General features: G+C 68.1%; 49 protein-coding genes and 1 riboswitch (2 of these 50 cut by a window edge). Of the genes, 24 read left to right on the top strand and 25 right to left on the bottom strand.

Annotation, left to right across the window (positions count from 1 at the left end):
* A protein-coding gene (locus K244_RS0111145; RefSeq protein ID WP_020186347.1) for a GntR family transcriptional regulator crosses the window boundary here: on the bottom strand, window positions 1-240 show its start. It extends 486 nt beyond the left edge of the window; the window shows 240 of its 726 coding nt (coding positions 1-240); the start codon lies at window positions 238-240; its stop codon lies beyond the left edge, outside the window.
* Between the two features lie 157 nt (window positions 241-397).
* Here K244_RS0111145 and K244_RS0111140 point away from each other — a divergent pair, with 157 nt between their 5' ends.
* The 3 genes from K244_RS0111140 to K244_RS0111130 are packed head-to-tail and all read left to right on the top strand — an operon-like array spanning window position 398 to window position 4,034.
* Complete coding sequence (locus tag K244_RS0111140; RefSeq protein WP_020186346.1) at window positions 398-1,696, top strand: MFS transporter; 1,299 nt, start codon at window positions 398-400, stop codon at window positions 1,694-1,696.
* Window positions 1,693-2,646 (top strand): amidohydrolase family protein, encoded by a 954-nt coding sequence (locus K244_RS0111135; protein ID WP_020186345.1) that lies wholly within the window; start codon window positions 1,693-1,695, stop codon window positions 2,644-2,646. The genes K244_RS0111140 and K244_RS0111135 overlap by 4 nt, the downstream gene beginning before the upstream one ends.
* Window positions 2,643-4,034, top strand: a complete 1,392-nt coding sequence (locus tag K244_RS0111130; RefSeq protein ID WP_020186344.1) for a hypothetical protein — start codon at window positions 2,643-2,645, stop codon at window positions 4,032-4,034. The genes K244_RS0111135 and K244_RS0111130 overlap by 4 nt, the downstream gene beginning before the upstream one ends.
* 18 nt (window positions 4,035-4,052) lie before the next feature.
* Here K244_RS0111130 and K244_RS0111125 read toward each other — a convergent pair whose 3' ends face one another.
* The 5 genes from K244_RS0111125 to K244_RS0111105 form a co-directional block, all read right to left on the bottom strand.
* The gene (locus tag K244_RS0111125) at window positions 4,053-4,871 is read right to left on the bottom strand and encodes a transglutaminase family protein (protein WP_020186343.1); all 819 of its coding nucleotides are present in this window, start codon (window positions 4,869-4,871) and stop codon (window positions 4,053-4,055) included.
* Window positions 4,872-5,112: 241 nt separating this feature from the next.
* On the bottom strand, window positions 5,113-6,540 hold the full coding sequence (locus tag K244_RS0111120) for an MATE family efflux transporter (protein WP_020186342.1): 1,428 nt from the start codon (window positions 6,538-6,540) through the stop codon (window positions 5,113-5,115).
* Window positions 6,537-8,789, bottom strand: a complete 2,253-nt coding sequence (locus tag K244_RS0111115; RefSeq protein WP_020186341.1) for a molybdopterin cofactor-binding domain-containing protein — start codon at window positions 8,787-8,789, stop codon at window positions 6,537-6,539. The genes K244_RS0111120 and K244_RS0111115 overlap by 4 nt, the downstream gene beginning before the upstream one ends.
* 13 nt (window positions 8,790-8,802) lie before the next feature.
* Window positions 8,803-9,249 carry a (2Fe-2S)-binding protein gene (locus K244_RS0111110; protein WP_020186340.1) on the bottom strand — a complete coding sequence of 149 codons (447 nt, stop codon included), beginning with the start codon at window positions 9,247-9,249 and terminating at the stop codon, window positions 8,803-8,805.
* Between the two features lie 12 nt (window positions 9,250-9,261).
* On the bottom strand, window positions 9,262-10,077 hold the full coding sequence (locus K244_RS0111105) for an SDR family oxidoreductase (protein WP_020186339.1): 816 nt from the start codon (window positions 10,075-10,077) through the stop codon (window positions 9,262-9,264).
* Window positions 10,078-10,166: 89 nt separating this feature from the next.
* Between K244_RS0111105 and K244_RS0111100 the strand changes: the two genes are divergently transcribed.
* From K244_RS0111100 to K244_RS0111085, 4 genes are all read left to right on the top strand, one after another.
* Window positions 10,167-11,117: a GlxA family transcriptional regulator gene (locus K244_RS0111100; RefSeq protein ID WP_020186338.1), complete on the top strand. Its 951-nt coding sequence runs from the start codon at window positions 10,167-10,169 to the stop codon at window positions 11,115-11,117.
* A gap of 80 nt (window positions 11,118-11,197) precedes the next feature.
* On the top strand, window positions 11,198-11,974 hold the full coding sequence (locus K244_RS0111095) for a DeoR/GlpR family DNA-binding transcription regulator (RefSeq protein ID WP_020186337.1): 777 nt from the start codon (window positions 11,198-11,200) through the stop codon (window positions 11,972-11,974).
* Window positions 11,975-12,050: 76 nt separating this feature from the next.
* On the top strand, window positions 12,051-14,525 hold the full coding sequence (locus K244_RS0111090; protein WP_020186336.1) for an FAD-dependent oxidoreductase: 2,475 nt from the start codon (window positions 12,051-12,053) through the stop codon (window positions 14,523-14,525).
* Window positions 14,526-14,767: 242 nt separating this feature from the next.
* Window positions 14,768-15,613, top strand: a complete 846-nt coding sequence (locus tag K244_RS0111085; protein ID WP_020186335.1) for an EamA family transporter — start codon at window positions 14,768-14,770, stop codon at window positions 15,611-15,613.
* A gap of 3 nt (window positions 15,614-15,616) precedes the next feature.
* On the opposite strand, the gene K244_RS0111080 is transcribed toward K244_RS0111085, so the two are convergent.
* Entirely contained in the window at window positions 15,617-16,483 is an 867-nt protein-coding gene (locus K244_RS0111080) for a LysR substrate-binding domain-containing protein (protein ID WP_020186334.1), read from the bottom strand.
* A gap of 107 nt (window positions 16,484-16,590) precedes the next feature.
* On the opposite strand from K244_RS0111080, the gene K244_RS0111075 reads away from it, so the two are divergent.
* From K244_RS0111075 to K244_RS0111025, 10 genes are all read left to right on the top strand, one after another.
* Window positions 16,591-17,733 carry a 2-aminoethylphosphonate--pyruvate transaminase gene (locus K244_RS0111075; RefSeq protein WP_020186333.1) on the top strand — a complete coding sequence of 381 codons (1,143 nt, stop codon included), beginning with the start codon at window positions 16,591-16,593 and terminating at the stop codon, window positions 17,731-17,733.
* 150 nt (window positions 17,734-17,883) lie between these two features.
* Complete coding sequence (phnA, locus tag K244_RS0111070) at window positions 17,884-19,128, top strand: phosphonoacetate hydrolase (protein WP_020186332.1); 1,245 nt, start codon at window positions 17,884-17,886, stop codon at window positions 19,126-19,128.
* 205 nt (window positions 19,129-19,333) lie between these two features.
* Window positions 19,334-20,785, top strand: coding sequence for a phosphonoacetaldehyde dehydrogenase (phnY, locus tag K244_RS0111065; protein ID WP_020186331.1), 1,452 nt, complete (start codon window positions 19,334-19,336; stop codon window positions 20,783-20,785).
* A 137-nt stretch (window positions 20,786-20,922) separates the two neighbouring features.
* Window positions 20,923-21,927: a putative 2-aminoethylphosphonate ABC transporter substrate-binding protein gene (locus K244_RS0111060; RefSeq protein ID WP_245259761.1), complete on the top strand. Its 1,005-nt coding sequence runs from the start codon at window positions 20,923-20,925 to the stop codon at window positions 21,925-21,927.
* A 230-nt stretch (window positions 21,928-22,157) separates the two neighbouring features.
* A complete protein-coding gene (locus tag K244_RS0111055; protein WP_024816454.1) occupies window positions 22,158-23,258 on the top strand; it encodes a putative 2-aminoethylphosphonate ABC transporter ATP-binding protein in 1,101 nt (366 codons plus the stop codon).
* Window positions 23,259-23,296: 38 nt separating this feature from the next.
* Window positions 23,297-24,970: a putative 2-aminoethylphosphonate ABC transporter permease subunit gene (locus K244_RS0111050; RefSeq protein ID WP_051460115.1), complete on the top strand. Its 1,674-nt coding sequence runs from the start codon at window positions 23,297-23,299 to the stop codon at window positions 24,968-24,970.
* Between the two features lie 17 nt (window positions 24,971-24,987).
* On the top strand, window positions 24,988-26,358 hold the full coding sequence (locus K244_RS0111045) for an aspartate aminotransferase family protein (RefSeq protein ID WP_020186327.1): 1,371 nt from the start codon (window positions 24,988-24,990) through the stop codon (window positions 26,356-26,358).
* A gap of 235 nt (window positions 26,359-26,593) precedes the next feature.
* Entirely contained in the window at window positions 26,594-28,249 is a 1,656-nt protein-coding gene (locus tag K244_RS0111040) for a Na/Pi cotransporter family protein (RefSeq protein WP_020186326.1), read from the top strand.
* A gap of 80 nt (window positions 28,250-28,329) precedes the next feature.
* A riboswitch (cobalamin riboswitch) is annotated at window positions 28,330-28,530 on the top strand.
* A gap of 118 nt (window positions 28,531-28,648) precedes the next feature.
* Entirely contained in the window at window positions 28,649-30,652 is a 2,004-nt protein-coding gene (locus tag K244_RS0111035; protein WP_020186325.1) for a TonB-dependent receptor, read from the top strand.
* 527 nt (window positions 30,653-31,179) lie between these two features.
* Window positions 31,180-31,476, top strand: a complete 297-nt coding sequence (locus K244_RS0111025) for a hypothetical protein (protein WP_020186323.1) — start codon at window positions 31,180-31,182, stop codon at window positions 31,474-31,476.
* A gap of 685 nt (window positions 31,477-32,161) precedes the next feature.
* Here K244_RS0111025 and K244_RS24170 read toward each other — a convergent pair.
* From K244_RS24170 to K244_RS0110985, 8 genes are all read right to left on the bottom strand, one after another.
* Window positions 32,162-32,389 carry a hypothetical protein gene (locus K244_RS24170; RefSeq protein WP_245259760.1) on the bottom strand — a complete coding sequence of 76 codons (228 nt, stop codon included), beginning with the start codon at window positions 32,387-32,389 and terminating at the stop codon, window positions 32,162-32,164.
* 148 nt (window positions 32,390-32,537) lie between these two features.
* Window positions 32,538-33,530, bottom strand: a complete 993-nt coding sequence (locus tag K244_RS0111015; protein WP_024816453.1) for a GTP-binding protein — start codon at window positions 33,528-33,530, stop codon at window positions 32,538-32,540.
* A 100-nt stretch (window positions 33,531-33,630) separates the two neighbouring features.
* Window positions 33,631-35,343 (bottom strand): tubulin-like doman-containing protein, encoded by a 1,713-nt coding sequence (locus K244_RS0111010; RefSeq protein ID WP_024816452.1) that lies wholly within the window; start codon window positions 35,341-35,343, stop codon window positions 33,631-33,633.
* Window positions 35,344-35,409: 66 nt separating this feature from the next.
* A complete protein-coding gene (locus tag K244_RS0111005) occupies window positions 35,410-35,736 on the bottom strand; it encodes a hypothetical protein (protein WP_020186319.1) in 327 nt (108 codons plus the stop codon).
* Window positions 35,737-35,763: 27 nt separating this feature from the next.
* Window positions 35,764-37,239, bottom strand: a complete 1,476-nt coding sequence (locus tag K244_RS0111000; protein ID WP_020186318.1) for a hypothetical protein — start codon at window positions 37,237-37,239, stop codon at window positions 35,764-35,766.
* Between the two features lie 117 nt (window positions 37,240-37,356).
* On the bottom strand, window positions 37,357-37,818 hold the full coding sequence (locus tag K244_RS21865) for a hypothetical protein (protein WP_155931698.1): 462 nt from the start codon (window positions 37,816-37,818) through the stop codon (window positions 37,357-37,359).
* 190 nt (window positions 37,819-38,008) lie between these two features.
* Window positions 38,009-38,764 carry a CbtA family protein gene (locus K244_RS0110990; protein ID WP_020186316.1) on the bottom strand — a complete coding sequence of 252 codons (756 nt, stop codon included), beginning with the start codon at window positions 38,762-38,764 and terminating at the stop codon, window positions 38,009-38,011.
* 11 nt (window positions 38,765-38,775) lie between these two features.
* The gene (locus K244_RS0110985) at window positions 38,776-39,000 is read right to left on the bottom strand and encodes a CbtB-domain containing protein (protein WP_020186315.1); all 225 of its coding nucleotides are present in this window, start codon (window positions 38,998-39,000) and stop codon (window positions 38,776-38,778) included.
* Window positions 39,001-39,182: 182 nt separating this feature from the next.
* Here K244_RS0110985 and K244_RS23600 point away from each other — a divergent pair, with 182 nt between their 5' ends.
* Complete coding sequence (locus K244_RS23600) at window positions 39,183-39,548, top strand: hypothetical protein (RefSeq protein ID WP_155931696.1); 366 nt, start codon at window positions 39,183-39,185, stop codon at window positions 39,546-39,548.
* An 81-nt stretch (window positions 39,549-39,629) separates the two neighbouring features.
* Here K244_RS23600 and K244_RS0110980 read toward each other — a convergent pair whose 3' ends face one another.
* The 3 genes from K244_RS0110980 to K244_RS23125 all read right to left on the bottom strand — a co-directional run bounded on the left by K244_RS0110980 (window position 39,630) and on the right by K244_RS23125 (window position 42,309).
* On the bottom strand, window positions 39,630-40,187 hold the full coding sequence (locus tag K244_RS0110980) for an ANTAR domain-containing protein (protein ID WP_245259759.1): 558 nt from the start codon (window positions 40,185-40,187) through the stop codon (window positions 39,630-39,632).
* Window positions 40,188-40,297: 110 nt separating this feature from the next.
* On the bottom strand, window positions 40,298-41,431 hold the full coding sequence (locus tag K244_RS0110975; protein ID WP_020186313.1) for a transporter substrate-binding domain-containing protein: 1,134 nt from the start codon (window positions 41,429-41,431) through the stop codon (window positions 40,298-40,300).
* Window positions 41,432-41,721: 290 nt separating this feature from the next.
* Entirely contained in the window at window positions 41,722-42,309 is a 588-nt protein-coding gene (locus tag K244_RS23125) for a histidine phosphatase family protein (protein WP_081761471.1), read from the bottom strand.
* 802 nt (window positions 42,310-43,111) lie between these two features.
* Here K244_RS23125 and nthB point away from each other — a divergent pair.
* The 3 genes from nthB to K244_RS0110960 are packed head-to-tail and all read left to right on the top strand — an operon-like array spanning window position 43,112 to window position 44,847.
* Entirely contained in the window at window positions 43,112-43,798 is a 687-nt protein-coding gene (gene nthB, locus K244_RS0110970; protein ID WP_024816451.1) for a nitrile hydratase subunit beta, read from the top strand.
* 12 nt (window positions 43,799-43,810) lie between these two features.
* Complete coding sequence (nthA, locus tag K244_RS0110965) at window positions 43,811-44,437, top strand: nitrile hydratase subunit alpha (RefSeq protein ID WP_024816450.1); 627 nt, start codon at window positions 43,811-43,813, stop codon at window positions 44,435-44,437.
* 11 nt (window positions 44,438-44,448) lie between these two features.
* A complete protein-coding gene (locus K244_RS0110960) occupies window positions 44,449-44,847 on the top strand; it encodes a nitrile hydratase accessory protein (RefSeq protein ID WP_020186310.1) in 399 nt (132 codons plus the stop codon).
* A gap of 597 nt (window positions 44,848-45,444) precedes the next feature.
* Here K244_RS0110960 and K244_RS0110955 read toward each other — a convergent pair.
* Window positions 45,445-47,001 carry an amidase gene (locus K244_RS0110955; protein WP_020186309.1) on the bottom strand — a complete coding sequence of 519 codons (1,557 nt, stop codon included), beginning with the start codon at window positions 46,999-47,001 and terminating at the stop codon, window positions 45,445-45,447.
* Window positions 47,002-47,224: 223 nt separating this feature from the next.
* On the bottom strand, window positions 47,225-48,139 hold the full coding sequence (locus K244_RS0110950; protein ID WP_020186308.1) for an AraC family transcriptional regulator: 915 nt from the start codon (window positions 48,137-48,139) through the stop codon (window positions 47,225-47,227).
* 203 nt (window positions 48,140-48,342) lie between these two features.
* On the opposite strand from K244_RS0110950, the gene K244_RS0110945 reads away from it, so the two are divergent.
* Window positions 48,343-49,395, top strand: a complete 1,053-nt coding sequence (locus K244_RS0110945; RefSeq protein WP_020186307.1) for a phenylacetaldoxime dehydratase family protein — start codon at window positions 48,343-48,345, stop codon at window positions 49,393-49,395.
* Window positions 49,396-49,554: 159 nt separating this feature from the next.
* Here K244_RS0110945 and K244_RS0110940 read toward each other — a convergent pair whose 3' ends face one another.
* The gene (locus K244_RS0110940) at window positions 49,555-50,802 is read right to left on the bottom strand and encodes an acyl-CoA dehydrogenase family protein (protein ID WP_020186306.1); all 1,248 of its coding nucleotides are present in this window, start codon (window positions 50,800-50,802) and stop codon (window positions 49,555-49,557) included.
* Window positions 50,803-51,026: 224 nt separating this feature from the next.
* Between K244_RS0110940 and K244_RS0110935 the strand changes: the two genes are divergently transcribed.
* On the top strand, window positions 51,027-52,001 hold the full coding sequence (locus K244_RS0110935) for a helix-turn-helix domain-containing protein (protein ID WP_020186305.1): 975 nt from the start codon (window positions 51,027-51,029) through the stop codon (window positions 51,999-52,001).
* A 115-nt stretch (window positions 52,002-52,116) separates the two neighbouring features.
* On the opposite strand, the gene K244_RS0110930 is transcribed toward K244_RS0110935, so the two are convergent.
* The 4 genes from K244_RS0110930 to K244_RS0110915 form a co-directional block, all read right to left on the bottom strand.
* Window positions 52,117-52,875, bottom strand: a complete 759-nt coding sequence (locus K244_RS0110930) for a CbtA family protein (protein ID WP_020186304.1) — start codon at window positions 52,873-52,875, stop codon at window positions 52,117-52,119.
* Window positions 52,876-52,959: 84 nt separating this feature from the next.
* A complete protein-coding gene (locus tag K244_RS0110925; RefSeq protein WP_020186303.1) occupies window positions 52,960-53,169 on the bottom strand; it encodes a CbtB domain-containing protein in 210 nt (69 codons plus the stop codon).
* 149 nt (window positions 53,170-53,318) lie between these two features.
* On the bottom strand, window positions 53,319-54,215 hold the full coding sequence (locus tag K244_RS0110920) for a transporter (protein WP_020186302.1): 897 nt from the start codon (window positions 54,213-54,215) through the stop codon (window positions 53,319-53,321).
* Window positions 54,216-55,145: 930 nt separating this feature from the next.
* A complete protein-coding gene (locus tag K244_RS0110915; RefSeq protein WP_155931991.1) occupies window positions 55,146-55,670 on the bottom strand; it encodes a MarR family transcriptional regulator in 525 nt (174 codons plus the stop codon).
* A 105-nt stretch (window positions 55,671-55,775) separates the two neighbouring features.
* On the opposite strand from K244_RS0110915, the gene K244_RS0110910 reads away from it, so the two are divergent.
* Window positions 55,776-56,793, top strand: partial view of a substrate-binding domain-containing protein gene (locus K244_RS0110910; RefSeq protein WP_051460021.1) — the 5' portion only. The gene runs 38 nt beyond the window's last position; 1,018 of the gene's 1,056 nt are visible here — the first part of the coding sequence; the start codon lies at window positions 55,776-55,778; its stop codon lies off the right edge, out of view.

The following is a 56,793-nucleotide window of genomic DNA, read 5'->3' as shown; positions in this document are numbered from 1 at the left end:
CCGTTTCGGCTCGATCGTCACCAGCCCCTCCGTCGCCAGGGCCTTCAGAGCATCCCGGAGCGGGGTGCGGGAGACGCCGAGACGCTCGGCCAGCGCCCGCTCGCGCAGCGGCGCGCCCGGCGGCAGTTCCTCCGTGACGATCAGGTCCCGCAGACGCTCGACGACGTGCGCCGCGAGCGGAGACCCCGCAGGCGCGGCCTCCGCCTCCGGCTGACGGGCGGCGATCCGCGTGTCACTCATTGGTATACCAGAAAAATCGCATGGAGATCAGGCTCGCACGCCGGAGGGTAGAGCACATTGTAACGGATGTTGACGCCGCCGCCGCATTGGGTCAGTTTTGGTATACCAAAAATGGCCTCCCACTTCGAACCGAGGGGGCCGCTGGGGAGGGTACGTCATGGCTTCCACTGTCTCCACGGCGGGCGCAGCCCGTCCGACGAACGTGCGCTGGCGCGTCGTCGCATTGATGTTCGTGCTTTACACGATCAACTGCATCGACCGCATCGCCTTGTCCGTCGGCCTGCCCGTGATCGGCAAGGAGTTCAACCTCTCGCCCGCGATGCAGGGCCTGATCCTGTCGTCGTTCTTCTGGACCTACTGCGGCTTCCAGATCCCGGGCGGCTGGGCGGCGGACCGCTGGGGCGGCCGCAAGGTGCTGGGCTGGGCGACCGCGCTCTGGGGCTCGTTCCAGTGCCTGGCCGCCGCCGCCACCGGCGGCGTCACCATGATGCTCGCCCGCATCGGCCTCGGCGTGTTCGAGGCGCCCTACATGCCGACCGCGAGCAAGGTGGTCGCGGCCTGGATGCCCGTCGGCGAACGCTCCCGGGCGATCACGCTGATCGACGCCGGCGCGCCGCTCGGCTCCGCCTTCGGCGGCCTGCTGCTCTCCGCCCTCATCGTCTTCTTCGGATCCTGGCGTCTGGCCTTCCTCACGGTCGGCCTGCTCACGCTGGTCGTCGGCGCCGTCGTCATCTGGCAGATCCGCAACCGCCCGGAGCAGCATCCGGACGTGAACGAGGCCGAGCTCGAGGCGATCGCGGCCAAGAACGCGGCTCTCGTCGGGGCCGCGGACGAGGAGCGCCACATGTCCCGCCGCACCTTCGTCGCGATGATCTGCGGCCGGATCGGCTGGACGATGATCTTCTTCGGCCTCGTGACCTGGGGCCCGAACTACCTGTCGGCCGCCCGCGGCTTCGACCTGAAGGGCATGGGCTACGCGACCTTCGCGATCTTCTCGGCCGGCGCGGTCGGCGCGATCGTCTCCGGCACGCTCGCCGACTGGCTGCAGAAGCGCCTGCCGCGCGACGTGGCGTTCAAGATCCTGTTCGGCCTGTCGGGGTCGGTCGCCTTGGCGGGCCTGCTCGCGCTGCCCTACGTCACCGATCCGGTCAGCGCGGTCGCCCTGCTCGCCGTCACCGTGATGTTCCACTTCTTCGGCAGCCTGTACTGGACGATCCCCGCCATGCTCGCCCCGAAGGAGCGCATCGGACTGATCGGCGGCGTCATGAACTTCGCCGGCACCTCGAGCGGCATCGCCGCCCCCTTGCTGATCGGCCTCTTGGTGCAGTGGACCGGCGGCTTCGACGCCGTGATCGCCTACTTCGCCTTCTGCGCGCTGGTCTATCTCATCGGCTCGCTGGTCATCGACTTCCGGCCGCATGGCCCGCAGCCGGTCCTGCAGGAGGCGGGGGCATGAACGCGCGCCTTTACGACGGACCGATCATCGACGCCCACCACCACGTCTGGGAGCCGAAGAGGAACGACTACCCCTGGCTCTCGGGCGACCTGCTCGTGCCGCATCGCTACGGCGACTACAGCGCCATCAAGCGGGACTACCTGCCGGACGACCTCCGCCGCGACGCCGAAGGCGTCAACATCGTCGCGACGGTCTATGTCGAGGCGGAGTGGAGCCCGGCCGACCCGATCGGCGAGACGACCTACGTCCATGGGATCGCCGACGCCTGCGGCCTGCCGAACGCGATGGTGGCCCAGGCCTGGCTCGACCGCGACGACGTCGCGGAGGTCCTCGCAGGCCAGGCCGCCTTTCCGCTGGTGCGCAGCGTGCGCCACAAGCCGGTCGGCGCGAACTCGCCCGCCGAGGTCGCCGAAGGCCGCCGGACGACCATGTCGGACGAGCGCTGGCGGGCGGGCTACGCCCTGCTCGCGCCGAACGGCCTGCACTTCGACCTGCAGACGCCGTGGTGGAACCTCGCGGAGGCCGCGGAGCTTGCGCGCGACTTCCCCGACACGACGCTGATCGTGAACCACGCCGGCGTGCCTGGCGACCGCGCGCGCGCGACCCTCGACGGCTGGGCCGCGGGCATGGCCGCGCTGGCCAGACGGCCCAACGTCGCGGTCAAGATCTCCGGCCTCTGCATCGCCGGCCGGCCGTGGACGGTGGAGGACAACGCCGAGGTCGTGACGACGATCCTCAAGCTGTTCGGTCCCGAGCGCACGATGTTCGGATCGAACTTCCCGGTCGACGGCATGCTCGCGAGCTACCGCGAGATCTTCGACGGGTTCCGCGAGATCGCCGCGCCGTGGAGCGCCGCCGACCAACGCGCGATGTTCCACGACGCGGCGGCGCGGATCTACCGCCCGCGGCCCGCCGCCCTCGACGCATCCGGGATCGCGAAAGCCTCATGAACAGCCACCGTCGTTTTGCGCGGGCCGAGCGCCCGATCGAGGTCGCCCTTGTGGGCGCGGGCGCCTTCGGGCGCTCGCTGCTCGCCCAGGGCGGACGCATGAAGCTGATGAGCGTGCGCGTGGCGATCGACGTCACGGCCGCGCGCGCCGCGGAGGCGTTCCGCGCCACCGGGGCGGAGGAGGACGCGATCGCGCTCTGCGAGACGCGCGCGGAGGCCAATGCGGCCTGGGAGTCGGGACGCCTCGTCGCCGCGGGCGACCTCGACGTCGCGCTCGGCCTGCCCATCGACATCGTGGTCGAGGCGAGCGGCCACCCGGAGGCCGGCGCCGTCCATGCGCTGGCGAGCCTCGAGGCCGGCAAGCACGTGGCGCTCGTCACGAAGGAGACGGACTCCGTCGTCGGCTCCTACCTTGCGGCGGTCGCGGCCGAACGCGGCTTGGTCTGCACGCCGGTCGACGGCGACCAGCCCGCCTTGCTGATCGGGCTCGTCACCTGGGCGGAGACGCTCGGGCTGCCGATCATTTCCGCCGGCAAGGCGAGCGAGTACGACTTCGTGTTCGATCCCGCGACCGAGAGACTGACGAGCGAGGACCGCGCCGCGGACGCGCCGGGCTTCGGCGCGACGTGGGAGCTTGGCGACCGCGCGGTCGCGGAGGTCGTGGCCGAACGGGCGGCGGGCGCCGCGGCGCTGCCGCAGCGGGCGGTGCCCGACCTCTGCGAGATGGCGGTGGTCGCGAACGCCACCGGCCTCAAGCCGGACGTCGCGCCGTTCCACGTGCCGATCGCCCGCATCCAGGAGGTCGCGACCGTGTTCGAGGAGCAGGCGCGGGGCGGCCTGCTCTCGGGCGGACGCCGTCTCGACGTCTTCAACTGCCTGCGGGCGCCGGGCGAGATTTCCTTCGCCGGCGGCGTGTTCGTGGTGGTGCGGTGCGAGGACGCCGAGACCTGGGGCATTCTCGCCGGCAAGGGCCACACCATGAGCCGCGGCGGCGACGCCGCGATGCTTTGGCTGCCGCGCCATCTGCTCGGCGTCGAGGCGCCGATCAGCCTGCTCGACGCGGTGGTGAACGGCGTCTCGGTCGGCGGGACGCCGACTCCTGTGGTCGACCTCGTCGGCCGGACGACCAAGCCGCTCGCCAAGGGAACGCTGCTCGCGGCCGAAGGCCATCACCACACCATCGACGGCGTCGGACCCGAACTGATCGACGCCGCGCCGCTCGGCGCCGAACGCCCCGCGCCGTACTACCTCATCGCGGGACGCCGCCTGCGGCGCGACCTTCCGGCCGGCGCTTCGGTGACGCTCGGCGACCTGGAGATGGACGAGGCGGCGCCGCTCTACGTGATGCGGCGGCGGCAGGACGAGCGGTTCTTCGGGCCTGGGATTTAGCCGGGCGGCAGGCGCCGCTCAGTAGATCGGCGCCTGGTCCACTTCGTAGGTCCACACCTTGAACGAGGTCAGGGTGTGCGGGCCGAACGAGTTGATCAGCGGGACGTCCGCGGCGTCGCGTCCGCGGGCGACCACGATGCGGCCGATGCGGGGGATGTTGTTGCGCGGGTCGAAGGTGCGCCAGGCGCCGCCGAGATAGACCTCGATCCAGGCGCTGAAGTCCATGGGATCGACCACCGGCACGCCGATGTCGCCGAGATGGCCGTTGACGTAGCGGGCCGGGATGTTCAGGCAGCGGCAGAGCGCGACGGCGAGATGCGCGAAGTCGCGGCACACGCCGACGCGCTCCTTGAAGGCGCCGAGCGCCGTGCGGGTCGAGCGCGCCTGCTGGTAGTCGAACGCGATGTGCTGGTTGACGAAGTCGCACACCGCCTGCACGCGGCCCCAGCCCGGCGTGAGATGCCCGAACAGATCCCAGGCGGCCTGGCTCAGTTCGTCCGTCTCGCAGTAGCGGCTGCCCATGAGGTAGACCAGCGTTTGGTCCGGCAGGTCGGCGACCGGCCATTCCGCGGCGTCGAGGACGGCCTCGTCATGCAGGCCGCTGTCCTCGATCGTGGCGTCGCCCCAGAGCGTGAAGTCGCCCGCCGGCGCCACGAACCGCCGGCAACGGTTTCCGAACAGGTCGCGGTAGGTGGTCGTCGGGATGATCGGGGTCGTGAAGACCCTCTCGGGCGCGCGCACGTCGGCCGTGCGGTCGTCGTGCACGGCGAGCAGGCAGACCATGGGCGTCGGCGCATGACAGTGCAAATTGATCTCGTAGCCGTAGCGGATCAGCATAATGCGCTTTCAAACGAGGGAGGGGGCGCTGACGAGATGCTGCCGTCGGGGCGAATGTGTCCGCGTCCCTTCCTGTTAGCAGAGATTGCCGGCCTCGGCTTGGCAAACGTGGCGGCCTTCGGGGCGCGGTCGCCCCACGCCGGTCCGGCGTTCCATCGGGACGGTGCGCCATCAGGTCGCTCAGGCGCCGAGCGGCGGCGGGCTCACCCTGAGGCCGGGTCATTTCCGTGCTATCGACGCGCTATCGACGCTCGCTCGAGCGAGGCCGGACGAAGCCGCCATGGTGGGCCGCGCCCCAGTCCGCGCCAATGGTCAGAAGGCCCATCGCGACGCCGTAGACGACCAGCGCGAGCGACGCCGCCGCGAACATCGTCCAGAGCGGAGCGGCCCAGACGAAGGCGAGAGCCGCGCCGCCGATCGCGAGCAGCGTCCGGATGAGCGTGACGGCGAGCGGCTTGCCGAGCCGCCCCGCGCCCTGCGCCGCGAAGTAGAGCGCCATGCCGAAGGCGAAGAAGCCGTAGGCCGGACCGGCGATGCGGAGATAGGCCGCGCCGGCGTCGATCATCGCGGCGTCGGCGCCGAACAGGCTAAGCCAAGCTGCGGGGACAAGCGCCGCCGCGACGCCGATGAGCTCCGCGGCGACGAAGGCGAGCGCCGCGCCCGTGAAGGCGATGCGCTTCGCGCGCTCCACCGCGCCGGCGCCGACGTTGGTGCCAACCAACGGCACCAGCGGGGCGCCGAAGCCGAAGGCGAGCGGGATCAGCAGGTATTCGAGCCGCGCGCCGGTGCCGTAGCCCGCGAGCGCCGCGGCCCCCGCGGCGTGGCCGACCAAAGCGGTGACCACGATGAAGATCAGGTTGGTCTGGATCGAGGTCAGCGAGGCGAGCGCACCCACCTTCAGGATCTCGGCCATGGGGCGCCATTCGAGCGGCGACCATCTGAGGCGCACCACGCTGCGGCCGGAGCGCGCGTACCACAGCAGGAAGCCGCAGCCGAGCGCGTTGAACGTCACGATCGCCCATCCGCCGCCGGCGACGCCGAGGCCGGGGAGGGGGCCGAACCCATAGATCAGCAGGGGCGAGAGCGGCACGATCAGGACGACGCCGAAGCAGACGACGCCGGCCAGAACCAACATGTCGCCGGTGCCGCGCAGCGCGCTGGCGAGGGCGTTCATGACCCACAGCAGCACGGTGCCGGCGAAGACCACGTTGGAGTAGGCGAGCGCCGCCTCGAGCGCGCCGCCCTCCGCGCCCGAGAGGCGGTAGAACGGTTCGCCGAACGCGAGCATCAGCGCGGAGAAGGCGAGGCCGAAGCCGGCGAACAGCGCGACGCCGTGCGACACGACCTTGTCGGCGTCCTCCCGGCGTCCGGCGCCGAGCGCCCGCGCCACGGCGGACGACACGCCGCCGCCCATGGCGCCGACGGACAGCATCTGCATCAGCATGAAGGGCGGGAACACCAGCGCCATGCCGGCGAGCGCGTCCGGCCCGAGCCGCCCGACCCAGTAGGTCTCGATCAGGCCCGTGGAGGCCTGCAGCAGCATGACCGCGAGGTTCGGCCACGCCATCCGCAGGATCAGCGGCGCGACCGGGTCGTTGAGGAGCGCCAGCGTCCGCGGGTCGAGCGCAAGCGAGGCCGGCGTCGACGCCGGAACCGCCGCCGTGCTCATACGCCCGACAGCTTCGCTTTGGCGATCGGCAGGCTGCGGATGCGCTCGCCGGTCAGCGCCGCCAGCGCGTTGGCGACCGCGGGCGGCACGCCGGGAAGGCCCGGCTCGCCGATGCCGCCCATGGGCGCGCCGCTCTCGACGATCGCGACATGGACCTCCGGCATGTGGTCGCGCGCGAGGATCTTGTAGCTGTCGTAGTTCTTCTGCTGCCGGACGCCGTCCTTGTAGACGACCTGCTCGAACAGGGCCGAGGAGAGCCCGAGCGCCGCGGCGGACTCGACCTGCGCCTTGACGATCGCGGGGTTCACGATCGAGCCGGGGTCGATGGCGATCCACAGCCGGTGGACGCGCGCCGCGCCGTCCTCGACCGACGCCTCCGCGATGGTCGCGGTCTCCGACCCGAACGGCGAGGCCATGGCGACGCCGCGGGCGCGCTTCACCCCGTCGACCTCGTAGGGGCCGCGCGTCCAACCGCCGGAGAGCTCGGCGACCGTCTTCAGCAAGGTCAGATGGCGCGGCTTGTCCTTCAGCAGCACGAGCCGGAGCGCGTAGGGGTCGTTGTTTCCGGCGGCTGCGATTTCGTCGAGGAAGCTCTCGTAGAAGAAGTCGTTCATCGAATGCCCGACGGACCGCCAAAACGCGATGGTGACGGGGTGAGGCAGCTTGGCGAAGGCCATCTTCCGGTTCGGGATGGCGTAGGGCTTCTCGACGATGCCCTCGACGGCGGACGAATCCACCGGCGCCTTGAAGATCGATCCGAACCAGCGGCCGATCGGGCCCTCGCCGACGGTGCGGACGTCGAGCGCGGTCGGGTTTCCCGCGCCGTCGAGCGCGGCGCGGAAGCGGCTGAAGCTCAGCGGCCGGACGGCGTCGTTGAGGAACTCCTCCTCCCGGGACCACAGCACCTTGACTGGCCGGCCCGTCGCCTTCGCAAGCAGGATCGCCTGCGGGAAGGGGTTCGCGGGGCCGTACATGAAGTGCCGGCCGAAGAAGCCGCCGAGCAGCGGCGAATGGATCTTCACCTTGTCCGGAGTGAGGCCGGCGGTCTGTCCCGCGATCATCTGGAACAGTTCGGGCATCTGGTTCTGCACCCAGAGGTCGAGCGTTCCGTCCGCGTTGAAGCGCGCGATGCTGGAGGGCGGCTCGAGCTGGGCGTGCGCGAAATAGGGCGCGTCGTAGTCCGCCTCGATGATCTTCGCGGCCTTTGCGAAGGCCGCGTCGGAGTCGCCCTCGGTCTCGGACGGGAGCCCCGGATCCGACGACGCCTTCAGGGCCGCGAGCATGGTCTCCGACGAGAACGCGGCCGAGACGGTGTCGACGCCCCGCGCCGCCGGCGCCGACCAGTCGGCCTTCAGCGCCCCCACGGCCTTGCGGGCGCGCCACCAGGTGTCGGCCGTGACAGCGATCGCGCCGGGCAGCCGGTGAACCGAATGCACGCCGGGCATCGCCTTGACGTCGGCTTCGTTGAGAAGCGCCTTCGGCTCGGTCCCGAACACCGCCGCATGCTGGACGGCGGCGTAGAGCATGCCCTCGACCTTCTGGTCGATGGCGTAGACCGCGCGCCCCGTGGACTTGTCGCGCACGTCCAGTCTTGCGACCGGCTGACGGATGTAGCGGAAGGTCTTGGGGTCGCGGAGCGGAACGTCCTCCTTCGGCTGCAGCAGCAAGGCCTCGCCTGCGAGCTCTCCGTAGCCGATCGAACGGCCGGAGGCGGCGTGGACCACCTTGCCGTCCTCGGTCGTCAGTTCGCCGTCCTGGACCTTGAGCTTGGCGGCGGCGGCGCGGATCAGCATCTCGCGCGCGGTCGCGCCGAGCCGGCGCATCGCGGCGTAACTCGATCGCGTAGAGAAGCTGCCGCCGGTGAGCCGGAGGCCGTTGACGAGCGCATAGTCCGGACCCGGAGGCGCGCACTCCACCATGAAGCGCTCAGGGGTCACGTCGAGCTCCTCGCCGACGATCTGCGCCAGCGCGGTGTTGATGCCCTGGCCGCCCTCAATGAAGGGGCTGAGCAGCTTCACCATGCCGTCGGCGCGGATCTCGAGGAAGGCCGGAACGCGGGTGCCTGGCTTCGGCGCGATCGCTCCGGCCCCCTCGGCCTGCGCCGCCGCCTTGCCCGTCGGCAGCGCGACGCCGAGCACCAGCGCGCCGGCGGCGACGCCGAGGAAGCGGCGTCGGGAGAGGTTGGAGACGCCGTCGGGCGTGGGAAGCAGCGTGGCGGCGTCGAGATCGAGAGGCGAGTGAGCGTTCATCGGCGTCGCCTCCTCAGGCCGCGGCCTGCCGCACGGCGGCGGCGATCGCGTTGTAGGTGCCGCAGCGGCAGAGGTTGCTCATCGCGTCGCTGATGTCGGCGTCGGTCGGCTTGGGCGTCTCCTTCAGCAAGGCCGTTGCGGCCATCACCTGGCCAGACTGGCAATAGCCGCACTGCGGAACCTGTGCGGCGACCCAAGCCTCGACGACCTTGCGGCCGACCTCGTCCTCGGTGATGGCCTCGATGGTCGTGATCTTCGACTGCTCGACCGCTTCGATCGGGAACTGGCACGAGCGCGTCGCCTGCCCGTCGACGAGCACCGTGCAGGCGCCGCACTGGGCGATGCCGCAACCGTACTTCGTGCCGGTCATCCCGAGGGTGTCGCGCAGCACCCAGAGCAGCGGCGTGCCGGGCTCGGCGTCGGCTTTCAGAACATTGCCGTTGATGTCGACGTCGTACATGGCCGCTCTCCCTTAGGCCGCCGCCGTGAGGCCCGACCGGTACCGGTCGGCGGCGTGGTTGCGGGAGAGGTTGGGAGCGAGCGCCTTGCGGGCGGTCTCCAGCGTCTCCCATTGAGCCAGGTCCGGCAGCGCCGGGATGGTGACCAGTTCGCCCTGGTCGAAGCCCGCGAGCGCCGCGTCCACCATCTCGTCGACGCCCATCACCATCTCGGCCGGAAGGTTCTCCAACCCGTGTCCGGCCCGCTCCCAGATCTCTGTGGCGGTCACGCCCGGCAGCACCGCCTGCAGTCGGACGCCGGACGAGGCGAGTTCGTGGCTCATGGCCTGAGTGAGGGCGAGCATGTAGGCCTTCGAGGCGCTGTAGACGCCGTTCAGCAATTCCGGCGCGAGGGCGACGACCGAGGCGATGTTGATGATCGAGCCTGCGCCGCGGGCGGCGAAGGCGGAGCCGGCGACCGCCGCGAGGCGGGTCGCGGCGACCACGTTCAGCCGCACCATGGCGTCGAGCTGGTCGACCTCGGTGTGGACCACCGGCGTGACCGCGGCGACCCCGGCGTTGTTGACCAGCAGCGTAACGCCAGCGTCGTCCCGCAGGCGGCGCTCCACGGCGGCGAGGTCGGCCTGCACGTTGAGATCGGCCCTGAGCGGCTCGACCGTCACGCCGGTCTGGGCGACTAGGCGTTCGGCGAGCGCCGCGAGGCGGGTCTCGTCTCGGGCGACGACGACGAGGTCATAGCCTCGCTTCGCCAGCCGGTCCGCGTAGACCGCGCCGATGCCGGAGGACGCGCCTGTCACAAGCGCCGTTCCCTTGGTGGCGGTGTTCGCCATGTGCTTTTCCTCGTCGAAGCTCGTTTGACGAGCGAAGGCTAGGCGCGTACCGCTATGTCTCAAATGTCATTTATCCGGCTTTTCGAGACATGACGCGCACCGTCGGGCTGATCATCTTTCCGGGCTTCCAAGCCCTCGATCTTGCGGTGGGCACGGTGTTCGAGCTCGCGAACGACGCGCTCGGCGAACCGGCCTACGCCATCGAGGTGCTGTCGGAGACCGGCGGCGTGATCGCGAGCTCGTTCGGCGCCGGGGTGGACAGCCGGCCGTTCGGCGCGCCTGGCTTCGACACGGTCATGATGACTGGGGGTCTCGGCGACCGCCCGAGCACGCCTGGCCTGCTCGCGTTCCTGAAGGAGGCGACCTCCGCCTCGCGCCGCACGGCGTCCATCTGCACGGGGGCCTTCTTCCTGGCGGAGGCCGGCCTGCTCGACGGGCGGCGGGCGACGACGCATTGGGCGCGGGCCCGCGACCTGCAGCGCCGCTACCCGAAGGTGAAGGTCGAGGAGGACCGGATCTTCATCGAGGACCGCGGGGTCTGGACCTCGGCGGGCATGACCGCATGCATCGACCTCGCGCTCGCGCTCGTCGCGGCCGACGTCGGCGAGGCGGTCGCCCGCACCATCGCCAAGCGGCTTGTGGTCTACCATCTGCGCGCCGGCGGGCAGTCGCAGTTCTCCGCGATGCTGGAGCTCAAGCCCGCCTCCGACCGCATCCAGACGGCGCTGGCCTTCGCGCGCGAGAACATCGCGATCGATCTCTCGGTCGAAAGGCTTGCGGAGGCGGCGAGGCTCAGCCCTCGGCAGTTCAGCCGGGCCTTCCGGTCCGAGACGGGCCAGTCGCCCGCCAAGGCGGTCGAGACCCTGCGGGTGGAGGCCGCGCGCCAGATGCTGGAGGCGGGACGCTTGTCGAACGAGGCGATCGCGCAGGAGGCGGGCTTCGTCGATCCCGACCGCATGCGGCGCGCTTTTCTGCGCGCCTACGGCCATCCGCCCCAGGCGCTGCGGCGCGCCGCGCGGAGCATGCAAGCTTCCGCGTAAGGCTCGCCTCCGCTGGCGTTGTTGCCACCGCTCGGGTCCGTCCTCCACACTGCCGGCTCCGTTCGGAGAGCGTTCCTTCCATGTCCCGCCCCATCGCCGCCAAGCGGCTTTACGACATTCTCGATCGGGTCGACGCGGAGCGCTCCGTCAGCGTCGAGGCGCTCGCCGAGAGCTTCGGCGTGTCGCGCGAGACCATCCGGCGCGATCTCAAGACGCTCGCGGCGCAAGGCCGTCTCGACGTGGTCCACGGCGGCGCGCTCAAGCGGGGCGTCGGCGAGCCGCCCTACGCCGAGCGGGTTCGTGAGAACGCCGCCGGCAAGACCGCGATCGGACGCGCCGCCGCCGCGCTGATCGAGCCGGGCATGGTCGTCCTGCTCGATTCGGGCGCGACCACCCATGCGGTCGCGGTCGCGCTCGCGGCGTCTCCGCCGAAGGACGTCTCGGTCTGCGCGACCTCGCTGGTGGACGCTCTCCTTTTGAGCCGCGCCGGCCTGAAGGTCACCGTGCTGGGCGGAGAGGTCGACCCGGACGACGGTGCGACGGTCGGCGTCGACGTCATCGCCGCGCTGGCCCGCCACCGCGTCGACCTGGTGTTCGTCGGCGTCGGCGGGATCACGATGGAAGGCGACGTCACGGTGTTTTCGCGCCTCGCCGCCGAGACGCGGTCGGTCATGATCGACATCGCGCGGCAGAGCTACCTCATCGCCGATCATGGCAAATTCGGCCGCGCCGGCCCGGCGCGCATCACCTGGACCCACGCGCCGTCGGGGGTGATCGTCGACACGCCTCCGCCGCGGCAGATGAAGGCGTCGCTCGCCGCGCAGCAGATCCCTTGCCTCGTCGCCAAGCCCACTTAATGTGATATTTTGTGATTTTATGATTGGATTTGGAATTTTCTGCGGCTAGGGTTCGGCTCTCGCTGGAGGCCGCGCCATGACCGAACCGAGCTTTCCCACCCAGGCCCAGGTCGTCGTCATCGGCGGCGGCATTGTGGGCTGCTCTCTCGCGTACCACCTGACGCAGCTCGGGCATCGCGACGTGGTGGTGCTGGAGCAAGGACGGCTGTCGAGCGGGACGACCTGGCACGCGGCTGGCCTCGTCGGGCAGTTGCGCTCGCAGGCCAGTATGACCCGGCTGATCCGCTACTCGACCGAACTCTACGCGCGGCTTGAGGCCGAGACGGGGCTTGGCACCGGCTGGAAGCAGTGCGGCTCGGTGTCGGTCGCGCGCACGGCCGAGCGCATGACTCAACTCCGCCGCACCATCGCCTCGGCGCGGGCGCAAGGGGTCGAGATCCACGAGCTCACGCCCGCCGAAGCCGGCGAGAAGTGGCCCGTGATGCGCACCGACGACCTCGTCGGCGGCGTCTGGCTGCCCGGCGACGGCAAGGCCAACCCGACCGACCTCACTCAAGCGCTGGCGCGCGGCGCGCGGACCGGCGGCGCCAGGATATTCGAGAAGACCCGTGTGACCGGGGTCACCATCGCCGACGGCCGCATCCGCGGCGTCGCGACCTCCCGGGGCGAGATCGCCTGCGAGACGGTGGCGATCTGCGCCGGACAGTGGTCGCGCCAGTTCGGCAAGATGTGCGGGGTCTCGATCCCGCTGCACTCGGCCGAACATTTCTACCTCGTCACCGAGCGCATCGAGGGCGTCCATCCGGACCTGCCGGTGCTGCGCGACCCCGACGGCTTCATCTACTTCAAGGAGGAGGTCGGCGGTCTGGTGATGGGCGGCTTCGAGCCGGACGCCAAGCCGTGGGGCATGGGCGGGATCCCCGACGACTTCGAGTTCCAGCTGCTGCCGGACGACCACGAGCAGTTCGAGATCCTGATGGAGAACGCGCTGACGCGCGTGCCGGCGCTCGAGACCGCCGCGATCCGGACCACCGTCAACGGCCCCGAGAGCTTCACGCCGGACAACAACTTCCTGCTGGGCGAGACGCCGGAGGTGCGGGGCCTGTTCGTGGGGGCCGGCTTCAACTCCGCCGGCATCGCCTCCGCCGGCGGGGCGGGACGCGCGCTTGCGGAATGGATCGTCGCCGGCGAGCCGACGCAGGACCTCTGGCCCGTCGACATCCGCCGCTTCGCAGCCTTCAACGCCAACCCGGCCTGGTTGAAGAGCCGCGTGAAGGAGACGCTCGGCCTGCACTACGCCATGCCCTGGCCGAACCGCGAGCTTGTCACGGCGCGGCCGTTCCGCGCCTCGCCGGTCTACGAGCGGCTGAAGGCGAAAGGCGCGGTGTTCGGCTCAAAGATGGGCTGGGAGCGCGCGAACTACTTTGCAACCGGACCCCACGACCGCGAGATCGTCTACGGCTTCGGCCGGCCGAACTGGCTCGAGGCCTGCGCCGCCGAGCAGCGCGCGGCGCGCGAGGCGGTCGCGCTGTTCGACATGACCTCCTTCGCCAAGCTGCGGCTGGACGGCCCCGACGCGGAGGCCGCGCTGCAGCGGCTTTGCGCCGCCGACATGGCGCTCGCCGTCGGCGACAGCGCCTACACGCCGATGCTGAACCGCCGCGCTGGGATTGAAACGGAGGTCACCGTCGCGCGGCTCGGCCGCGACGCGTTCCTGATCGTAGCCGGCTCCGGCCAGCCGGTGCGCGACGCCGACTGGATCCGCCGCCATCTGGGCGACGCGCGGGCGACGCTGACCGACGTCACCTCGGCCTACGCCGTGCTGGGCCTGATGGGCCCGCGCTCCCGTGACCTGCTTGCGACGCTGACCGACGCCGCCCTCGACGACGCGGCGTTTCCGCCGAACGCCGTGCGGGAGATCGCTGTGGGCTTCGCGACCGCGCTCGCCGCCCGCCGCTCCTACGCCGGGGAACTTGGCTACGAGCTCACTGTGGCGACCGAGTTCGCGGCCGGCGTCTACGACGCGCTGACGGCCGCGGGCGCAGCCTTCGGCCTGCGCGACGCCGGCTACTACGCGCTCGACGCGCTTCGTATCGAGAAGGGATTCCGCGCGTGGGGGCGCGAGACCTCGCCGGACCTTACGCCCGACGCCTGCGACCTCGGTTGCGTGGTCGACCTCGCCAAGGGCGACTTCATCGGCCGCGACGCGGTGCTCGCCGCTCGAGCAGGGCCTGCGCCGACGAGGAGCCTCGTCTCGCTGCTCGGGCCAGAGCCGGGCGCGCAGATGGCCTGGGGCGGCGAACTGCTGCTGGCGGACGACGTCGCCGTCGGCGAGGTGACCTCCGCCGCCTATGGCGCGACGCTTGGCGGCGTCGTCGCGCTCGCCTGGATCGACGCCGCCCGCGCGCCGGACCAAGGCGCGCTGGGCGCCCTGCGGCTCACGATCGACGCGGGCGGGGAGAGGCTGCCGGTGCGGGCGAGCCTGACGCCGTTTCGGGGTCCATACGGCGTTGAGGCCTCCACGCCCGAGGCTCTGAGGAGAGCCGGATGAGACGGGCTGTCCTTCTTGTCCCGGCCTCGAGCCGGGACCCAGAGGCGCGACATTGGCAGGATAAAGCTCGTCATGCCCCGGCGTGTCCGGGGCATCCAGGTGTCCGGAGCGCTCGACGCCTTAGCTGGATCCCCCGGACGAGCCGGGGGATGACGGCGCGTGATGGGCGATCGCCGTGGGTCTGGGTCCCGGCTCGAGGCCGGGACAAGACGTGCGGCCAAGCGGCGGGAGCGGCGTAAGGAATGGAGCTCCACGTCTGCTTTGCGGTGCTCGCGGCGGCCGCCATGCACGCCGGCTGGAACGCGTTCCTGAAGCTCCGGATCGAGCCGTTCCTCGCGATGACGCTGGTCACCGCCGGCGCCGGCCTCGTGGCTCTGCTGGTCTGGCCGTTCCTCGGCGTCCCGAAGCTCGAGGCCTGGCCCTGGCTGCTGGGCTCGATCGCGCTGCACCTCGGCTATTACATCGCGCTGACCAAGGCCTACGAGCGGGCCGACATGAGCCAAGTCTACCCGATCGCCCGCGGGGGCGCGCCGCTGCTCACCGTCACCGCGAGCCTGCTGCTGCTGGGCGAGAGCCTCTCGCCGCTGCAGATCGCCGGCGTCGCGACGCTCGGTTGCGGCGTGATGCTGATCTCGATCCTCGGCCGCCGGAAGGGCGCGGCGTTCGATCCCGTCGCGCTCGGCTACGCCGGGCTGACCGCGCTCATGATCTGCGGCTACACGCTGGTCGACGGCGTCGGCGCGCGCATCTCAGGCGATCCGCACGCCTATTCCGCGACGCTGTTCGTGATCGACGCCTTCCCGTTGCTGCTGTTCGCGTTGTGGCGACGGGGGCTCGCCGGCCTCGCGCCGATGCGGCCCTATCTCGCGCAGGGGCTCGCGGGCGGCGCCATGTCGCTCGGCTCTTATTGGATCGCGATCTGGGCGATGACCGTCGCCCCGATCCCGCTCGTCGCGGCGGTGCGGGAATCCTCCGTGCTGTTCGCCGCGCTGATCGCCGTGCTTCTGCTGAAGGAGCCGCTGCAGTGGAGCCGCGCGGTCTCCGCCGTGCTCATCGTCGGCGCGCTTGCGCTGATGCGGGTAGGGTGACGTTCACCCCTCCTGCACCGCCTCCATGAAGCTGCGCACCAGCGGAATCCGCCGGCGTTCCTCCAGGCACACGGCGTATTGAGCGACGGCGAGGTCGGCGCCGGTGATCTCGATGCGGACGAGACCTTCGCCGTCGCGGAACTCGGCGCCGAAGATCACGCCGACGCCGAAGCCGGTGGCGACCGCATCGCGCACCGCCTCGCGGGTCTGAACCTCGAGCAGATGGCCGGGCCGCACCCCCGCCTCCGCCAGCCGCAGCTCGAACACCTCGCGGGTGACCGAGCCCCGCTCGCGCAGGACGACGTCCTGCCCGACGAAGGCCTCGATCGGCACGGACGGCCGGCCCGCGAAGGCGTGGTCCCCGCGCACGAAGCCGACCAGGCGGTCCACGCTCAGCCGAACGCTGCGGATGCGCGGGTCGGAGGTCTGCTTGGCGGTCACCGCCACGTCGGCGGCGTAGTCGATCAGCTGGTTCAGAACGTCGGACGAGTTGCCGATGGTGAGCGAGAAGGTGAGGCCCGGGTGCCGGTCGCGGATGCGGCCGATCGCCGGCATGACGTGGGTCGCGCTGTCGGCGGCGATGCGCAGGTGCCCACGCGACAGTGTGCGGACCCCCGCCAACAGCGCCTCGGCCTCGTCCTCGGCGGCGAACAGGCGCGCGGTGATGACAAACAGGCTCTGGCCCAGGGGCGTCAGCTTCACGGTGCGCCCGGCGCGGTCGAACAGGCGGACGCCGAAGGCCTCCTCAAGCGCACGCACCTGCGCGGATAGGGTGGGCTGGCTGACGTTGCGAGCGCGAGCCGCCTTCGTGAAGCTCTCGGCCTGAGCGACGGCGTGGAAGGCGGCGAGTCCCGAGGAACTGATCGCCATGATGCATAGATCCGGTCTATAGATGCGATGCAAACTCCATATTGGACCTATTCGATCCTGAGCGGCTAGCCTCCCTCCGTCATCAACGACGAGTGGACGAGACGCTTATGGCCTCCGCCTCCATCGCCCGATCCGAAACCGGCGACCCGCTGCTGCTGACGCCCGGTCCGTTGACGACCTCCAAGGCCGTCAAGGCGGTCATGGTTCACGACTGGGGCTCGCGGGACGCGGCCTTCATCGCGATCAACAGGGCGGTGCTCGACGGCCTGCCGAAGATCATCCACGGCGAGGCGGAGTTCGTGACGGTGCCGATGCAGGGCTCCGGCACCTTCGCGGTCGAGGCCATGCTGACGACTTTCGTGCCCCTCTCGGGCAAGGTCCTGGTGCTGGTGAACGGCGCCTACGGCCTGCGCGCCAAGAAGATCCTCGACGTCGCCGGCCGCGCCAACGTGGTGCACGAGACGCCCGAGGACACGCCGCCGGACCTCGCGGAGATCGAGCAGATCCTGGCCGCCGATCCCGCCGTCACCCATGTCTTCGCCGTCCACTGCGAGACCACGAGCGGCATCCGCAACCCGGTCGAGGCGATCGCGGCGCTTGTTAGCCGGCTCGGCCGCCGCCTGCTGATCGACGCCATGAGCGCCTTCGGCGCGCTGCCGCTGGACGCTCGCGAGGTCGCCTTCGACGCGGTCGCGGCCTCCTCCAACAAGTGCATCCAGGGCGTGCCGGGCCTCGGCTTCGTGCTGGCCCGGACGACGGCGCTAGAGGAGACCAAGGGCAACGCCACCACGCTGGTGCTCGACCTCCACGACCAGCATCAGGCGATCTCGAAGACCGGCCAGTACCGCTTCACCCCGCCGATCCACGTCATCGTGGCGTTTCACGAGGCGCTGAAGGAGTTCTGGGCCGAAGGTGGCGTCGCCGGGCGCGGCGAGCGTTACGCCGACAACGCCAGCATCCTGATCGACGGCATGCGGGCGCTCGGCTTCGAGACGCTGCTGCCGGAGGCGCGCCAGGCGCCGATCATCGTGACCTTCCACATGCCGAAGGACCCGGCCTTCGCCTTCCAGCGCTTCTACGACGCGCTGAAGGACCGCGGCTACGTGATCTACCCCGGCAAGCTGACGGTGGCCGACAGTTTCCGCATCGGCTGCATCGGCGACCTGCACGCGAAGGACATGAAGGCCTTCGTGGGCGTGGTGGCCGAGGTGCTGAAGGACATGGGCGTCGGCCTGCGGTCGGCGGCGTGAAGAACGAGCGTCATCCCGGCCGCAGCGGCGTCAGCCGCGGAGAGCCGGGATCGTGAGCAGAATTGGACGCTTCTCTCGGAAAGCGATCCCGGCTCGGCCTTCGGCCGTCCGGGATGACGGGCGAGGCCATAGGGATAGAGCCCCATGAATATGCACGTGAACGTCGGCGCCGACGTTGTCGCCAACGGCCGGAGCTACAAGCGGCCGGAGAAGCCGGTCGTCGTGATCTGCATCGACGGGTCCGAGCCCGGCTACATCGAGGAGGCGATCGCGGCCGGCCTTGCGCCGAACCTCGACCGGCTGATTAAGACCGGCGCGAACATGACCGCGCTCTCGGTGATCCCGAGCTTCACCAACCCGAACAACCTCTCGATCATCACCGGCCGCCCGCCGGCGGTGCACGGCATCGCGGGCAACTTCTTCTACGACCGCGAGGCGGGCGTGGAGGTGATGATGAACGACGCGCGTTTTCTCCGCGCGCCGACCATCCTGGCGGAGTTCCAGAAGGCCGGCCTCAAGGTCGCGATGGTGACCGCGAAGGACAAGCTGCGGACGTTGCTCGGCAAGGGCCTCGACTTCTCGAGCGGAACCGCGATCGCGTTCTCCTCGGAGAAGGCGGACAAGGCGAACCTCGCCGAAAACGGCATCGAGAACGTGCTGGAGTTCGTCGGCAAGCCGGTTCCGGAGGTCTACTCCGCCGACCTCTCCGAGTTCGTGTTCGCGGCCGGCGTGAAGCTGCTGAACGGCTTCCGCCCGGACGTCATGTACCTCTCGACGACCGACTACGTGCAGCACAAGGCGGCGCCGGGGTCCGAGGTCGCGAACAGCTTCTACGCGATGTTCGACCGGTACGTCGGCCAGCTCGACGCCGCCGGCTGCACGCTCGTGATGACCGCCGACCACGGCATGAACGACAAGCACCTCCCGAACGGCGAGCCGGACGTGATCTATCTCCAGGAGATCCTGGACGAGCGGCTCGGCGCCGGTGTGACGCGCGTGATCCTGCCGATCACCGACCCCTACGTGGCCCATCACGGCGCGTTGGGCTCGTTCGCGACGGTCTATGTGGACGCCGACAAGGTTCCCGCCGTCATCGACGTCGCCAAGGCGATCGAGGGCGTCACCGTCGCCATCCCGGCGGAGGAGGCCTGCGAGCGTTTCGAACTGCCGGCGGACCGCATCGGCGACGTCGTCGTGCTCTGCGACCGCCACAAGGTGCTCGGAACGTCCGCCGCCAAGCACGACCTCTCCGGCCTGACCGAGCCGCTGCGTTCGCATGGCGGCCTGACCGAACAGACCGTGCCGATGATCGCGAACCGGGCGATCGAGGTTCCCGCCGGCCGGACGCTCCGCAACTTCGACGTCTTCGACGTCGCGTTGAACCTGGTGAAGTGATCCTGACCTTGAGCCCGCGGCTCCCCCTCACCCGGCCCTGCGGGCCGACCTCTCCCCAATGGGGAGAGGTGAAGCGCTCGACCGCCGCGCTCGATGACGCAAAGGGCGCGGGTCTTCACCTCTCCCCGGCGGGGAGAGGTCGCCGCGCAGCGGCGGGTGAGGGGGCTTTTCGCCCAAACATGACGCTCGAAACGGAACCGACGCGATGAACGCCAACGTCAAGCCGCCCTTCCGGGCCGAATCCATGCGGATCGCGGGCAAGCTCGTCCAGACCGACGACATCGTCGAGGTGAAGAATCCCTACGACAATTCGGTGGTCGGCACGGTCCCCGCGGCGCGGGCGGAGCATGTGCGCGAGGCCTTCGCCAAGGCCAAGGCGTTCAAGCCGACGCTGACCCGCTACGAGCGCCAGCAGATCCTGCAGAAGACCGCGGAACTGCTGCGGGACCGGAAGGAAGAGTTCGCCCGGCTGATCACCGCCGAGGCCGGGCTCTGCTGGAAGGACAGTCTTTACGAGGCGAGCCGGGCCTACGACGTCTGGTCGTTCGCGGCCCAGCTCACCATCAAGGACGACGGCGAGATCTACTCCTGCGACATCTCGCCGAACGGGAAAGCCCGAAAGATCTTCACGACGCGGCTGCCGTTGCTGGGCGTGATTTCGGCGATCACGCCGTTCAACCACCCGCTCAACATGGTGAGCCACAAGCTCGCGCCCGCGATCGCGACCAACAACCGGCTGGTGCTGAAGCCCACCGAGCTGACGCCGCTGACCGCGCTCGCGCTCGCGGACGTGCTCTACGAGGCGGGCCTGCCGCCGGAGATGCTCTCGGTCGTCACGGGCAACCCGTCGACGATGGGCGACGCCATGATCACCGACCCGGACGCCGACCTCGTGACCTTCACGGGATCGGTGCGGGTGGGCAAGCACATCGCGAACACCGCCGGCTACAAACGCATCGTGCTGGAGCTCGGCGGCAACGACCCGCTGATCGTGATGGAGGACGCCGACCTCGACAAGGCGGCGGAGCTCGCCGTCACCGGCGCGACCAAGAACTCCGGCCAGCGCTGCACGGCCGTGAAGCGCATCCTCGTGGTCGAGAGCGTCGCGGACGAGTTCTCGAAGCTCGTGGTCGAGAAGGCCAAAAAGCTCAAGTGCGGCGATCCGATGGATCCCGCGACCGACGTCGGCACGGTGATCAACGAGCGCTCGGCGATCCAGTTCGAGGGCCGCGTGAACGACGCGGTCGCCAAGGGCGCCGAGGTTCAGCACGGGGCGCCGCGCCGGGGCGCGCTGTTCGCGCCGACGGTCGTCGACAATGTGCCTTACGACTGCGAGCTGGTGCACGAGGAGACCTTCGGGCCAGTGATCCCGATCGTGCGTTGCCCCAACGACATCGCCGAGGTCATCCGCATCTCGAACTCCACCGAATACGGCCTGTCGTCGGGCGTCTGCACCAACCGGCTCGACTATGTCTTGCGCTTTGTTGCCGAGCTCGAGGTCGGCACCGTCAACGTCTGGGAAGTGCCGGGCTATCGCATCGAGATGTCGCCGTTCGGCGGCATCAAGGACTCCGGCCTTGGCTACAAGGAGGGCGTCGTCGAGGCCATGAAGAGCTTCACAAACGTCCGCACCTGGTCGATGCCCTGGACGGCGTAAGTTTGGGCGCCCGTGAATAAAAAGAAATCTTGTCAGATAACTGCAACAAAGGTTGAATAAAATATCGGCGTAAACGCAATCGAAAACAGCCGCTTTGGCGGCGCATTGACGGGGATACAGCGGTGAAGACTTGGATCTTGGCCGGCGCTGCCGCCATTTTTGCTTTGACGGCGCCGGGCGCCGCGTTCGCCGACAAGACGAAGGTGACGATCTACACCGCGCTGGAGAACGATCAGCTCGGGCCCTTCAAGCAATCGATCGAAGCCGCCGTTCCCGAGGCGGAGGTCGCCTGGGTGCGGGACTCCACCGGGGTCATCACCGCGCGTTTCCTCGCGGAGAAGGACAATCCGCGGGCGGACATGGTGGTCGGCCTCGCGGCGTCGAGCCTGCTCATGTTCGAGAAGGCCGGTCTGCTGGAGGCCTACAAGCCGGCCGGCGCCGACCAGCTCAAGGAAATTTTCCGCGATTCCAAAGAGCCGTACGCCTGGACCGGCATGGACGCCTTCCTCGGCGCGATCTGCTTCAACACCGCCGAGGCCGGCGGCGCGGCGGCGCCCGCGTCCTGGAAGGACCTGCTGAAGCCCGAGTTCAAGGGCAAGATCGTGATGCCGCACCCGGCCTCGTCCGGCACCGGCTACCTCATGGTCGCCGGCTGGCTGCAGAGCATGGGCGAAGAGGAGGGGTGGACGTTCATGGACGGGCTCCATGACAACATCGCCGCCTATCTGCATTCCGGCTCCGCCCCGTGCGTCCAGGCCGCCCGCGGCGAGCGCGTGATCGGCCTTGCGCTCGACATGCGCGGCGCCGCCGAGAAGACCAAGGGCGCCCCGATCGAGGTCATCCTGCCGAAGGAAGGCGTCGGCTGGGAGATGGAGGCGAGCTCCATCGTCAAGGGGACGAAGAACCTCGACGTGGCGAAGAAGATCGCGGACTGGGTCGCGACCAAGGAGGCCAACGCGCTGTTCTCCAAGACCTACGCGATCGTGGCCTATCCCGGCGTCTCGAACATCCCTGCGAACTATCCCGCCGGCGCCGAGCAGGCGATGATCAAGAACGACCTGTCGTGGATGGCCGACAACCGCGAACGCGTGCTGGCGGAGTGGTCGAAGCGCTACGAGTCCAAGGCCGCGCCGAAGAAGTGAGGCGCTCGTGACGCCGCGCTGAACGCGACGGCGCCGAGCGTCACCTCTCCCCAGTGGGGAGAGGTCGGCCCGCAGGGCCGGGTGAGGGACCTTGTCTCAATGGGAAAGACCTCAGGCCCCCTCACCCGCTCGGCTCCGCCGACCGACCTCTCCCCACAGGGGAGAGGCAAGGGCTGCGCCTCGCCGTGAACGGCTGCAGGTTTTTCGAAAGTGTGAACAAGGGCTCCGCCATGACCGTAGCCGATACGATCGCCAGCTCCTTCCTCCGCGTGCGGGGGCTGGGCAAGAGCTTCGGCGCGTTCCAGGCGCTGAAGGACGTCGATCTCGACGTCGCCCGCGGCGAGTTCGTCTGCTTCCTCGGACCGTCGGGCTGCGGGAAGACCACGCTGCTGCGCGCGATCGCCGGCCTCGATCCGCAGGACGAAGGGACGATCCACATCGCGGGGCGCGACGTCTCGAAGGCGCCGCCGTCCGAGCGCGACTTCGGCATCGTGTTCCAGTCCTACGCGCTGTTTCCCAACCTCACGGTGGCGAAGAACGTCGGCTACGGCCTCGTCAACCGCTCGCGCCCGCGGCGGGAGATCGACGAACGGGTGGCGGAGCTGCTGGCGCTGGTCGGCCTGCCCGAGCAGGGGGCGAAGTTCCCCGGCCAGCTCTCCGGCGGCCAGCAGCAGCGCGTGGCGCTCGCCCGGGCGCTCGCGACCTCGCCGGGCCTGCTGCTGCTCGACGAGCCGCTGTCGGCGCTCGACGCCAAGGTGCGCGTGCGGCTGCGCGACGAGATGCGCGCGCTGCAGCAGCGTCTGGGCGTCACCACGATCATGGTGACCCACGACCAGGAGGAGGCGCTCGCCATGGCGGACCGCATCGTGGTGATGAATCACGGCGTGATCGAGCAGGTGGGGACGCCCGAGGAGATCTACCGCCGTCCCGAGACGGCCTTCGTGGCCGACTTCGTGGGCCACATGACCTTCCTCGACGCGGTCGTCACAGGCCCCCGCAGCGTGAAGGTCGGCGCGCTCGACTTCATCGTGGCGGAGGACGCCGGCGCGGCGGTCGGAACGTCGGTCAAGCTCGCGCTCAGGCCGGAAGCGGTCCAGACCCGCGGCGTCGCGGCCGACGCGCCGAACCGGTTCGACGCCCGGGTCGGCGACCTCGCGTTCCTCGGCGCCTTCTGCCGCGCCCAGCTCGCGCCGGTCGAGCCCGGCGCGCCCGTCATCGCCGCCGACATCTCTGCCAACGCCATGCGCGACCTCGGCGTCGCGACCGGCGACGTCCGCTCCGTCGCCTTCCCGCCGGAGGCGCTGCGCGTGTTCGCCGCGGCGGCCTCGTGAGCGAGCTCGCGACGTCCGCGCCTGCGACGGCCCGGGCCATGAGGTTGCGCCGCTCGGGCCTGGGCGAGGCCCAGGTCGCGGGCGGGCTCATCGCCGTCGTCTGCCTCGTCCTGATCCTCATCATCGCGCTGCCGCTGTGGACGCTGCTGTCGAAGAGCGTGCAGAACGTGGACGGCCAGTTCGTCGGCCTCGCGAACTTCGCGGCCTACGTCCGTTCGCCGACGCTGGTCGCCTCGCTGGTGAACAGCGTGATGGTGGCGGGGCTCGCGACCGCGATCGTGATCCCGCTCGCCTTCGTCTACGCCTATGCGCTGACCCGCAGCCGCATGCCGCTGAAGGGGCTGTTCGCCGCCGCCGCCCTGCTGCCGATCTTCGCGCCGTCGCTGATGGCGGCGCTCGCGCTGATCTACGTGTTCGGCAACCAGGGCATCCTCAAGTTCTGGATGATGGGCGCCTCGCTCTACGGGCCGATCGGCATCGTGGCGGCGGAGGCGCTCTACAGCTTCCCCCACGCGCTGCTGATCCTCACCACCGCGCTGTCGCTGTCCGACGGGCGTCTTCGCGAGGCCGCGGACGCTCTCGGCACGACGCGGCGGCGCATCTTCTGGACCATCACCTTGCCGGGCGCCCGCTACGGCCTCGTCAGCGCGGCCTTCGTGGTGTTCACCCTCGTCATCACCGACTTCGGCGTGCCGAAGGTGATCGGCGGCCAGTTCGACGTGCTTGCGACCGACGCCTACCGCCAGGTCGTCGGCCAGCAGAACTTCCCCATGGGCGCAGTGGTCGGCCTCGTGCTGCTGATCCCGGCGGTGGCCGCCTTCTTCGTGGACCGCCGCGCCCAGAAGCGGCAGACCGCGCTGCTCTCGGCGCGCGCGACGCCATACTTCCCCAAGCGCGACCGGCAGCGCGACTGGTCGCTGTTCGCCTTTGCGGCGCTGGTCGGGACCGCCATCGTCGCCACCTACGGCGTCGCGGTCTGGGGCTCCTTCGTGCGCTACTGGCCGTACAACCTGTCGCTGACGCTCGCCAACTACGACTTCGCCAACGTCGAGCCGACCGGCTGGGAGGGCTATTTCAACTCCCTGAAGCTCGCGGGCCTCACGGCGGTGATCGGCACGGCCTTCGTGTTCGTCGGGGCCTATCTCATCGAGAAGCTAACCGTGTTCCCGCGCCTCCGGGGCTTCGCGCACTTCCTCGCCATGCTGCCGATGGCGGTGCCCGGCCTCGTGCTGGGCCTCGGCTACGTGTTCTTCTTCAACGCCAGCTGGAACCCGCTCAACGTGCTCTACGGCACGCTGGTGGTGATGGTGATCAACACAGTCGCGCACTACTACACCGTCGCGCACATCACGGCGCTGACGAGCCTGAAGCAGATCGACCGCGAGTTCGAGGCGGTCTCGGCCTCGCTCAAGGTCCCGTTCTGGCGGACCTTCTCCCGCGTCACCGCGCCGATCTGCATGCCGGCGATCCTCGACATCGCCGTCTATCTCTTCGTCAACGCCATGACGACGGTCTCGGCCGTGATCTTTCTCTACGGCTCCAGCACAAAGCTCGCGTCGATCGCGATCGTGCACATGGATGAGGCCGGCGCGGTCGCCTCCGCGGCCGCCATGGGCACGGTGATCATGGCGACCGCGATCGGCGTGAAGCTGCTGCATGTGGCGCTCAACGCTTTGGTCTTCGGCCGGCTGCAGCGCTGGCGCGTCCGCTAAACGCCAAGGAAGTGAGCATGAAACCCCGTCTCGTCGCGCAGTCCGAAAGCGACACCAACCTGACCGACCGGCGAGCCGCCTGGCAGGCGGGGGCGCTCGACGGGCCGACCCGGGCGCTGCTCGCCCGCGATGAACGCGCCTTCCTCCGGCAGTCGGTCTCGACGCCCTGCCTCAACGCCATCGCCAAGGCGGAGGGGATCTGGATCGAGGACGTCGCGGGCCGGCGCTACATGGATTTCCACGGCAACAACGTCCATCACATCGGCTACGGCCATCCGCGCCTGAAGAAGGCGATCGCCGATCAGATGGACGCGCTGCCCTTCGCTCCGCGCCGCTACGCCTGCGAGCCCGCGGCGCTGCTCGCGGAGAAGCTCGCGTCCATCACGCCCGGAACGCTCTCGAAGGTGCTGTTCACGACCGGCGGCTCCGACGCGATCGAGCTGGCGGTGAAGATGGCGCGGATCGCGACCGGCCGGTTCAAGACGCTGTCGTTCTGGGACGCCTTCCACGGCGCGGGCGTCGGGGCCGGCGCCATGTCCGGCGAGATGCTGTTCCGCTCAGGTCCCGCGGCGCCGCTGGTCGCGGGCGCGCTGCAGGTCGCGCCCTTCGGCGGCTATCGCTGCCCCTATGGGACCACGACGCCGGAGGCGAGCGGGGCGGCCTGCGCCCGGATGATCGACTACGTGCTGTCGCGCGACAGCGACGTGGCGGCGCTCGTCGCCGAGCCGACGCGCGCGGTGCCCTACGTGGCGCCGCCCGGCTTCTGGGGCGAGGTGCGCGCGATCTGCGACCGCCACGGCGTGCTGCTGATCTTCGACGAGATCCCGACCGGGCTCGGCAAGACCGGCCGCATGTTCTCCTGCGAGCACGACGGCGTCGCGCCCGACATCCTGGTGACCGGCAAGGCGCTCGGGGGCGGCATCCTGCCAATCGCGGCGCTGATCGCCCGATCGGAGCTCGATGTCGCGCAGGATTGGGCTTTCGGCCATTACACCCACGAGAAGAACCCGGTCACAACGCGCGCCGCGCTGACGACGATCGAGATTATCGAGGACGAAGGGCTGGTCGAGAACGCCGCCGCCGTCGGCGCCTACGCGCTGGAGCGCCTGAAAGACATGAGCAGCCGCCGCGAGGTCATGGGCGACGTGCGGGGCAGGGGGCTTTTGCTGGGCGTCGAGATGGTGAAGACTGGCGGGTCCGACCCTGACGGGGCGCTTGCGGAGGACATCATGTACCGCGCGCTGGACCTCGGCCTGTCGTTCAAGACCACGATGGGCAACGTCATCACCCTGACGCCGCCGCTGACCCTGACGCGCGACGAGATGGCGCTCGCGCTCGACCGGCTGGAGACGGCGATCGACGGCGCGCTCGCCGAGAGGGGAGATTGAGCCGGGCCTTCCCCCCTCACCCTTGCGGGGAGGGGCCGGGGGTGGGGGTGGTTCCGGACACGTCGCCGACCCCCATGCCGCTCTGTGCCGACCCACGGCGTTCGGTTCTGGACCACCCCCACCCTTACCCTCCCCGCAAGGGGGAGGGGGCGGAGACGTCGGGCCGAGAACCGTGGAGCGCAGCGCGTCTGGGTTCCGGCTCAAGGCCGGGACACGCGCGCAGCGTCGCGACAGCATGAGCGCCACCCACGTCCTGATCGAACTGCTGGGCGAGGTCGCGCTTCTGCTCTGGGGCGTGCACGTGGTCAGCAGCGGCGTGCAGCGCGCCTTCGGCAGCGACCTGCGCCACATGCTGGGCGAGGCCCTGCGCAACCGCGGCCGCGCCTTCCTGGCCGGCGTCGGCGTCACGGCCCTGCTGCAGTCGTCGACCGCGACCGCCCTGATGATCGCCTCCTTCAGCGGGGCAGGGGCCGTGGAGCTCGCCCCGGCCCTCGCCATGATGCTGGGCGCGAACGTCGGCACCACGCTGATCGTGCAGGTCGCGTCCTTCGACGTGTCCTATGTCTTCCCGCTGCTGCTGTTCCTCGGCGTCGCAGTCTACCGCCGGGGGCGGTCCAGCCTCGTCCGCGACCTGGCGCAGACCGCGATCGGCCTCGGCCTGATGCTGCTCGCGCTGCATCTGCTGGTGGAGACCATGCGGCCGATCGAGGCTTCGGCCACGCTCCGGATGCTGCTCGGCGCGCTGACCGAGGAGCCGCTGATCACGGTGCTGCTGGCCGCCGCCTTGAGCTGGGCCGCGCACTCTTCGGTCGCGGCCATGCTGTTCGTGATGTCGCTCGCGGGCGCGGGCGTGATCTCGACCGAGGCGGCGCTCGCCATGGTGCTCGGCTGCAACCTCGGCAGCGCGCTCAACCCGCTGATCGACGCCATGGGCGGCGCGCCCGCGAAGCTTCGGGCGCCGCTCGGCAATCTCGCCAACCGCCTCGTCGGCTGCGCGCTGGCGCTGCCGTTCCTGGGCCCGATCGCACAAGCGCTGTCCGTCGTCGACGCCGATCCGGCGCGGCTCGCGGCGCTTGGCCATCTCGCCTTCAACCTCGCCACCGCCGCGCTGTTCATCGGCCTGCTGCCGCAGCTCGCGGCGCTTCTCAAGCGCGCGCTGCCCGACCGGCCGACGGAAGGCGATCCCGCCACGCCGCTGTACCTCGACGAGGCCGCGCTTTCGACGCCCTCGGTCGCGCTCGCCAACGCCGCGCGCGAGGTGCTGCATATGGCGGACGTGGTGGAGGGCATGCTGAAGGGCTCGCAGGGCGCCTTCGCCCATGACGACATCGGCCGCGTGCTCAACGTCAGCCGCACCGACGACGTGCTCGACACGCTCTACGACAAGATCCAGCTCTACATCGGGGCGATCGACCACGACCGGCTGAGCGACAAGGAGACCCAAAGGGTCTTCGCCACGCTCGCTCTCGCGATCAACCTCGAGCACATCGGCGACATCGTCGACAAGAACCTGATGGAGATGGCGGCGCAGCGCATCCGCGACAAACGCCTGCTGCCGCCGGCCGCGATCCAGCGCATCGACGCCATGCACGCGCGGCTGTGCGAGCACCTGCGCCTCGCGGTCGCGGTGTTCATGTCGGGCGACCACCAGGCCGCCCGGCGGCTGGTCGCAGAGAAGGAGCAGTTCCGCGAACTGGAGCGCGAGGCCACCGAACGCCATTTCGCCGAGATGCGGTCGGGCCGCGCCGACCAGATCGAGACCAGCGCGCTGCAGCTCGACATCACGCGCGACCTGAAGCGCATCGAGGCGCACATCGCAGCGACCGTCCACGGCCTGCTCGAGAGCGACGGCCAGCTTCGCGCGAGCCGGCTGGCGCCGGGGCGGTCCTGACCGGCGTCGCTCCTGTTGATGGGCGGGAGCTGAGGTCCCGAGTCGGCCGCAGCGCCAATTGACAGCCGCGACATGTCCGCCATAGCGTCCGCCGCGACGGTTCCCCTCGGGGATCAAAAGGGAACGCGGTGCGGGTCTAACGACCTCATGCCGCGGCAGCCCCCGCTACTGTAAACGGCGAGCGCTTCGTCACTCAGCCACTGGGCCTTCGGTCCCGGGAAGGCGACGACCAGCGCGGCGACCCGTGAGCCAGGAGACCTGCCGTCAGTCGTGTGGTCACACGCGAACGCGTCGGGCGGGGTGCACCGATGGTGGGCGAACCGTCGGCGCACGTGACGTGCGTTTGCGGCAAGACCTCGAGTTCGCGGTGACGTGCCACTCGTCCCGCTCGGGGTCTCCATGTCCAACCTGTTGTCCCGCCCACGGCGCGCCCACGCGGCCGCCGTCCTCGCCGTTTCCTCCGTCCTCGCCGCCTCAGCGGCCGCCCAGCAGGCGCCCGCCGACGACTCCACCGCGCTCGAAGAGATCTCGGTCACCGCGAACCGGGTCGAGGGCCCGGCCGCCGCGATCGGCAGCGCGGTCTCCTCGATCTCCGGCGAGGAACTGAAGCGCCGCCAGATCCGCGTCGTCTCCGACGTCCTGCGCGAACTCCCCGGCGTCGCCGTCAACCGCACCGGTCCGCTCGGCGCCCTGACCCAGGTCCGCATCCGCGGATCGGAGGGCAACCAGACGCTCGTCATCGTCGACGGGATCCGGATGAACGATCCGGGCACGAGCGCGGAGTTCGACTTCGCCAACCTGCTCAATCTCGAAGTCGAGCGCGTCGACGTGCTGCGGGGTCCACAGAGCGCGCTCTACGGCTCCGACGCGGTCGGCGGCGTGATCAACATCACGACCCGCAAGGGCGAGCCGGGACCGACGCGCTTCCGGGCGAACATCGAGGGCGGTTCGTTCGGCGCCCTCACCGGCACGGCCTCCGTGTCCGGCGGAACGCAAGCCTATGACTATCTCATCGCCGGCCAGGGCTATCGCACGAGCGGGATCTCGACCGCCAAACGCTTCGACGCCTTCGCGCCGACCTCCTCGCTCGACCGCGACGGCTACCAAAGCGGAACAGGCCTCGCCAAGGTCTCGGTTCGGCCAAATGAGCTCCTCGAGTTCACCGGCGTCGCCCGCTACACCGACTTCAAGGCCGATCGCGACGGCTTCGGAGCCGCCTCCGACGGATCGCCCTTTGCGGCCTCCGTCGACACTCGCGACACCGAAAAGGGCAAGCAGTTCTACGGCCGCGCGCAGATGACGGCGACGCTGCTCGACGGCGCCTGGGGCCATGTCGCGGGGCTGAGCTACACCAACTCCGACCGCCGCAGCTTCGACGGCGACGGTGCGAAGACCTTCGCGACCGTCGGCGAGATGACGCGGTTCGACTACCAGACGAACTACCGCTTCGCGACCGAAGCAGGGCTGCCGGCGAGCCACGTGGTGACCTTCGGCGCCGATCACACGCGCGACGCCGTAGACAGTTTCACGCAGTTTCCGTCTCAGCGCGCGCCCACCGTCAAGCAGCACATCGACAACGCGGGTCTCGTCGGACAGTACCAGCTCGGCCTGTTCGACAGCCTGTTCGTGACTGGCAGCATCCGACACGACTTCAACGACCGGTTCGAGGACGACACGACCTCTCGTCTGGCGAGCGCCTACACCTTCCAGCGCTCGAAGACCAAGATCCGGGCCTCCTACGGCACGGGCCTGAAGAACCCGACGACCTTCGAGCTGTTCGGCTTCGCCGACAACTTCGTCTCGAACGAGAACCTCACGCCGGAGAGGGCGCAGGGCTGGGACGTCGGCTTCGACCAGCCGTTCTGGAACGACCGCGTGGTCCTCGACGCGACCTATTTCCAGCAACGCGTGAAGGACTTGATCTCCAGTGAGTTCGTCCCGGCGAAAGGCGCGGGTCAGCCGGTCAACCTCGCGGGCAAATCCAAAATCGACGGCGTCGAACTCGGCCTGACGGTGAGGCCTTTCGCGGATGTCAGCGTCCGCGCCGCTTACACGTTCACAGACGGCGAGGATCCCAACGGCGACACGCTGGTCCGCAGGCCGCGCCACATCGGCAGCGTGAACGTCAACTACGTGTTCCTCGACGGCCGCGCGAACGCCAATCTTGGCGTCGTCTACAACGGCCGGCAGAAGGACAACCGGTTTGACGCCGAGACATTCGAGCGGGCGCCCGTCTCGCTGAAGGCCTACACGCTCGTCAACATGGCCGCCTCCTACAAGGTGACCGAGAACGCCGAGGTCTACGGACGGATCGAGAACCTCTTCGACAAGCAGTACGAGGAGGTCTTCACCTACAACACGCCCGGCCGGGCGGCCTATGGCGGCGTGAAGGTGTCGTTCTGACGGGCGGGCGGACGTTGGCGCCGGCCCTCTGGGCCGCGGCGGCGTTGGCGGGGGTTGCGCTGCGGCCGGGCCCCGTGCAGGCGGACCGCTCCACCACCCGCGCGGCCATCTCTGTGCTGAAGGCGGGCCGGCCTCGTGAACGTCGCGGCGGAACTGCAGCTCGACAACTGCGGCCAGCTCCCGCTGCAGACGATCGTTCAGGCCGGGTCGACCTGCTTGCCGTCGACGGCATGGGCGGTCCGCGGCCGCTCCGCCATCAGCGCCCACCCGGCGTTCCAAGACCTGCTGGAGCGCATCGGCGACCCTCGGCTCGTCGCCGCCAAGGGGCCGCCGCGGACGGTCACTCGGCCGAAAGGGCGGGGCGCCATGCATGGCTCGCGGCTAAGATCGGCGCTCTTCAAAGCGCCGTTCCGTCAAGGATCGACGCTCCCTCATCAACCATCACTTAAGGACCTTGCGCCGGCTAACCTTGATCCAGCTCATCCTTCGGTTATTAAGAAGCCTGGCTCATTACCCAGGGGTACCCTATGATGTCGCTCAGCTTCCGCGTCTCCGCCGCCGCGCTCTCCGCCACGCTCATCGGCCTCACGTTTGCTCCCGTGACGGCGCAGGCGGATCACTGGCGACACCGGCGCCATGGCTATTACGGCCATCATCATGACGGCGGCCGCACGGCTGCGGCGATCGTCGGCGTCGGCATCCTCGGGCTTGCCGCCGGAGCCGCGATGGCGGAGTCGTCCCGCGAGAGCTGCCGGCTTGAGCGGCAGCGGTTTCGCGACAGCCGCGGCGTCCGGCGGACGCGCACCATTGAGGTCTGCAGGTAACCGGCAGGGGTCCGCCACGGCGGCGTCTGCTACGTTCGCGTGTCGGTCCCCGCCGATCTCCTGCCGCACCTGAGGACATTCAAGGGGACGCCCAAGACGGAGAAGTGGGAGAGCCTTCACACGAAGGAGCCGGCTGAGGCGAGGCGTCGGTCCACTTGCGCCTTGGACCGGATTGAGGCGGAGTTCGCGGCGAAGCGTCGCGTGCGACGACAGAGACTCTGCAGCCGGCCCGCCGCCTACGAGACCCATCCTCTTCCGGACCGCAGCGATCGTCCCAAAAACGGATAGGAGTCGTATGTCAGTGGCCGATTTAATGGTCGTGCCCGCGCGCGCCAGGAGCAGGCTTGGAGGCGCCACTCGCTTCGACTGGAACGGACCTTCACCGCGTGGGCGCTCTCAGAAGTTAGGTCCCTTCGAAGCTCTCACCCTGCTTGGGGGCCCCCAACGTCCAGAAATACTCGGTGTTTTCGCCGCTTTGTCCTGCGGCGAAACCGTCCGTAGCGCTTCGCGATCATTTCAGGCGTGTCACCACCTGCTCCGCAGGCGGTTTCGGGCTCAAGGGTTTGGGTCTCATCTCCGTTCCTTCGTCACTGCGACGAGACCCAAACTCTCTTCAAAGCTCGACCGTTAAATCGAACCGTAGGCTCCGACGCCGGGCAGTCGCCGACGGCTCTGGTTCGCGCCGTCACTCATGGATCGTCGCCGGGTCGATGGAGAGCGCGAGCCGTTCAACTCGGCGCCCTCCCATGACGTGGCTTTTGAGGATCTCGGCGACATCCTGTTCGGTCTCGAACCGGTACCAGGAGCCTTCGGGATAGATCACCATGACCGGCCCGTGTTCGCAGACGTTGAGGCAGCCCGCGTGGTTGACCCGGATGCGCTTCACGCCGAGCGCCATTCCGAGCCGACACATGTAGTCGCAGAGTCGCCGGGCGCCCTTTCCTCCGCATGAGCCGCGCCAGTGCGACTCCGGGCGCTCGTTCACGCAGCAGAAGACATGGACCCGGTAGACCGGATCGGCGTCCCCCGCCGGATCGGACGCATGCTCGCTCCTGGCCATTTCAGCCGACCGCGCAGCGCGCGAAGCCCTCGGCGAATTCCGCGCGGTCGAGATTCTTCCCGATGACGACGAATTGCGACAGGCGGGCCTCATCTTCCTCCCAGAGCCGGTCCGGCCGCATCGTGGTCAGCATCCTGACGCTCTGGAACACAATGCGCTCCCGGAAGCCGCGCGCGTTGAACACGCCCTTGGTGCGATAGAGGTCCTCGCCACGCGTCTGGGCGAGCTCGTTCAGCCACAGCGAGAAGCGGTTGACGTCGATCGGCCGGCTTTCCTCGAGGATGAACGAGCCCACGGCCCGGTCGTGCTCATGCTCATGCTCGTTGAGGAATTCCGGGTCGACCTCGAGCTTCTGCACGAGGTCGAAGGCGCCGACGCCGATCACCTTGGCGATGTCGATCTCGGCGTTCGCCGTGTGGTGAATCTTCGCGAGCGGATTGAGCGCACGCACGCGGGTCTCCGCGGCTTTGACCTGTTCGGGGGAGGCGAGATCGGTCTTGTTGATCAGGATGACGTCGCTGAAGGCGACCTGCTCGACCGCCTCCCCGCTCTGCTCGAGGTTCATCTCAAGATTGACCGCGTCGACCATGGTCACGAAGGCGTCGAGGCGGATGCTGTCCTTAACGGCGTCGGCTACAAAAAAGGTGGACGCCACCGGCGCCGGATCGGCTAGCCCGGTGGTCTCGATCAGGATGCCGTCGAGATCGCCCTTGCGGGTCCGCAGCCTGTCGAGGGTCTCGATCAGATCGCCCCGCACCGTGCAGCACAGACAGCCGTTGTTGAACTCGACAAGCTCCGCCTGCTCGTCCTTGACTACGAGCTGACCATCGATGCTGATCTCGCCGAATTCGTTGACGATGACGGCGATGTTCTTTCCGTGCTGGGCATGAAGGATGTTGTTGATCAGCGTCGTCTTCCCCGACCCCAGGAAGCCTGTGATCACGGTGGCAGGAATCCGGTCCCGACCATCCTCATGCTGCGCTCCTGCGGACATGACTTCACTCCCTGCAATGAACGAGCGCCGCGACAGGACCACTGCTCGGCGCATTAGCGTATCAGGCGGCGGGGCCGGACGCCGGCCCCGCCGACGGACGTCAGGCGTTGACGAGTTCGCCCACGTCTTTCTTGTTCGCCTTCTTCTTTTCAGCGGCGCCGCCCGGCGTCGACACGACCGTCTTCGTCATCGCCGCGATGCCTTCTTCGAGGATCACCTTGCGGTTCGGCGGCGGCAGCTTGTCACCACGAAGCTCGTCGTAAGGAACGACCACCCAGCAGGCGCAGCCCCAGATGCACTCGCCGGCCATGCCCTCGAACCGGATCGCCGGCTCCGACAGCATCGGCCCGATGTCGATCAGCCAGGCGTGCTCGTTCAGCTTCTCTTCCCAGCTCAGCGTCTCATAAGTCTTCTGGCTCGCCCAGAACGCCTCGAGGTCGGTCTTGGCCACGCCCGCAAGGATGACGTTGGCGTAGGAGGTCAACGCGTCGAAGAACTCATGCGTGGAGACCTGCAGCGTCGACTCGTCGTCGAGCAGATATTCCTTGCCCATCATCCCGCGGAAATCGGCGGCGATTTTTCCCATGTCCATGTTGCGCGAGCCGTAGATCAGGACTTCCGCGAAGTCGGTCTTGAACCCCTCCTTCAGTCCGTCGAACTTCGGGATGAAGTGCGTCCATTGTTCGACGACAGCCTCCCACTTCGACGGCGCCTCGCCTGGCAGCACTTGCACGCCCGGATGGGTGAGCTTCGCGACGTCGAACAACGTCCAACTGCGCGACTTGGACGGCACGGTCTCGTGCGGCGCGCCCGTCATCCCGGCCGGCCGCATAACGCGGAACAGGTTGCGTCCGTTGTCCGAGACGACGAAGCGCATGAAGGAATCTGCCACGAAGCGATTGGTCACCGTCTCCTTGAAGAACTGGCGCACATCCGGCTCGCCGGTTGTGGTGTAGGCGGTCAGGCGCTGCCAGCTCTGCTCGGGATTGACGACGAAGAAGCCCCCGGTGAAAGGGTTGCGGTAGAGATCGCCCCAGACGGTGATGACGCCGGCGTTCTTGTCGTCGTCGATCATGCAGTCGATCTCATTCAAGGCCGTGTAGAGCTGGGGCGCATCGCGATAGGTGTCGGGGTCGCCGGTGTGCGGCAACTGGCCGACACCGATGACCGGGATGCGTCGGCCGAGCTTCACATTGGAGAGGTGGCGGGCCAGATCGACCACCATGCCGCTGCCGGTGCCGCCCGCGAGGCTGAAGCAGACCGTCACCATCGAAGGCAGCCCCGCCTTCTCGATCTGGGCCGTGAAGGTCCTGAGCGCGGCGTCGATCGGCCGGTCGCCGGCGTAATAGGCGTTGGCGTAAATGCCCTTGGCGACGGCGCGCGGGAAATGCTCACCGGCCTTCGGCATGACATAGGACTTCGGAACGTAGGATTCGAAGTTCGGATTCCAGTAGTAACGTGGATACTCGAGCTTCAGGAACTCCCGGGTCCGATTCATACCCTCGAAAAATTCCTCCTTCGACGGCACGGGAAGCGCTACTGACTGGAACGAGAAGCGGTCGGTGGGGATGCCGCGAGATTCCAGCCGCTTCACGAAGGCGGACGCGTAGTCCTGGGCGAGACCCATGTCCTGCTCGCCGATATCGATGACGAGCGCCGCGAAGGTGGCGCGCGGATCGGCGAGATGGTCCTCGATCTCGCCGGTGCGCAACAGCGCCTCGACATAGGCCGCGCCGGTGCGGCCCACGCCGACGACATGCATGCAGTGCGGAGCCTGCGTGCCGGTCGAGCTATGATACAGGGATGCTGTCACAGTAACCTCCAAGACAATGTTGCTTCGTTCGTTTCCCGAAACGGTTTTCGGAATCGTCGCAGCTCCTCAGCACCGCACCGAAAACGTCTCGGTGAGGTCGAGATAGCCAAGATCTCGCAAGATGTGCGCGGTGGACGTCGCCCGATTGCGGGTGACGTAGAGCATGTAGTCTTCGACGAAGAGACCCGGATCGGTCGAGATTACGCCCTCCTCGATGAGGGCGACGCCCTTCTCCAAATCCGCCCGCGCCAGCTCGGCGGTCCAGATCGGCGTCCAGATGTGGATGGCCTCGTCCGAGACGTCGGAGATCGTCACGAACTTGCCGCCGGTGATCGTCGGCACCTTTGCGCCGCCGCCATACTTCACCTTCACGTCTTGCCAGTTCAGCGGCATCTGTCGTCTCCTGCACCGGACCGGGGGTCAGCTCGCCGCCTGGAGGCTCTCGCCGCCGGCGAGCGCCTCCATCGCCACGGCGATCCAGCCCGCGCCGCCGCGCAGGGCCGCGCCCGTCATGCCGGGCATTCGCTGCGAAGGTTCGCTGAGCACGATCCCCTGCTCGAGCAGCAGCGCATGATCGAGCAGTCGGTCGTCCGCGTTCTCCGCCTCATAGGCCGCGCGAGCGGGACCGAAGGCGGCGAGATCGGTCTTGCGCAAGGAGGGCAGAACGAACTGCGCGGAACCGACGCCTTCCCCCACGCTCTGCGGCGGCGTCTCCGGCGCGAAGGCCTCGGTGATCGCCGCCGCCACCGTCTCGGCCGCGTCGAGGCTCGCCGACGGGACTCGGATCTCCACGAATTCCGGCCGATAGGCGTCGAGCACGCCGAGGCTTCGGCGCAGCCCCTTCCCGGAGACGCCCGGCGCCGCGAGATCGGCGAAGCCGAGCAGGTGGATCCACTTGTCGCCCCACGGAGTGCGGGCGGCGGAATGCTGGGTGGAGGGCGCGGCCACCCAGTTCAGCATCCGCAGCGCCTCCATTAGGTTGGCGCCGCCGCGGCCGGTGAGCAGCGCGACGAGCTCCGCGTCCACCTTCGCATGCGTGGCGGAGAGATCGCCGGTCGCCGCCCAGACGCCCTGCTGCGGCGCAAGCAGAAGACCGGCGGTGAAGGGATTGCGGAACAGCTCGCCGCAGGTCCGGACCACGCCATGGTTCTTGCCTTCATCGCCAAGGCAGTCGAACTCGTTCAGCGCCGCGTAGAGCGCCCCTCCCGAGCTCCGGGGAGCATCGCCGTCGCACGGCATAACGCCGAGGCCGATGACAAGCGCCTGCCGAGCCAGCGCCACATTGACGAGATGGCGGGCGAGATCGACCACGATCCCGCCGCCGGCGCCTCCCATTCCGAAGACGACGCAGACGATCGACTGAGCGGGCTCATCGCTGATGGCGCGGCCGAACCGCCGGATCGCCTCCGCGGCCGGACGGTCGCCGTCATAATAGGCGCGGCCATAGAGCGCCTTGGCGTAGGCGCGGCGGAGCGAGCCGCCTTCGGAAAGAGGCTTGCCGGCCGGGAGCCAGCCCTGCCCGTCGAGCGCCCAGGGGAACATCGGGTATTCGAGCTTCAGAAACCTTCCATAGTTCTCGAACGTCGACGCGAGTTCGGCCGCGCCGAGCTCTGCGAGCGCAAGGGTCTGGACGTCGGCGCGCCCCGCCGGCAACGCGGCCGCGGCCTCGCGCACGGGGGCGAGGTCGCCGTCTCCGACATCGACCACCAGCGCGGACATTGGCAGGCCTTCGCGGGGAAGCGCGCGCAGCGCGCCGGCGACGACGTCCGCGCCGGCCTTGCCGACGCCCACCAGATGGACGTTGAACGCCAGTCCGGCCTCGCCTCCGAGACGGTGCACGCCGCGCTTCAGCGCGCCGAGTTTCCGTTGCTTGAGCTTCTCTTCGAGAGAAGTCATGGGTCACCTTGGTTTACGTGGTCACGCGCGTCACCGTCCGCCCATCCAGCGAGGGCGTCCGACCCGTTTTCGCCCCTTACCGCCGGAGGCGCCGGCCAGGCTCCGCTTTGCCCGGCGTCACGTCCCCATCCGCGCGCCGGCTGCGCGCGCCGTGAAGAAACCTGCGGCCAACATCAGGATCGCAGAGGCGCCAGCGCCCCCCCAGGCCCACCCCGCCTGCGCCCAGGCAGGCTTAACGATGGCGGCGGTATGGAAGACCTCGGCGCTCGCGACGCAGAGCGTCTCCGGCGTCCGCGCCCACCCGGCTTCGATATCGCTCGCGAGACGCAGCGCATCTTCCTTCACCTGCGGCATCGTCTCCATGTGCCGGAGGAGCGACCAGGCCGAGGCCAGATAGGCATGGGAGCAGCCGTTGAACGGACTGTCCTCGTTGGAGATGGCTCCGGGGACGAGCCCCCAGAGGCAATAGGCGTACTGCAGCGCGCCGTGGTTCTTCAGCCGCCGAAATCGCTCGTCGGTCGCGACGACGCGGTTCGCGAGCACGACGATCCGCGGACGGAAAGCGGCGAGCGTCGCCATCTCTCCATGCGTCACCGCCGGTATCTCGAGGCCGCGCGCGGCGCTTTCTGGGGCCGCGCCCCCGGAATGAGCGCCCCCCGGGCCAGTCGAGACGGCGAGGCCGCCTGCGGCGATCGCGAGAACCGCGCAGCGCCGTCTCACTCGCCGGTCGAGCAGAAGGTCGCGGGCCGTCATCGTGGCCTCCCCTCGCTCAAGCCGCGCGGGTCAGGTCGGGCGCGGCTGCGATCCGCGGCGCCCGATGGCTCGCCAGCAGCCCGAAGACGACGCCGAGCGCGCACCAGAACACGGCGAGGCCCGCGAAGGACGCGACCCTGAAGTTCCACACGGTTTCGGCCGAATAGTTCTCCGGGATCTCGTTCACCGCGGGCAGACCCAGAAGCAGGAGACCCGTCGCCGCGAGAAAGACAGCGCTTCCTGCGAACGCCGCGCTCCATCCGCCCAGCCCCGCCCGCAGCCGCTCCGCGATCATGAGCGCGGCGGTCGCCGCGAGAAGCGATATGCCAACTGCGATGAAATAGAGCTCCGTGCGCGCGCCAATGGTGTCGCCGCTGCCCACCGCCGGCGGGTTCGGCGGATATTTCAGCATCGGCACGGCCACCAGGGCGACGAAGGCCGCGGCCGCGAGCAGCAAGGATAGGCCTTGCGGATCAAGAGCGCCGAGCCGCCCGTTGGCGACCGCGAAAGCGAGCGCGAACAGCCCTCCTACCGCGGCGCCGTAGACCAGCACGCCCGTCAGCAGGCCGATCCCAGCCTGCGTCTCACGGCTGACGATCTCGACTTCCGCCTCGTCTGCGCCGGCAGAAGCGCTCTCGGCCACCGCCTGCTGCTCCTCATAAGCGATCGCCCGCTCCACCCATGGCTCGCCATAGATTTTCGCGACGCAGAACGTCAGCAGTCCGGCGATTAGCCCCGCCAGCATTCCCTTAAGAAGCAGCCGCCCGACCATAGCCGCCCCCTTTAGTGGCAAGGAAATCCAAGAAGATGACGGGCGTCGTGCACGTATTCGTGAACATATCCGCCGGAGATCAGCGAGGTCGCGCCTTCTTCGACGCCGACGAAGTAGATAGCCGTCACCGCGAGAAGGACGCCGAAAATCGCCCATGGCAAAACCTGGGACAGCGGAATGACGGCTCCATTGGCGGGATCTAGCGTGGCATGACCATTGATGGCGAACGAAGACATAAAGATCTCCAAGACCCTGAGAAAAAACAAAAAAGCCCCACGCAAGCCTGTCCTGGACAGGGGTGCGATGGGGCTCTGGCGCCGGTTTTTGAAGCAGCGATGTTGCTGGCACGAAATATGGGCACACCCTGTCTCAGCCTGTCAAGCGGGCGGACGGGAATTTTTTGAAGGCGGCCGCGGGCATGGGGCGCCTGCTTGGCCATAGTGGATTTTTACTGGCCTGCCCGAGCCGTCCGCGCTTGAATATTTTGGAGACAAGCGATTACCGTGGGACTTATCCGATCGGCGCCGACATCGTGCTCGGATCCGGACGGGCCGCCAACATCGTCGGCCATCTTCGTCAACGCCGGGCGTCCAGCGAGACGCGCCTCCCGACGTTGCCGAAAACCAACCTGAGAACAGCCCTCAAACAGGGTGCGCGCAAAGCGCATCGTCAGCTCGGACGCCTCCCGCCTCGGCGTTCGGCGCGTCATGAGGCGACGGCGCCAGATTCGACGAAACGCGGCGGTTATGGGCTGCTGAACAAGCCTGGAGCGACGCCAAATTAAGCCTTGAGGCCTTATCGGACGGACGCTGAGACCCTAGAGCCGAAAGGGCGCGGGCCACCTGACCCGTTGCCATTTTTGGCGTCAGGCGGCCGGCAGTCTACCGAGAAGATCGTAGGAGGATACGAGCGCCTCGGCCAACTGGCCAACGGTTGTCCGCCGCTCCATCGCCTGGGTGCGGATGTATTGGTAGGCCTCGTCTCCGCTCAACGAGCGCGCCGTCATGACGATCGCCTTGGCGCGTTCAATCGCCCGAACGGCCCGGAGGTTCTCCTCGAGCCTCGCCGCCTTGCTCTGGAGCCTGCGCTCGTAACGGAACTGGCTGTAACCCATGACAAGCGCCGCCTTGATGGCGTTCGCCGTGAAGGGCCGCGCCAACACCGCGTCGGGCGTCGCCGCTTCGAGCATAGACGACGAAAACTCTTCGTGCCGCGGCACCATAACGATCAGCGCCGCGGTGGGTTCGCCAGTCATCCAGGGCAACCGCCGATCAAGGCCGGGCGCGTAATCGCAGACGACGATCTCGGCGTCGGCCGGCACGGCGTCGCCACGTCGCGTGTAAAGATGCGGCTCGGTCCGCAGCTTGCCCAACTCGCGCATCAGAAAATCGCGTTGATCGTCAATCTCGCTTTCGACGACCACCCGAAGTCCGCGGAGCCTTTGGAGCGATCCGGCCTCGGCGCCATCGCTCGACTGACGATCTTGGGACATGGCTGCTCCTGAATGCCGGACACAGGGCGGAAGGATCGGCCTCAGCCCGTGACAGGCCCGCATATGAAGAACGGATCGGCCGCGACCGGCGCGTCGGAGTCGACCATGATATCGAATCCCCCGGCGTGGTTCGCACGGCCGATGCGCGGCAGAAGATCGGCGTGACCCGAGGCGCTGATGCTGACACGCCCCTGGGGAGCCTCGCAGCAGGAGCCCAGCACGTGTGGGCGCAGTTCGTCAGTATCCATTGAATCGGCCTGGGCGAGCGCCTGCGCGAACAGAAAGATCTGAAAATAGGCAGTCTCAGCGCAAACATTCGGCGTGACGTGATCGCCGAACCTCTTCTTGAAGCGTGAAACGAACGCGGCGTTGGCCTCATTGCCAAGGCTCTCGAAGTAGCAGGCGCTTGTGATGTGGGCGGCGGCCACCTCGCACCCCATGGCGTGGATTTCGGCCTCGGTCGTGGTCAGGCTCGCGATCGGCGTGCGCGTCGGATCAAGGCCCAAATCCGCGTATGTCTGATAGAGATGGCTCGTGCCGTCCCCGACCACGGTCGAGAAAATGACGTCCACGCCAACCTCCTTGGCTGCCCGCAGAATCGGCAGATACGCCAAGCGCGGCGCCTGGATGTCCAGATACCGCTCGCCGACCACCTCGCCGCCGTGGGACTGAAGATACTCCTTCATGAACAGATTGGTGCGACGGGGATAGACGTAGTCGGAGCCGATCAGGAAAAAGCGCGTTCCATAGGTGTGCAGCAGGTAGGAGCAGAGTTGCGTGATGGTCTGGTTCGGCGCGGCGCCGGTGTAGATCATGTTCGGCGACTCCTCGAACCCCTCATAAGGCGTCGGATACCAGAGCAGCCCATTGAAGCGCTCGAGCATCGGGAGAATCGCCTTGCGGCTCGCGGAAGTGTAGCAGCCGAAAATCGAGGTCACGCCCTCCTCTAGTATCAGCCTCTTCGCCAGATAGACGTAGGATGCGCTTGAGGAGCCCGGCTCGTAGATGACCGGGACAATCTCCCGACCATTGACGCCGCCAGCGGCGTTGATTTCATCGAGCGCAAGCAACGTTCCACAGAGCTGCGTCCGCTCCACTTCGGAGGTCGTGTTCGTCTGCGAGAACAGGACCCCGATGCGCCAGGGTTCATGCCGAGAGTGACGCCGGCTTTTCATCTTCACCTCCCGAGGCGCGGGACAGGTAGGGCGCCCAAATCAAGGGCGATCCAGTGAAACACGATCTCGATATCCGAACGGCCCCATTGCGAAGCAATTAGCACGCCAGCCGAAACCGCCCTCAAACCGCCCCGACCAAGCCGACTTCACGGTTCACCCGCGGCATTGGCTCGTAGAGCGCTTCGTCGCATGGATCATCGGAAGGCTGAGGATCCCGTGGCGACGCTCGCATCAGTTCACGCCTTCCTCTACGCCCCCTCCGTCATGATCCGCATCGGCGATTGGCGCGGTCATGAAAACGTATCGGACGAGCTCTCCGGCATATTTACCTCGCTCGGTGTCCGAAAAACCCAGCGGCGACCATCGCTGACAAGAGTCACGCGGGACAGAGGCTCCAGATCGATGAGCGAGAAGGAGGTAGAGGGAGCCTTCAGCGCCAAAAGCAGGCAGGCTTTCACAACCGAGGCGGGAGCGATCGCGACCGTGCGTCCGGACAAGCGCCCGCAATCCGCGAGCCATCCCTCGACACGATCGATCAAAGCTTTTGTTGACTCCCCTCCGTGCGTGGCCACGGAGGGATCGGAAAGCCATGCACGAAAGCCGTCAGGGTCGGATTTGGCGACGTCCTCAATACTTCGCCCGCGCCACGAGCCGAAATCGACTTCAGCGAGCTCAGTCTTAACTTCGGCTGTAACGCCCAGCGCGTCGGCGCTCCGTCGTGTGAGCGCATCGGGTCCGCACCAGACGCGATCAGACTTGGGGAGAGATCCGGACAGCCGCACCGGGCGGCGGCTTTCGATCTCGACGGGCCCGAAATCACCCGGAAATACGGGTTGCCTCGGCCGCTGCGCACAGACCATGAGCAAGCGATGCCTCATCGAAAAGCCCTCCGTCAGGCCTTGGCAGTCTGGCGGGAATGAGGGATCCTCGGATTTGCGTTCGGTTTGAATGGCTCTGGGCTATTAGCCGGGTTAACCCCCGCGAATGAAGCGAATTCGTTGGGCGTTGTCCAGCCCAGGGACATGGCGGCCGGCTCTCGTTGTGATCCAGCCTCCACGCTTCTCATCGAGCGACGGAAGGCGGCCGGGCTGACACAACAGGCGTTCGCGGACCGGCTCAAGCCCCGCACCGCGCCCCGCGATAGCCATTCGGTCGGCAGCCATTTGTGTAGGGTCTATAGCGCGCACGCTCGAGTAGCGCGTGCGCCTCGACGCCATGAAAGAGGTCCATGGCTTACTCGAGGCCCGCGCAGAAGTCTGAGCTGTTCGACAGTGCTGCCCGCCAGCGGCGGCCCGGGACCCCGCCAGCGCCGCTTGCGTGGTGGGTGAAGCGGAGGATCGACCCACTCGGGCGTTCAAACCAATCAGCGGCGCAAGCTCTTCCACGGTTTTTTGACGTTCCTGCGGACCGCTCCGGCGCGTAACCCGGGGCGGCGCCATCGGGATGGCGTCCGCCTGAAGATTTCCTTTGAAACTCAGCCAAAATTCGCTAATATCCTTTGAAATACGACTATTGAAGGAGCGGATGAATGGCCGGGGCGATCAGATTGAGCCCATCGATCCGGTAGGCGCGGCTTTCTATGAGGCGGCGATCGCTCACGGCGCGGCGAGGGCCCGTCGAGATTAGCCTTCATCGCGCCATCGAAAACGCGAAGGCGTTGTTTAGAACAGGGAGATCAGCATGAATGGCATTCACGATCTTGGAGGCATGGACGGATTTGGGCCGGTCTTTCCGACTGGCTGGGAGCCGAACTATCACGCGGAATGGGAAAAGGCGGCATGGGCCTTCTTTCCCTTCGCGGCGCGCGCCGGCATGTTCGGCCTCGACGAGTTTCGCTGCCACCTCGAAAAACTGCATCCCATCCATTACCTGACGGCCTACTATTACGAGCATTGGGTCCACGCGACCGAAATAATCGGCGCCAAGAAAGGTTACTGGACCAAAGAAGAGCTCGAACGCCGAACCTTGTATTATCTGAATTATCCGCAGGGCTCCCTGCCTACGAATAACGATCCGACGCTGGTCCAGTTCGCCGAATGGGCGGTCCACAACGGCTTCTCGACGGCTCGCACGCTCGATACGGAGCCGAAGTACAAGGTCGGCGACGTCGTGACCGTCGACGCATCCGTTCCGAAGGCGCACACCCGCCGCGCGGGCTATGTCCGCGGCCGCACCGGCGAGATCGTCCTGTATCACGGCCCGCACGTGTATCCGGACACCACCGGCAACGGCCTGCCCGAGACCTCCGAGCACCTCTACACCGTGCGCTTCACAAATAAGGAGCTTTTCGGGGCCGAGGCCGGCGAGCCGAACGGCGTCGTCGTGACCGATCTCTGGGAGCCCTACATCTCCCACGCGTCCAAGTAAGGAGCCCGCGCCATGACTAGCGTCAGCATGATCTACACTCCGAAGACGGAGGAGGAAGTCGCCGCACGGGTGAAGGCCATCGAGGCGATCCTGATCGAGAAGGGCCTGATGTCCCAGGCCGGCGTCGACAAGTTCGCCGAGCTCTACGAGAACGAGATCGGGCCGCACCTCGGCGCCAAGGTCGTGGCCCGCGCCTGGGCCGATCCCGCATTCAAGGCGCGCCTGCTCAAGGACGCCACCGCGGCGTGCAAAGAGCTCGGCGTCGGCGGACTGCAGGGCGAGCACATGGTGGCGCTCGACTGCAGCGACGATGTCCAGCACGTCATCGTGTGCACCCTGTGCTCCTGCTATCCTTGGCCCGTGCTCGGCCTGCCGCCGAACTGGTACAAGTCGATGCCGTATCGCGCGCGGATCATCCGCGAGCCGCGTCAGGTGCTTCGCGAGGACTTCAAGTTCGACGTGCCGCCGTCCACCGAACTTCAGGTCTGGGACTCGAACTCCGAGATCCGTTACTGGGTGCTGCCGAAGCGCCCCGCGGGATCCGAGGGGTTGAGCGAGGCGGAGCTCGCCAAGCTTGTGACCCGCGACTCGCTCATCGGCGTCGGCCCGGCGATCACGCCGGCCACGACCGTACAGTGAGGGGCGCGGCCATGACCGCCACGGCGGAAGCGATCGGCGTCGATGATCCCCAGCTCGCGGCGGCCCTCGGCCGCCGCGACGGACAGGCGCCCTTCAGCAAGCCGTGGGAGTTGCGGGCGTTCGCGATCGCCGTGGCCGCCTGTGACGCCGGCGAGTTCGCGTGGGCGGACTTCCAGGAAGCGCTGACGGACGCGATCAAGAACTGGGAAGCCGCCAATCCCGGCTATTCTCAGGACGAATGGAGCTACTACGAGCATTTCGTCACGGCGCTCGAAGTGGTTCTCGCCCGCAGCGCGAAGCTTACGCCGGAAGGACTGGACGAACGCGCCCAGGTCATCCTGAGCACGCCGCCGCACCATCACCACGTCGCGAAGTACGAGCCGATCGCGGTCGATCCGGCGCGGCGCTGAGGCGGCGAACGACGGCGATGCCTTGAGCGGTCATGCCCGGATGCGTCCGGGCATGACCGCTTTCGTTTCAGAGTGACGCCTCAAAGCCGTTTCGGGCGGGCGGAAGTCCGGTTCTCCGGCGAGCACGCCGGCTATCTCGACCCATTGCCGCTGGCCGTGGGAAAGCCTGTCGACCGTGATCTCCGTCGACCTCCCGCGACGCGCTCGTGATGCCGCCGTGGAGGACATGGACCTTGTCCTACAGAGCTGCCTTCTGCGCATGCTGCGCTTAGAGCTGCATGTTCGACTGCGTCGTAGGTGAGCAACGTCAGCTCTTTGCCGTTCAGCCCGCCGCTTGCGTTGATTTCCTCGACGGCCATCTCCATCGCCATGTGCATCGGCTTGCGATAGATGTCCAAGCCGCGGACAGGTCGAGGATGGCGCCCATCCGAATCTCGGCGTCGGCGCGAGCCGGACCGATCAGGGCGGGAGCGGCGGCTATGACGGCGCCGGTCGTAAATATGCGACGAGTGATCATAGCGGCAGCCGCCTCGTTCCAGAACATGATGGGAAAGCGGGCAGGGGAGGGCCGCGGACGTCGTCCGCGGCCCGCGGCGATCAAAAGGTCTTCCAGTCGCCGAGGGACTCAAAGGCCGCCGAAGCCGCGATCACCGTGGCGTCGTCGAAGTGCTTGCCGATCAGCATCAGGCCGACGGGGAGCCCGTCGCGCACGCCGCACGGAACGCTCATGGCGGGATGGCCGCTGACGTCGGTCGGCGCCGTGTTGCGCAGGCATCCAAGCGCGTTCGCCACAGTCTCGATCGGCGACGCGTCGCGGCCGACCATCTCGGTCGCGCGGCAGGGCGTCGTCGGACAGGCGATCAGGTCGTACTCGGACAGGACCGCGTCATAGGCGGCGTTGATGAGATGCCGCTGGTTCTGCGCCTTGCCGTAGTAGCGGTTGTTGTAGAACTTCCGCATGTACTCGCCTTGTAGCAGGACGTTGCGGACCGTCGGCGCGAGATCGTGCGCATGGGACTTCATGCCCCGGGCGAGCGCCTCGCCGAGGCTGGTGTTGTACCAGCCCCACCAGTTGGTGCCGACGCCGCAGCCCTTCAGCATGAAGGCCGCGGAGCCTTCGACCGCGATCGCGGTCCAGATGTGGTAGGCGTCGAGGTGCATCGGGATCGAGACCTCCTCGACGATCGCGCCCAGCGCGCGCAACTTGTCGAGCGCGGACCTCACGCAGTCGTCGGTCTCCGGCTCCGAGGACAGGATCCCGAGTTCGCTGCCGTCCTGGCCGAAGCCCTCCTTCATCACCGCGATCCTCAGGCCCTTCACGCCTTTTTCGAGCGCGGGCAGGTAGTTCGTGTCGAAGCCCGGAACGATGCGGCCCTGCTGACGGGGATCATCGGCGTCGTAGCCGGCGATCACCGAGAGCAGCCGGGCGACGCCTTTGGTGCTGTTCGCCATCGGGCCGACATGGTCGAGGGTGGTCTCGATCATCGCGCAGCCGGTGTAGGGCACGAGGCCGTAGGTCGGCTTCAGGCCGTAGCAGCCCGACCAGGAGGACGGCAGGCGGATGGAGCCGCCCTGGTCGCCTCCGATCGCCATATCGACAGCGCCCAGGCTGATCAGGACGGCGCTGCCGTTCGACGAGGCGCCGGGATTGTGGGTCGGCTTCCACGGGTTGCCCACGGGACCGGTGCTGCAGGTCATGCCGCCGGCGGAGAAGGAGAAGTCCTCGCAGGCCGACTTCCCGGCGATGGTCGCGCCGGCGTCGAGGAGGCGCGTGACGATCGTCGCGTCGACCTCTGGGACATAGCCCTCCAGCACCTTCGAGCCGTTCATCATCGGCACGCCGGCCACGCACACCACGTCCTTGATGGCGATGCGCTCGCCCTTGAGCGGCCCTCCGCTCGCGCCCTCGATCTCGCAGCGCCAGTACCAGGCGTTGAGCGGATTGTCCTCCGAGGTCGGACGCCATCCCGGCGTGCGCGGGTATTTGACAGCGAGCTTTCGTTCCGGGATGTGGTCCAGCTTGCGGTAGGAGTTGATCGTGGCCGCAAGCATGGCGCGGTACTCAAGGGCCTCGGCCTCGCTCAGCACAAAGCCGTTTTCCGCGGCAAGTTCAATGACCTGCCGGGTTGTCGGCAACTCGGGCCCAATCGACATCTCAGTCTCTCCGTTGACGTCGTCCGGCCCGGCGCGACACGGGGCGCGGGCTCGGCTCAGGAGAGGAACCATAGGTCAGATATTTGAAAAATCAAATATCTATTCGATGACGTTTCAGGCGGCGTGACGGCGGGACGCCCTCGTCTTCGGAACGGTCTAGTCTAGGGGCCGAGGGTCGTCCGAAGCGTTCCGGCGCGGGGCCGCGGCCGCGCGCGGCGTGAGATCAGCGCTCCGGCCGTTCGGCGGCCGTCCTGTACTGACCCGGCGTTCGCCCCGTCGCCTTGCGGAAGGCTCGGTTGAAGCTCGATTGCGAGCCGAAGCCGGTGGACAGCGCGACCTCCACCAGGGACTGGCCGTCGGCGGCCAGCTTCCGCTTGGCGGTCTCGATCCGTCGCTCCAACACGTACTGATGCGGCGTCTGTCCGGTCGAGCGCCGGAACATGCGGGAGAAGTGAAACGGGCTGAGGCACGCCGCGGCGGCCAGATCGCGCAGCGTCAGCTCCTCGCTGAGGCGGGCCTCGACCAATTCCGCGACCGCCTGGAGGCGGCGGCCGTCGAGCGGCTCGCGGGACAGGCGCTCGGCCGGCGGGACGAGGCGTCTCGTCAGATAGGCCGCGAGCAGATGGGAGGCTAGCGTCAGCCTGAGCCCGTCCGCGAGCAGCCGATCAGCGGGCCCCGCCGGGGACCGCCGCATCTCGCGGAAGCGGAGGGCGATCTGGTTGAGCAGCGGATCGAAGGCGCCGCCGGCGTAGTCGAGCTCGATCCGGCCGGCGTCGAGTCCGAACTCCTCGAGCGCCGTGTCGCCGAGAAGGCTCGGCGGGAGGAAGAAGTGGACGACCTCGTGCATCGTGGCCGACAGCGCGATGTCGGTTTCGTGCACGCCGGCCGGGCACAGCCAGAACATGCCAGGCGCGCCCTGGCTGCGCTGCCGGCGCCCGTCGCCGGTGCGCTCGACGCTCAAACGGCCGCTCAGCATCACGGCGACCTCCGTTGAGGTCAGCGTCAGCTCCGGCAGCCGGCCCGCCCCATGCCGCCAGGTCTCCACGCGCATCAGCGGGCCGGCATGCTCGACCGCCAGGAGCTCCCCGGTCGCATACTTCCGGACGCTGTGACATTCGATGGCCATGGCGGCCCCCATCAGTTCGCACGCCGTTGGCGGCCGGCGGAGCAACTTCGGTCAAAAATTGCGCAAGCCTGAAAAATACTCACGCCCCCGCTCCGGGGAGGATCGAAGCCAAGCGGACGGTCGATCGGCGGGGCCGCGCGACGTCCCGCTCCCGCAGGACGGGCTCTGCGACCGTACGCTTCGTTCCTGCGCACCGGCCATCGAGGAGAACCGCCATGGAATCCGCAATCGACGCCCATCTGAAGTGTCCGCGCTCGCTGTCGCGCCGCGTGGCGGACGACTACCGGCCGCCGTTTCCGATGTGGGTGGCGCGCGCCGACGAGGACCTCACGCAGGTCGTGATGGGCTATTTCGGCGTGCAGCACCTGGGCGCGGACGCTCGGCCCAGGGCCCTTGCGGCGCTGCGCCACATCGTCGACGGCTTCGCGGCCGAAGACGGCCCGGGCCACCACGACCTGACGCATCACGTCGACGCACAAGGCTACGACAACCTGATCGCGGTGGCGTACTGGCGCGATCCGGCCGCCTTCGAGCGCTGGATCGCCTCCGAGCCGGTGAAGGGCTGGTGGGAGTCGGACGACCGGTTGAACGACGGCGTCGGCTATTTCCGCGAGATCGTGTCGCCGCGCGCGGAGCAGTTCGAGACGCTTTACGCCTTTACGGACCGCTTTCCCGGCGTCGGCGCGATCATGGACCGCGCGAGCGGCGAGATCGAGGAGCACGGTTACTGGGGCTCCATGCGCGACCGGTTTCCGATCTCCCAGACCGACTGGATGGCGGCCTCCGGCGCGCTCGGCGTCGTGGCGGGACAGCCGCAACTCGGCGGACGCGTGGTGATCCGGGCTCACGACAATATCGCCCTGATCCGCTCCGGGCAGGACTGGGCGGAAGCCGACGGCGATGAGCGCAAGCTCTATCTCGAGGAGATCGAGCCGACGCTGCGCGCCGGCATGGACTTCCTTCGCGACAACGGCCAGGGCGTCGGCTGCTACAGCAATCGCTACGTGCAGATCATCGATATCGACGGCAACCCGCTCGAGAAAAGCTTCAATATCGGCCATTGGCGTTCGCTCGATCTGCTCGAAAGATGGGCTGAATCGCATCCGACCCACCTTCGGATCTTCGTCACCTTCTTCCGTGTCGCGACGCAGCTGTCGAAACTTCGGCTGTATCACGAAGTCTCGGTCTTCGACGGGAAGAACCAGACCTACGAGTACGTCAACTGCCATCCGCAGACCGGCATGATCCGGGACGCCCAGGCCGCCTGAGGGCAGCCGAGGAGCGCAGGCTGCCCCGGCCCGCGCCCCTCGCCGGATTGGAAGCGAACGTCCGGCGCTCGTCTCTCGAGCCCCAGACAGATTATGATTGAAATTACAATATTCGCAATATGGCCTTTTAGGCCATCCTCGGCCCGGAGCTTGCTCCGTTTAGCCCCGGGCCTCGGCGGAGGCCATCGGGTCGTAGCCCTCCGCTCGGAACATCGCGTGGAGCTGCCTGCGGCGCACGCCCATGTTGCCGCCGTCGTAAAGCGGGAAGCACATGGCGTCCTGCATCAGCCCGGCGAGCGGGAACATGTCGGTGTAGCTGTCGATGCCGACCAGCCGCATCGCGTCGTAAACCCCTTCCACGCACAGTTCCGAACAATAGACCTTCGTCATGATCGCGAGCTCCCGGCTTCGGGTCTCGGTGATGTCGAACTGGTGGCACGACTTCCAGGTCAGGTAGCGGGCCGCCTCGATCTTCATCTTAAGATCCGCCAGCATATAGCCGACGTTCTGGTGCTCGATCACCGGAACGACGCCCGACCGCTTGTCGGTCTTGGCGAAGGCGAAGGCGACGTCGAAGGCGGCGCGCATCACGCCCACGCAAGCCGCGCCGATCAGGGCCGCCGTCCAGGAGAACGCCGTCTCGACGATCTCGGCGCCGTCGCCGGGCTTGCCGAGGATGTTGCCCACGGGCACGCGCACCTCGTTGAAGTGCATGCGGGGCGAAATCGTCGCGCGGTGGCCGACGGTGTCGAGAATTCCCGCGACCTCGATGCCCGCCGCGTCGCCGGGGACAAGGATCACCGCAAGCGACTCGCTCGGCGGCAGCGCCGGATCGGTGCGGCATACGACGCTGTAGAGGTGGGCGCCCCTGCCGTCCCAGCCGGTGCCGTTGGTCGTGTAATGCTTCTTGCCGGTGATGACCCATTCGTCGCCCTCGCGGCGGGCGAAGGTCTGCACGCCGGCGGTCGGGTCGGGGCAATCGAAATTGGCGCCGCCGGTCACCTCGGTGAAGGCGAAGGCGGCGAGCCGCGAGCCGTCCTCCACGAAGTCGGGGATGAAGCGCTGCTGCTGCTCCGCGTCGCCGTAGCGCAGCAGGGGCTGGAGGCCGAGGCCGGTGGCGAGGATCGCCGACGGCGTGTTGATGTCGACGGCCGCGAGCTCTTCCGCCGCCACCGCGAAATCGAGCGTGCTCAGCTCCGTTCCGCCGAACTTTGCCGGGAGCAGCGCCTTGACGAAGCCCGCTTCGACCATGGCCTCGTAGTACGGTCGGATCGCGTAGAAGCGCTGATCCGGCAGCGGCAGTGGCGCGATCGTCGGCGCCACCTTGCGAAGAACTTCGGCTCCGAAGGCGCGGGCCCCGGCCTGCAACGCCTTCTGGGTCTCGCTGAGTGTGAAATCGATCGCCATCGCATAACCTTTCGAGAGGGTGAGCCGTGTCCGGGACCGGCGATCGAGGCTAGGTCGGCGGCGAAGTCGCGTCTTAGACGATCATGCAGCGCGATTTGACCATCTGTGCGCCGCGCGTCGCGCCGCCTGTCTAGAGCGTGGCCGCGGCGCCAAATTGGCGCGGTTTTTGCGTCCGATGCTTCGGCTATCTTGATCGCGACGCGACGATCGGACGGACGTCTTTCATGCGTGTCTGGACGACGGAAGATCAGCTTCCGCAGCATCAGTTCAGCTATTGGCGCGAGGTGCTCTGCGAGGCCTTCGTGGCGCTCGATCCGGTTCGTAAGGGCGCCCAGCCCGAGCCCGGCTTCGTGGGGAAGGTTCGGTCGCGCCCGCTCGGCGAGACGATGCAGACCGAGATATTCTCGCACGCCCAGTTCGTGAACCGGCGGCCGGAGGAGATCCGGCGCAATCCGGTCGCCTGCTATTTCGCCAACTTCCAGGTGGAGGGAGCCTGCGTCGTCCGGCAGGACGGGCGGGAGAGCATGGTTGGGGCCGGTGATTTCGCGCTCGTCGACAGCACCCGGCCCTACTTTCTGGACATGCGCGGCGACTGGCGGATCCTGTCGTTCCGCATTCCGCGGAGTCAGCTTCAGCCGAAGCTCGCCTCGCCCCGCGGCGCGACCGCGCTGGGCGTGTCGGGCGCCGCCGGGGCGGGGCTCGTCGCGACCGCGTTCGCGGGGTCGCTCGACCGGCTGGAGGAAGGTCTGGACCCGGCGGCGGCGGACGGCATGAGCGCCGCGCTCAGCAGCGTCATCGCCGCGGCGCTCGGCGCGAGCCTGCAGAGCCGGGAGCAGGACCGGACGGAGTTTCGCGCCTCCGTCCGCCGTGCGATCGAAAGCTATATCGCCGAGAATCTGGCCGATCCGTCGCTGTCGCCCGAGACCATCGCCGCGCGCTTCCGGCTCTCGCGCCGCACGCTCTATGCGCTCTTCGAGGATTCGCCGGACTCCGTCAGCGGCACGATCCGAAGCCTGCGCCTCGATCGGACCGCCCGCGATCTCGCGCGGCCCGGCCGCAGCAGCGTTCTGGATGTGGCTTTGCGCTGGGGGTTCAACGATCCTGCGCACTTCTCCCGGCTGTTCAAACGCCGGTTCGGCGTCTCCCCCCGCGACTTCGCCGCCACCGCGGAGCCCTATGCCGAACGACGCCGGGGCTGAACTGCAGGACCCTCTGACGGGGCGCGCCCCGGATCTGGAACGCCTGCGGCGTCACAAGCGTGACCGCTCGTGACGCCGCAGGCTGGGGAGGCTTGGGGCGAAGGCGGGCGGCGGATCACGCCGCCGGCGTGAAGGCAGCGGGGCGGAGGCGCCGGCGCAGGCTGCGCTCGGTCAAGGCGCCGAAGGCGAGCCCGAGGGTCGCCCAGAAGACCGCCTGCATCGCGAGCGAGGAGACGCGGAACTGCCAGAGGAGCGTCGCCGGGAAGTTTTCGGGAACCTCGTTGATCGTCGGCAGAACGAGGAACGCGGTCCCGATCGCCACGGCGAGCGCCGCGCCGCCGGCGAGAGTCGCGCTCCACACGCCAAGCTTCGGGGCGAGGATGCGCGTGAGGACCACGGCGGCGGCCGTCGCCGCGACCGACACGCAGATGAGCGTGAAGAAGCAGACGGTGCGGAAGCCGATCGTCTCCGCCTCGCCGACCGCGGGAGGGTTCGCCGGATATTTCAGCGCCGGAATGGCGATCAAGGCGACGAAGCAGGCGAGGGCGACGAGGGCCGCCGTTCCGCGCGGGCCGACGTCTCCGAGCCGGCCGTAGGCGAAGGCGTAGACGAGCGTGAAAAGTCCGCCGAACGCCGCGCTGTAGACCACCAGTCCGGTGAACAGGCCGACGCCCGCCTGGACGGAGCGGCTGACGACCGCTTCGCCGGGCTCGTGCGGTTGCGCATGCCCGTGGGCGGCGGCTGCGCTCATCTGTTCTTCGAAGGCGATCGCCCTGTCGACCAGAGGCTCGCCAAAGGTCTTGGCGAAGGCGAAGGCGAGGAGGCCGGCAAGAACGCCGACCATCATGCCACGCAGCAGGAGATTTCCCATCATGTCGATCGTCCTCAGAGCAGGCGAGAGCGCCGCGGTCCGTCGTCGCGGCGCCGGCGGTCGCCGGACGCCGCGACGACGGCGGCCTCAGTGGCAGGGAAAGCCCAGTAGATGACGGGCGTCGTGCAGGAATTCATGAGCGTAGCCGCCCGCGCCGAACACCGAGACGTCTTGCGCGCCTCCGACGAAGTAGACCACCAGCACGGCCAGGACGCCTACGAAGACCATCCAGGGAAGAAGCTTGTCGACCGGAATCGGAATCGGCCGATCGACGGAGGTCAGGGTTTTGGCAGCCATCTTGAAATCTCCGGTTTCGGATTTGGAATCATCGCGTCACAGCGCGCCGCGCGCCGTCTGGACCGCGGTGAACGGCCAGACCGCGCCGGAGGACGCCGAGCGCCCGACATCCGCCCGAAGCAGGGCGGATGTTCCGTGCGCGCCGCGCCTCAGAAGACCTTCATGAGGCGGATCTGCCCGCGGAAGTCCTCCTTGAAGCCGCCGCTGCCGGCGACGTCGTGCTGGACCAGCCCCAGGATCTGGAAATCGGGCCTCACGAACTTGGAGATCTCGAGCCGAACCTGATCTGCGCGGGTCGCGGAGCCGTTCTCGACGCCGTTGAGCTCCTGCTTGCCGCCCCAGTACTTGGAGTAACCGACGGCGAAGCGCCACGTCTTGTCGGCCGGCGGCGAATACGACAGCCACGCCTGCGCTTGGTACGTCTCTTTCTGTTCGAGCCGTCCCGAGCCGCGCGAGATCGCATCCTTGTTGTCGCCGTACCACATGACGTCGCCGGCGATCTGCAGGGAGAAGTCGGCGAAGTTCTGCTGGTATCCGGCCTGCAGGTCGAACTTCCAGCGGTTCTCGCCAAGGTTGAGCGCCTCGCCGGCGTCGTACGAGCCAAGCGGCAGGAACAGGTAAGGCGTGATGGCGAAGAAGCTGCCGGACCGCGTGTCGTTCAGCAGCCAGACCGGCGCCGCCAGGATCGGATCGGCCAGGCCTTGGGTCGATTCGAACTTCGCTCCTCCGATCTTGCCGTCGTAGAGCGCGCCGAACGGCAGCAGAACCTGCGGCGCGACGGTGATTCCGCCGATGTCCATGTAATGGACGAGGCGGAGGATCTCCGTCATGGAGTCGAGGCTCGTATCCTTCTTGAACCTCGGTCCCCCGAGCGCCTTGTACGACCCCCGCGAGGTGAAGGTGGTGTACGAGAGCGCCACGGTCGTGCCGGCCGGCGCCGGCATGTAGTCCATGGAGTTCAGATCGACCGCTTTGGCTGGCGTCGCCGCATTCATCGCCAGAACGAGCGCAGCGATCCCCCAGGCCCGGCAAGCTGCTGCGAGCATGAAAATCCCCTTCTCCAGATGGCCAGAGGGCGCGGGCCCCCGAACCAATCATAGATTTTTCAATGGCTTGAATTACGCTCTTCGAGAGCGCCGAGCGCCTCCGCGCTCCTTCTGCTCGCCTCACGAAGGCACGCGGTAGGGCCGATTTTACGGTGGCATGCCCATGTGCGATCAGTGGCTTACAGCGGAATTAGAATGGCATATTGAAATTAGATTATTCAACTATTTTTTTTGAGATATTTTCCACGTGACGCGAGCGTCGCCCTTCCGCCACGTGCCTGCGAGGGGGGGCGCCGCCCCACCTCATCGCCGGCGGAGGCGCGGATTTGCGAATTCGCCGCTCCCTGGGCCGCTACGCCTCGCGGGGCGGCAGTCCCGCGTCCCGCGCGCGACCGGAGACCGCCGAAGTGGCCCACATCCTCGTCTTCGTCTGTCAGGGCGCGACCGCCGCGGCGCGGCGCGGCCGGTTTCCCGAACCGGGAGCGCCCTTGGACCCCGAGGCCGCGGCCGGCGCTCTCCTCGCCGTGACGCCGAAGGCCGATCGCGCGCTCTGCGGCGCGCGGCTGGCCGCGCGCGAGACCGGGCTCGCCCTGAGGCGGACGGCTAATATAAAGGTGGATCCGGGCTGCGCGACCTCGACTCCGGCCTCGGGGCCGGGCGCCCGGCGAAAGAAGTGCAGGCCGAGGACCCCGCGGTCTTCGCCGCCTGGATGGCGGATTCCGCGGCGGCGCCATCGCCCCGTCCGCCGTCATCCGGGCCGCGGTGGTTCAGGTCCCGGACGCTGCCCGCAGGCCTTCGGAGCTTGGGACCGCGAGCGGTTCAGCCCGATGCAGATCACGAGCGATGGCCGTCGCTGGCGGCTGCGCCTTCGGGGAGGAGCGCCCCGCCTGAAAGGAGGGGGGCTGAGGCCGGCCGCCCCCGCGCGCCCGGTCAGCCCTCCACCAGCCCCCGCAGCATGCGCGTCAGCTCTTCGGCCTGGGTCTTGTCCAGGCGTTCGAGGAGGCCGCGCTGCTGGTCCCGGGTTACGCCCTTGATCTTCTGGTAGAGCGCCTTGCCCTTGGAGGCCGTGAAGATGAGCACGCGCCGGCGGTCTTGCGGCGACGGCGCGCGATAGACGAGCGCATCGGCCACCATCCGGTCGATGATCTTCGTCAGCGTCGCAGGGTCGATGAGGACGGCGGCGGCCAGTTCGCCCATCGCCCGCCCGTCCGTCGAGTCGAGCGCGCTCAGCACGCGGAACTGCTCGAGCGGCAGCCCCTGCGGTCGCAGGGCCTCCTCGAGCTGCTCCTCAAGCCGCCTGTTCACGCTGGCGATGACATAGGCCAGCTGGTCTTCGAGCTTCAATGATCGCGACACCGATACGACTTTCGCTTCAATAACGTCGTTTGCGTTAATTTGGAGTGCAATGTCCGCAATTTCAAGCTCCTTGGCGGCGTTCGATGCGGCATTGTGCATCTTCACCCTTGAGTCCGCACAGTTTTTAGGCGCGCGATGGGGGTGTCTGTTTGTTAGGCTAGCGCTCTTTTGGCCGTCGTCTCATCAGTCGACCGCGTGGACACGATGCAATTGCGCGAGCTCACTGTAGCCCTGCTGATCTCCCGCGAAGGCCCCGCGGGCATTTGGGGACCTTCGTGCGAAGCGAGCGCCTCGATGGCGGTCGCGGAGATCAATGCTGGCGGGGGCATCCTTGGTCGGCGGGTGGAGCTCGTGATCGCTGACGCTGGCTCTTCGGACAGGACCGCGGCGGAGGCGGCGTCGGCCGTGGTCCAGATCGACGAGGCGGACGCCGTCGTCGCCTTGGTGACAAGTTCGGCTAGGCCTTGGGTCAGCCGCTCACTCGGCGGCCGCGTGCCGCTGGTCTACACGCCGCAGAACGAAGGCGGCATCTCCGACGCAGGCGCGGTCTCGATCGGCGAGACGACGCCCGCGATCCTGGGGCCAAGCCTGCACTGGCTGATCGAGACGAAGCGCGTCAGCCGGTTCTTCCTTCTCGGCAACGACTACATCTGGCCAGACAGGTCTATGGCCGTCGCCAAGCAGATGATCATCGACGCGGGATGCGCCATTGTCGGACAGAAGGTCCTGCCGTTCGGCGCGAATTACGACGACAGGTTGATGGCCGAAATCGACAGGACGCACCCGGACATTGTGATGTCCTGGCTTCTGGGGCACGAAACGGTCGTTTTTAATCGAGCGTTCGCCGAATTCGGGCTGGCGTCCCGTATTCTACGGTTTAGCAGCGCCATGGACGAGACGATACTTTACGGCATCGGCGAAGACTATACAGAGAACCTATTCACGGCGTCGTCCTACTTTGCGACGCTGCGGACAAAGAATAACAGCGCGTTTCTGGAGCGCTATCACACGTGTTTCGGAGAGACGCCTCCGCCCGCGAACAGCTTCGGAGAATCGGTCTACGAAGGCTTCCACTGTTTTGCGGCGCTGGCGCAGGCGGCGGGCAACATTCGCATGGCCGACATGCGCAAGAACGTCGGCCGCGTCGCCTTGGCCCGCACCGCGCGCGGACTGCAGGCCGAAGTCGCAGCCGGCGCTTCGCATCCCGTCTTCATGGCGGCGG

The organism is Methylopila sp. 73B, assembly GCF_000526315.1.
Taxonomy (GTDB): Bacteria; Pseudomonadota; Alphaproteobacteria; order Rhizobiales; family Methylopilaceae; genus Methylopila.
This window is presented reverse-complemented; position numbering and strand designations above follow the sequence as displayed.

Coding starts and splice junctions, on each gene's coding strand:
- K244_RS0110975 (WP_020186313.1), bottom strand. CDS start 41,431: ATGAAAAGCCGGCGTCACTCTCGGCATGAACCCTGGCGCATCGGGGTC.
- K244_RS0111050 (WP_051460115.1), top strand. CDS start 23,297: ATGAGGTTGCGCCGCTCGGGCCTGGGCGAGGCCCAGGTCGCGGGCGGG.
- K244_RS0111125 (WP_020186343.1), bottom strand. CDS start 4,871: ATGCTGATCCGCTACGGCTACGAGATCAATTTGCACTGTCATGCGCCG.
- K244_RS0110945 (WP_020186307.1), top strand. CDS start 48,343: ATGGAATCCGCAATCGACGCCCATCTGAAGTGTCCGCGCTCGCTGTCG.
- K244_RS0111095 (WP_020186337.1), top strand. CDS start 11,198: ATGTCCCGCCCCATCGCCGCCAAGCGGCTTTACGACATTCTCGATCGG.
- K244_RS0111140 (WP_020186346.1), top strand. CDS start 398: ATGGCTTCCACTGTCTCCACGGCGGGCGCAGCCCGTCCGACGAACGTG.
- K244_RS0111025 (WP_020186323.1), top strand. CDS start 31,180: ATGATGTCGCTCAGCTTCCGCGTCTCCGCCGCCGCGCTCTCCGCCACG.
- phnY (WP_020186331.1), top strand. CDS start 19,334: ATGAACGCCAACGTCAAGCCGCCCTTCCGGGCCGAATCCATGCGGATC.
- K244_RS0110935 (WP_020186305.1), top strand. CDS start 51,027: ATGCGTGTCTGGACGACGGAAGATCAGCTTCCGCAGCATCAGTTCAGC.
- K244_RS0110985 (WP_020186315.1), bottom strand. CDS start 39,000: ATGTCTTCGTTCGCCATCAATGGTCATGCCACGCTAGATCCCGCCAAT.
- K244_RS23125 (WP_081761471.1), bottom strand. CDS start 42,309: ATGAGGCATCGCTTGCTCATGGTCTGTGCGCAGCGGCCGAGGCAACCC.
- K244_RS23600 (WP_155931696.1), top strand. CDS start 39,183: ATGGGGCGCCTGCTTGGCCATAGTGGATTTTTACTGGCCTGCCCGAGC.
- K244_RS21865 (WP_155931698.1), bottom strand. CDS start 37,818: ATGGCGACGCTCGCCGCTTTCCGTCCGCGGATCGTCGTGCTCGCGAAC.
- K244_RS0110960 (WP_020186310.1), top strand. CDS start 44,449: ATGACCGCCACGGCGGAAGCGATCGGCGTCGATGATCCCCAGCTCGCG.
- K244_RS0110990 (WP_020186316.1), bottom strand. CDS start 38,764: ATGGTCGGGCGGCTGCTTCTTAAGGGAATGCTGGCGGGGCTAATCGCC.
- K244_RS0111105 (WP_020186339.1), bottom strand. CDS start 10,077: ATGGCGAACACCGCCACCAAGGGAACGGCGCTTGTGACAGGCGCGTCC.
- K244_RS0110920 (WP_020186302.1), bottom strand. CDS start 54,215: ATGCTCGCAGCAGCTTGCCGGGCCTGGGGGATCGCTGCGCTCGTTCTG.
- K244_RS0110940 (WP_020186306.1), bottom strand. CDS start 50,802: ATGGCGATCGATTTCACACTCAGCGAGACCCAGAAGGCGTTGCAGGCC.
- K244_RS0111075 (WP_020186333.1), top strand. CDS start 16,591: ATGGCCTCCGCCTCCATCGCCCGATCCGAAACCGGCGACCCGCTGCTG.
- K244_RS0111045 (WP_020186327.1), top strand. CDS start 24,988: ATGAAACCCCGTCTCGTCGCGCAGTCCGAAAGCGACACCAACCTGACC.
- K244_RS0111035 (WP_020186325.1), top strand. CDS start 28,649: ATGTCCAACCTGTTGTCCCGCCCACGGCGCGCCCACGCGGCCGCCGTC.
- K244_RS0110955 (WP_020186309.1), bottom strand. CDS start 47,001: ATGTCGATTGGGCCCGAGTTGCCGACAACCCGGCAGGTCATTGAACTT.
- K244_RS0111085 (WP_020186335.1), top strand. CDS start 14,768: ATGGAGCTCCACGTCTGCTTTGCGGTGCTCGCGGCGGCCGCCATGCAC.
- K244_RS0111110 (WP_020186340.1), bottom strand. CDS start 9,249: ATGTACGACGTCGACATCAACGGCAATGTTCTGAAAGCCGACGCCGAG.
- K244_RS0110915 (WP_155931991.1), bottom strand. CDS start 55,670: ATGCACAATGCCGCATCGAACGCCGCCAAGGAGCTTGAAATTGCGGAC.
- K244_RS0110950 (WP_020186308.1), bottom strand. CDS start 48,139: ATGGGGGCCGCCATGGCCATCGAATGTCACAGCGTCCGGAAGTATGCG.
- K244_RS0111080 (WP_020186334.1), bottom strand. CDS start 16,483: ATGGCGATCAGTTCCTCGGGACTCGCCGCCTTCCACGCCGTCGCTCAG.
- K244_RS24170 (WP_245259760.1), bottom strand. CDS start 32,389: ATGTGTCGGCTCGGAATGGCGCTCGGCGTGAAGCGCATCCGGGTCAAC.
- K244_RS0111000 (WP_020186318.1), bottom strand. CDS start 37,239: ATGACTTCTCTCGAAGAGAAGCTCAAGCAACGGAAACTCGGCGCGCTG.
- K244_RS0111120 (WP_020186342.1), bottom strand. CDS start 6,540: ATGAGCACGGCGGCGGTTCCGGCGTCGACGCCGGCCTCGCTTGCGCTC.
- nthB (WP_024816451.1), top strand. CDS start 43,112: ATGAATGGCATTCACGATCTTGGAGGCATGGACGGATTTGGGCCGGTC.
- K244_RS0110925 (WP_020186303.1), bottom strand. CDS start 53,169: ATGGCTGCCAAAACCCTGACCTCCGTCGATCGGCCGATTCCGATTCCG.
- K244_RS0111015 (WP_024816453.1), bottom strand. CDS start 33,530: ATGTCCGCAGGAGCGCAGCATGAGGATGGTCGGGACCGGATTCCTGCC.
- K244_RS0111040 (WP_020186326.1), top strand. CDS start 26,594: ATGAGCGCCACCCACGTCCTGATCGAACTGCTGGGCGAGGTCGCGCTT.
- K244_RS0111135 (WP_020186345.1), top strand. CDS start 1,693: ATGAACGCGCGCCTTTACGACGGACCGATCATCGACGCCCACCACCAC.
- K244_RS0111130 (WP_020186344.1), top strand. CDS start 2,643: ATGAACAGCCACCGTCGTTTTGCGCGGGCCGAGCGCCCGATCGAGGTC.
- K244_RS0111005 (WP_020186319.1), bottom strand. CDS start 35,736: ATGCCGCTGAACTGGCAAGACGTGAAGGTGAAGTATGGCGGCGGCGCA.
- K244_RS0111090 (WP_020186336.1), top strand. CDS start 12,051: ATGACCGAACCGAGCTTTCCCACCCAGGCCCAGGTCGTCGTCATCGGC.
- K244_RS0111100 (WP_020186338.1), top strand. CDS start 10,167: ATGACGCGCACCGTCGGGCTGATCATCTTTCCGGGCTTCCAAGCCCTC.
- nthA (WP_024816450.1), top strand. CDS start 43,811: ATGACTAGCGTCAGCATGATCTACACTCCGAAGACGGAGGAGGAAGTC.
- K244_RS0110930 (WP_020186304.1), bottom strand. CDS start 52,875: ATGATGGGAAATCTCCTGCTGCGTGGCATGATGGTCGGCGTTCTTGCC.
- K244_RS0111055 (WP_024816454.1), top strand. CDS start 22,158: ATGACCGTAGCCGATACGATCGCCAGCTCCTTCCTCCGCGTGCGGGGG.
- K244_RS0111115 (WP_020186341.1), bottom strand. CDS start 8,789: ATGAACGCTCACTCGCCTCTCGATCTCGACGCCGCCACGCTGCTTCCC.
- phnA (WP_020186332.1), top strand. CDS start 17,884: ATGCACGTGAACGTCGGCGCCGACGTTGTCGCCAACGGCCGGAGCTAC.